This window comes from bacterium, assembly GCA_016708315.1.
GTDB lineage: Bacteria > Zixibacteria > MSB-5A5 > CAIYYT01 > CAIYYT01 > JADJGC01.
The window spans coordinates 173,015-230,685 of the sequence record JADJGC010000003.1 but is presented as its reverse complement, the minus strand read 5'-3'; the positions used below and the strand labels follow the sequence as shown (position 1 = coordinate 230,685).

Sequence of the window (57,671 nt, the reverse complement as noted above, 5' to 3'; positions counted from 1 at the left end):
GCCGCGATTGTCGAAAACAAACTGCTGCCCGGCTTTGATCGTGTTGTTGAAGTAGAGCTTCGCTTCCGTATTGCGGCCAATACGGCGCGAAAGCTCGGCGATTAAGTACGTCGCCTGAATTTGCTGATTGCCCTGCTGGATCTCGTGACCATCTTCGAGAGCGCTCTTGTAGAATTCAATCGCGTACAACAGTGCTTCCTGCTCGCTTACCGGCGCATATTCCCAGCGTGACTTGACTTCGCGGATGAACTCTTCAAATGATGCGAACCCGCCGTATGCCACCGTGCCGCGTTCCGACTGCGGCGCTGAATCAAGGCGAAGCCGCGAGTTCTTCTCGACTGCACTCGCCATGTCGCCAATCGCGCTGTTGAGTGCCGCCTGAAGCTCACTGATGCGGGAAAGCTCCGACGTGAAGTTTTCTTTGACTGTCAGGAATTCCGAATTCGCCGAGGCAGCCTGGCCGTTCTTAGTGAAAGCTTCATCAACTAACTGTGAAATCGTGTTAACGTTGAGCGTAAAGAAGTCGCGCGCTTGCTTCAGCTTCGCGTAAGCCTTTTCTATATCGTAAGCGAAATGCGACGGATCATCCGGCGCGGCAACAGGCGCTTGCCCGTAATTTTCGCGGTAGAGCCAGGCGATTCGCAGATAGAATCTCCCCAGGTCCAGTTTGCGCGGATGTTCGAGCAATAGCTCGTCGTATATGCCCAAAAGGAATTTCGTGACTGCAGTTGCAAACGGGTTGAGCTGTGCATCGCGTGCCTGTCCCAACATCTTGAGCACAGAACCGTCAACTGCCAGCGCCTCAAGGTGACGCGATTGCATCGGCTTGAGTCGATAACTGCGGAATGCGCTGTCGTTCTTCCAGTCCTTGAATGCCTGATTGAACTCTCTCGTATAGAGACAATTTTCGCAGGTCGCCATGAAGAAGAGCAATGGATTGTATACTTCGTACTTCGGATTGCGCCATTGACGGCCAATCGGACAGAAATCCGTGTCGTGGTCTTCTTCTATGAAAGCGCCGACTTTGATGTTTTCGAATTCATTGATCGTTTTGCAGACCGGGCATTCAACCTTGGTCAGAAAAAACGGTGATTCCATGGCCATATGTGCCTACTTTCTCCTTAATCTTCCGCGTTTCTACTTCAGTTGACCCAGCAGTTCCAATTCCATGAACGAAATGCCGAGACTCTTTTCTATATCTTCTCGCCGACTCCCTTGCCGGTACATGCGTACGGCTTCGAGATACTTCTCCGCCCTGCTCGCTTTTCTGGCTGCTGGTGCCGGCTGCGGCGCCGGTGCGAAATTGCGCTGCGATTCGTACTGCGCTACCAAATCCGGCTTGCTGTTGCGTGGCATGACCGGACGATGATTTACCTGCGGTTCGTATACCTGCTCGCGCTGAGACTCGCGTGCCGTCATCGGCGTCGGTTGATCGGCTGCCTTCATCACGTACTGCGCGATGAGCGACCGGATTCTCTTTTCCCGCCGGTAAAAGAAGACTGCGACAAAACTCACGATTGCAATCGCGAAGGTGCTGTCCAATATCATTCGTGCCACATTCCATGTATCCATACTTGACTCCTATGTCAGCCGGTCACATCCAGACCGTTCTTCTTATCTTTGTCTGTGTCCTTCTCTTGCTTCTTTTCTTTGTGCTCTTGCTGCGCGTGCTGCTTGTCCCGATGAATGATCGCCTCATCGGTCTTTTCCGTTGGTTGAGCCTCGCGGTGCTTCTGCACTCGCTGCGCTTCGGCAATCTGGGCTGCCTGCCGCTGGTCCGTATCGGGTGCCGTCTTCTGAAGTTGGTTGACCCGCTCGGCTAACGGCGTTTTCGCCAGATTGTCAGCGAAGGCTATCGGCTTTACCACATCGCATCACCTGCCTACATTGCAAATTTCTCGCGAACCAAATTCCGCAGCTTCATAACTGCCTTCGTATGAATCTGCGAAACCCGCGATTCGGAAATCGTCATCACTTCGCCGATTTCCTTAAGTGTTAGTTCTTCGTAATAGTAAAGGGCTATCACCAGGCGTTCCTGTTCGGTCAGATTCGCGACCGCTACGCCGAGATAAGCCCGCAGTTCCATTTCTTCGATCTCGCCCAGCACCGAAAACTCCGCCGGTCCTTCAACGGTTTCAATGCGTGGAATCTGGCGATTGTCTTCTTCGCGATAGATCATCTCATCGAGCGACAGCAGTGTTGCTCCACTGACATCCGACAACGTGGCGCCGAACTCGTCGATTGTGACATTCATGTACTTTGCCAGCTCGCGATGCGACGGTTTGCGGCCCAGTCTGCCTTCCAGCTCATGATGTGCGCGGTCAAGCTCACGCGACTTTGCGCGCGTTGAACGCGGCACCCAATCCAGACTGCGCAATTCGTCAAGGATGGCTCCGCGAATTCGCGGCACAGCATAGGTTTCGAATTTGATTCCGCGTGTCGGATCAAAATTCGCAAATGCTTCGATCAGTCCGATGACGCCGGTATTCACCAAATCCGGCAGCTCCACAGTTTTCGGAAATCCCATCGCGAGGCGTCCCGCGACGTTTCGGACAAGCGGCAGATAATGCGACAGCAATTGTTGCCGGATCTCCGGGTTTCCCGTGCTGCGGTAGTCCTTCCATGCATCTGCAACGTTCATAAGCTCTTCACGCCTTTCCTGATTATATCGAAGTAGAAATCCATTTTTTTCGATCTTACGTTTAGTTATGAACCATCACTTGCGTATCGTCAAAGCCGACAACGCGTTTTAGCGCCATCGCCTCTCCCAACCGCACCCATAATGATGATCCGCGTCTTGCCTTCTCTATGTGTTGTTCACACAACGTCTTAACCATTCTGTCCAATTTTTTAACAGCCCCGTCGAGTTCCGCCGGAATCGTCGTAAGTGACTGGCTTTCCGAGCATTTCTGTATCAGCGGATTGTATTCGAGGTAGCCGAGCGCCAACATGCTTCTGGTGAGGAACTTCTCCACCAGCTCGCTGAACTTGGCGGCCGATTGATCGCCCTCTATTTCCGAGTCAGCTTTGTTGACAACAAATGCCGCCTGCCCCTTATCGGTGACTTCACTTGCCTGCTTAATCTGTATGTAGGAATCTGCAATCGCAGGGATATGCGGTGTGGTGACACTGATGCTCAGATCGCTCAAAGCAATCAGATTGAGAATCAGTGGATCAAGTGACGACGGTGTGTCGATAATGACGACGTCAAACAGCGTGTCAATCTGGAGGCAGTTCTCAAGCCCAGCCAACTCGCTGTTCTGCCCTGTCAGTTTGGAGCCGGCCTCTGTTCCAATGAGCCATAGACGTGGCCCGATCTTCACTGTTGCTTCTTCCAACGTTGCCGTACCAGCGAGGATAGACTCAAAGCCGCGCTTCACGATTGAATTGGTAAGTGTTGCCAAATCTCCCAAGCCGCAGTCGGCATCGATTAACAGCGTCCGGTAACCGGCGTCCGCCAACCGCGAAGCCAGCAGGATCGCGACTGTCGATTTTCCAACTCCGCCTTTTCCCGAACAAACTGTGGCACAGAATGCGCGACTGTTCGGACGCTTGCCGTTATTCGACACTCTCGCCTCCGATCAGCTTGTCAAGGCAGACTTCGACATTGAAGTCGTATATCACTGCGTTCGGTAACCGTGAATCACTCAAGCACAACAACGGCGGATAATCGCCGACAGCAAGATTCAGTACCGTGCCGCAACTATCTGTTGCGTCAAGCTGCGTCAATGCGACAGCGTCAATTCCTAACGGCCGGGCGAATTCGATGTAATGTCTGATATTCGTCCATCCGGTCGTAAGTGCCAGCACAAGGACTGTAAAGCGATTGTGGATATTCGAGAGTTCGCTTTCAAGCAACTCGCGGCCGCTGTGATCACCAAGCACTACTCCGGTAGTGTCGATCAAGTGATGAGAAATCGGTCGCGGTTTTGATTTGTGACCGTTCGTCTCCACTACCAGGTCAAGTATCTCAGTCAGATTTGTGATTTCTTCTTCTGCACCCGGACGGAAGTTGTCGAGTGTCTGCAGTGTCACCTTCTGCTTGCGATGGAACACGAACTCGGTAGCGAGCTTCGCCAGCATCGAACTCTTGCCGGAACCGCACGGCCCGACAAACACGATGTTCGAACTGTTTTCCGGCAATCCAATCGATTGCGGTGCGATTGCGGTCATGATCTTTGCCAGGCTCTCCCGACTCGTTGTCGATTGCCGCTGAAGCTGCCGGCAGATATCGAGTGCCAATTGCGATTCAACGTCATGACAGCGCATCGAAAGAAACAGTTGCTTGACTTCACCAGTCAGTAGTTCGGGAATCACAACATCCAGCAGTGCCGACTCAAGTCGTGCTGTGCCTGTTGCAGGCGTCCTTGGTGGAGTAACTGGCGAAGTCTCCGGCGCCATCGTTGCACTTGACACTTGCTTGGCGTCATAGTCGCGAGCCGCTGTAACACTGAAGAGTCTCGAACCGTTGTTCCGGACAACATCTGTCTTGAGAATCACGGCTTCTTTGCCGAATTCCCTGCGGACCAGATCAAGCGCGTCCTGAATCGTATTGGCTTGAAAATTCTTAATTAGCATCGTATATGCTCACTGCTTCCTTTGAGAAAACTTCAACTTGAGGGAGAATCTCCGAATAGGAGACTACCACGAGATTCGGAATGGCACCCTGCAGATATCGGTGTAGCGCCATCCGCACATTTGGACTGACCAACAATAGCGGCGTGTTGCCTTCGCGGCTCATCCGCTCGGAGGCTTTGGCAATTCTCTGCGTCAGCAGTTCGCCGTTCGCCGGTTGGATCACCAGCATTAGCCCTTGCTTCGTCGCCTGTACATTGTCAGATAAGAATTTTTCAGTGCGCGGTTCCAGCGTGAAGACACTCATCGTCCCGTCAGTCCCGGCATAGGTATGAGTAATCGTCCGGCGCAGTGCCATACGCACATACTCGGTCAATACATCCGCGTCCTTGGTTTGCTGCGAGTACTCCGCCAGTGATTCCAGAATTGTCACTATGTCGCGCATGCTGATTCGCTCTGAGAGGAGATTCTGCAGCACCTTTTCCAAGGTCGAAATCGGCACGATGTCGCCGACTACATCTTCCACTGCTGCCGGTGTATCTTTCTTGACGCGATCGACAAGATTCTTGACATCCTGACGCGTGAAGATTTCGGCTGCATGGATCTTGATCAATTCCGTAATGTGTGTCGCCATAACCGCGGCAGGCTCGACAACGGTGTAGCCCTTCATCTCAGCCAGTTCTTTGAAGTTCTGGATGATCCACTTTGCGCTCATTCCGAATGCTGGTTCTTTGGCGGCGAAGCCGTCGATATCGTCATCGAGATAGCCTGGGTTAATCGCCAGCAAGTGGTCGACCATCAATTCAAAACGGGCGATACTGTTGCCCTTTAGTTTCACTTCATAGAGATTCGGTTTCAGTTGGACATTGTCGCGGATTCGGATCGGCGGAACTATGACTCCAAGTTCCTGCGCGAGTTGCCTGCGGATAGTGGAAATGCGCTCCAACAAATCGCCGCCCTGCTGTACATCTACCAACGGAATCAGTCCGTAGCCAATCTCCAGTTCCAGAGTGTCGAGATGAAGCGATTCTTCGGCTTGCTGTGTCGGAGTCTTGTGCTCTTCCGGTTCAATGCGAACTTCGCCGGTGGCGTCCGCAATTTCTTTGGTCTTCATCGCCTGTGATGTCATATATGCCGTAACTCCGACCAGTATCGAGAATATGCTGAATGGCCAGAATGGCATGCCCGGAACGATGCCGAGCAGGAATACGATTGCCGATGCTACTGCCAGCGCTTTCGGCTGAAGTGTCATCTGCTTGGTCATTTCCGAACCAAGATTGGAATCGCCGGCAGCGCGCGTTACCAGAATACCCGAAGCCGTCGCCACGATTAGCGCCGGAATCTGAGTGACGAGGCCGTCGCCAATCGACAGCAATGTGTAACGCCGCAAAGCTTCCGTTAGCGGCAGACCTTCCTGCGCCATACCGATGATGAATCCGCCGATCACGTTGATCAACGTGATCAGAATACCGGCTACCGCATCGCCTCGAACAAATTTCGACGCGCCGTCCATTGCTCCATAAAAGTCTGCTTCCTTCGTGATTTCAGAGCGCCGACGGCGCGCATCATCGTCATTTATCAAACCGGCATTGAGATCGGCATCGATCGCCATCTGCTTTCCGGGCATTGCATCCAAAGTAAATCTTGCTGCGACTTCGCTGATTCGTCCTGCGCCTTTTGTAATGACCACAAACTGAATCACTACTAAGATGATGAAGATGATGAACCCGACGACGTAGTTGCCCTTTACCACGAAGTTACCGAACGAGTCAATCACCGCGCCGGCATAGCCTTCGCCAAGAATCAGTCTTGTCGAAGCAACGTTCAATGAAAGACGGAACAATGTGACGACCAGCAACAATCCCGGAAACACCGAGAATTCCAGCGGGCGCTTCAAATAGAGTGTTGAAAGCAGAATCACGAGTGACAGCGAGATATTTGCTGCTAATAGCAGATCAAGAAATCCGGTTGGCACCGGAATAATCAAAACACCAATGATTCCGACGACAGCAACAGCGAGAATCACATCAGAGTATGAGCTGAAGCTTTTCATCAAGCTCTCCTCTTGCTCTTGCCGTTAAGACTGTAGACGTACGCCAATACCTCAGCGACTGCCTTGTACAGGTCGCCTGGAATCTGCATACCGACTTCCACCGACTTGAACAACGCGCGCGCCAGCGGCTTATTCTCCACGACCGGAACACCTGATTCGTAGGCAATCTTCTTGATCGCCTCGGCAATCAACCGCTCGCCTTTTGCGAGGACCGTCGGCGCCGCCATCACATCTGTATCGTACTTGAGCGCAACGGCAATGTGCGTCGGGTTGGTAATTACAACATCCGCCTTTGGCACATCCTGCATCATTCGCTTGCGTGCTTGCTCGCGCTGAATTGCCCGAATGCGGCCCTTGATCTGTGGATTACCTTCGGTCTGCTTCAGTTCTTCCTTGATGTCCTGAATCGACATCCGCAGACCCTTGGTGTAATCCCACTTCTGATAGACATAATCCAGAATAGCGATCACGGCCAGAGCCAGCAGTATCTTGAATGATATCTTGAGAGTAATGGCCGTCATCGCAGAAGCTATTCCCGCTACATCCATGTCAGTAAACCCGATCATGTTCGGGACTTCTTTCTTGATGGCGTAGTAGGCAATGACTGTGATAATCGTCAGCTTGATGATATCGCGCAGCGCAGTCACCATCGACTTCACGCTTACCAACTTTTTCAGCCCCGAGATAAAATTGAGCTTCTCAAATTTCGGTTCTAGTGCTTGCGTCGAGATCACATTGCCGACTTGCACATACGAAACACCGAACGCAATCACCACCATCACAATGACAATCGGTGCGCAGATCTTCACGAAGAGGATCGTGATTTGCAGCATAAATGCCGGTGCAGTGGCAGCCGTCAAATCAAAGGTCGTAGCATTAGTAAGTATCCAAGTTAGCATGTCGCGGCTGGTCGAGGACATTAACGGTCCCAGCGCAAGCAACGAAGCCGCCGATGCGATCATGATCACAACGGAGCTCAGTTCGGTCGATCGGGCAACCTGCCCTTTTTCCCGCGCTTCCTTTATCCGTTTGGAAGTAGGTTCTTCTGTCCGTTCCTGGAACGATTCGTCTGCCATGACCTATCCTGCGAAACCTTTCGTAATCGAGAAGGCTTCGATACTCATCTGATTAAAAACTTTGGTGAACATGAAGTGGAAGAACGGCAGCCCCAGAGCCAGCATGAACAGTCCCACGCCGATCTTAACCTGGAAGCCGACAATGAGGATGTTCATCTGCGGCATCGTGCGAGCAACAATGCCCAGACAGATGTCTGTGATGAACAGCGTCACCAATACTGGCGCCGCTATCTTGACGCCGACGATAAACACCGCCGCCGTTGCATGCATAACAGCATCCATAGCCAGCGGGTTGAATGACACATGCCCTATCGGCACGACTTTGTATGACTCAAACAGCGCCTGTATGATCACGTGGTGGCCGTCTATGATGAAAAATATCAATGTCGAAATGATCAGCTTCAGTTGACCGATAATCGGCACGCTTTCCGATGTCGATGGGTCAATCACGTTCACCATCGCGTAGCCGATCTGATAACCGAGCACACCGCCGCCAAACTGAACACCGAGGAAAATGAGCTGAAACAAGAATCCGATGATCAAGCCAAACATGAACTCTTTGGCGCCAAGCATCACCAACGGCAACAGACCCGGATCGAGTTGGAAAGTTTGGGTTCCGACCAACGGGAACAGGAAATAGCCGAACATCAACGTCAGCATGATCTTTACCTGTACGGGAACTGTGGTCTGGCCAAAAACGGGAGCAGCGACAAACAACCCGCCGACCCGGAAGGTCGACAGCAGAAAGACGACTATGTTGTCAAGTGTAAGTCCGAATATCGCTTCTGTCTGCACGAGTTAGATTTCTCCTCTTCGCACTACCTTTAGCAAGGCCTGTGCCGAAGAGGAACGCAGTTCTAACTTGTTACCGGAAAGACAGTTGCAGACAGGTCCGAGTCTGTCCCGGGCCTGTCAAAGGAGTATTTTTCTTCCCCTCGAGGAAAAGATTTCAGCCCACTAGTGTCGGAATCGAAGTGAATAACCTGGTAGTGAACCCCACTAACATGTTGATGATCCAGGGAAAGCAGATCAACAACGCCAGACCCACAGCCACGATCTTCGGCACAAAGGTCAGCGTCATCTCGTGAATCTGAGTCACCGCTTGAAAGATTGCAATCGCCAAACCTACTATCAATCCAAGGATCAGCATCGGTGCCGACACCATCAGCGTCAGCATGATCGCTTCCTTGCCTAGTGCTATTACATATTGTGAAGTCACCTATCCTCCTGCGATCTTGAAGCTCTCCAGCAGCGACTTGACGATCAGATACCAGCCGTCAACCATGACGAACAGCAGTATCTTAAATGGCAGCGCCACCAGAATTGGAGGCAGCATCATCATGCCCATCGACATCAACACCGATGCTACAACCATATCGATAACCAGAAACGGTATGAAAATCACGAAAGCTATCTGGAACGAAGTTCTCAGCTCTGAAAGAATAAATCCCGGCACGACAACGTGAGTTGGTATGTCGTCGCGCGTCGCCGGCTTTTCCAATCCAGCATACTTCACAAACAGCGCCAGATCTTTCTCGCGCGTCTGCTTGAGCATGAACTCGCGCAGCGGCTTCACGCCCGTTTCGAAGAACTCCGTTTGAGATATCTCGCCCTTGAGATATGGCTGAAGCGCATTGTTATTGATCTGTGTCGCCACCGGTGTCATGACGAAAACCGTCATCACCAGTGAAATCCCCATGATTAGCTGCGATGGCGGCAACTGGTTTGTCCCCAGCGCCTGCCTGAGAAACGACATGACAATCACAATTCGAATGAACGAGGTCGTCATCACGAGAATCGAAGGCGCAAGCGCCAATACCGTCAACAACAGCACTATCTGTAGTGTCGTCGATAACCCTTTGCCGTCGGTCGTTTGTCCGCCTATAGAAATCGATACCTGCGGCATCGACTGTGCCATAAGTTCCGCAGTGCCCATTGCCAAGAGCAGCGCGATGATCGCAATTATGCGCCATGAGAGTCTCATACCTCCGCACCCTTCTGCTCAATCGCAGTGCGCGGCATCAACGACTCTTTGGCTTGTTTGAGAAACTGCCCGAACTTGGTGGAACTGCGCGCGGTTTCGCCAAGTTTAACGGGCGGCGGCGGAGCAATTTCGACATCACATAGCTTGTTGATGCCTGCTTCAGTCGCGCCGAGAAGTACGTGCTTCTCCCCAACCTTGATTACATAGATTGCTTGCTTGGGAGTGAGATGTCGTCTTTCGACGATCTTGATGAGTTCGCCGGCAACCGGCGACTTTCCGGTAGAGTAACGCTTCATCACCCAAACCGAGGCGTAGATGATGATTATGATCAGCAGCAGTGCTCCGGCCAATTGAAGCAGGGTTGGACCCATTTCACTGGCGAAGTCTGGGACTTGCTCTTCCTGAGCAAACAATTTGACACTGCAGAACTGAATCAGCGATCCGATGCTGAATATAGTCCATTTCATGTTATAAACTCTTGAGTCTGTCTTCGGGCGAGATCAAACTTGTGACCCGCAATCCAAAATTCTCGTCAACGACGACGACTTCACCTCTCGCTACTATTTTGTTGTTTACCAATAAATCCACCGGCTCGCCGGCAAGCTTGGTCAATTCCACGACTGAGCCCGCGCCTAATTCCAATATGTCGCGGATACTCATTTCGGTTCGGCCAAGCTCGATGGCGACCGGAAGTTTGACGTCCAATAGAATGTCAATGTTCTGTGCTTGTCCGGTAGATTGGACACGCTGAAATTTGTCAAATTCAACCGGCTGTACCGTCGGCATGCCCATCGCACCTAAGCGCGTGGCATCTTCAGCCTCGACCCTCGCCAGTTCCGCCAACATCGCCGCCTCGACTTCGTCATCTACCGATGCCGACGCCGACAGCTGGTCCGCCGGTATCGATTGCGGAGTCGCCTTGATTGGTGTGCCGGCACTGCCTCCGCTCGGCGGTGGTCCGCCTAAAATCGAATCGTCGTCCTGCGGCGTATTCGGTGTGATCTCATCTGCCATTTATCGTCTCCTATTCCTCGGCGTGTCCGGTAAGCTGAAATCCTGTCTTCCGTCCGACAATGCCGGGGCGAGCATAAAACTTCTTTCTTCCTCGTACATAAATCTCCAGCGGCTCTTCGATACGCTGGTCAAGCTGGATCACATCGCCAACCTTAAGTGCAATGAAATCACGCACTGTCAGAGTTGCCGTTCCAAGCTGCGCTGTCATTTCCGCCTTCACTTCTTGCAAATTCGTCGAGTTGAGGATGCGATTTTGATCGATGTCCCCCTTCTTCGACTGGTCAGCCCAGGTGTTACCGACTAAGTCCTTCATGATCGGTTCGAGCGTAACGTAGGGATAACAAATCGTTAAAAGCCCGGAGTTGCCGAGCATCTTGATTTGAAATCCGATTACGATCACCGTCTCGCCGGGCGGAACGATCTGCACAAACTGCGGATTCGTTTCGAACGAGTTCTGGCGAATTTGCATCTTCACGACTGAAGCCCAGGTGCGCTCAAGCTCCTTGAAGACATTGCGCGAGATCTTTGCCAGCACCGCTTTTTCGATACCGGTCAATTCGCGCTCGGTCTCCATGATTCTTCCAACGCCGCCAAACATGCGATCGATGAACAGAAACGCCAGTGTCGGATTAAAATCGATCAAACATCTGCCTTCAAGCGGCTCCAGCGTAATCGTAAACACGTTCGAAGGATTCACCAACGACATGATAAGTTCTGAGTAGGTAATCTGGTCGACACTGACCAATTCGATGTCCACCATGGCGCGCTGAATTGCCGATAGGCTGGAACCAAGATGTCCGGCGAAGTTATCGTGGAGGTTTTCCAGCGTGCGAATCTGATCCTTCGATACGCGGTTCGGATGCTTAAAATCATAAGCAACCACCGAGCGCATCGAATCATCTTGCCGCGCTACCTTTGGATCAACCTCGTCCGAGGTCGACACCGTCGATAACAGGGCATCAATTTCGTCTTGTGAAAGTATCTTCGCCACTTCGCAATTACCTTCTCGTTATCCTATTGCAAAACAAAGTCTGTCAGATACACGGCCGTCGCTTGTGATGGCGTTGTAAATCGATTTACCACCACCAGAATCTGGCGTCGCATATCGTTGCGAACCTTGATATCCGCAAGCTCATCCACTGTCTTCGACGACAGAATTGTTATCAATAGATCCTTGATTTTGACCGCTTTGTCTTCGAAAGCTTGCTTGTCTTCTGCGGATGCCAGCTCAAAGCTGATACTGCACGAGAGATACCGCGTACCCTGCGTCTCGGCAGGATTGACTACAATACCCTCGACAGTAAAGAAATTGCCCGAACCAGCCGCGCCAGCTTCGCCGTGTCCGCTGCTTTCGCCGCCATGGGCCGGAGGTGCTGCTTCGTGCTTTTCCTCTTTGACCGGTTCCGCCTTAGCAGGTTCAGCCGGCTGTTCTACCGCAGTGTCTTTCGCCATCATCGGTTTAAGGACTTTGGCAGTCAGCATGTATGCGCCAAATATTGCCACTACGCCGATCAGGCCGAACATCGCCACCTTTGTCAGCATCGCTGCCAGGTTTGGTGGCAACAGACTCTTCTTTGCTGCTGCCGGTTGTTCGGCGACTTCGGTTTTCTCTTTGATATCCGGCATATACTACTTCCTATACTTCCCGGATCGGTACTGATTGAAATCCAACCAGCGTTGACCGCTTGTAACGCGTGACCCTGTCAATTATCTCTTCCGAATTTTCCTTCACCATTATCTTCTTGCCTGTGGTCAGGCTCACAATGGTGTCCGGAATCTCTTCGACGAACTCAATGAGATCGGCATTGATAACGATGGCCGTACCATTCAATCGTGTGACTTTAATCATAAATGCCTCAACTCACTATCTCTTCAAGTTGACCAGATCGTCCAGCATGTTGTCGGATGTCGTGATGACACGTGCATTCGACTGGAACCCGCGCTGGGCGATAATCATGTTCGTGAATTCTTGCGCCAAATCGACGTTGGCTGATTCGAGTGCGCCGGAGGAAATCGTCGCCGAGACTGTCTCGCCGGCAATGCCTTCAATGCCTTCACCCGAGTTTGCCGAAGTCTGGAACAACGACTCGCCTGACTTGAGCAAACCGGCTTCATTGCTGAAGTCCGCTAATGCAATCTGTGCCAGGTTTCGCGAAACGCCGTTCGTGAAAATGCCGATGATCATTCCGGTTGGGTCAATCGAGATCTTATCAAGAATACCCATGCCGTAACCATCTTGGTTAATCGCGGCAACTGTCTCAACTCCCGAGAATCCAGTCAAACCGTCATATTCTCCCGATGTACCGGCAAACAGCTCGATCTCTTCAAGCATGGCGCCGTTATTCGGATCGAAAATCAACTTGTCTGCGCCGCCATCAAAGCCCCATCTCAACAGCGAACCATCCGCGTTGAATTCAACGGTGCCCGATCCACCTGCTGAGATGATTTCTCCGCCTTGCAGCGACGACTCCCAGTACCACTTATTCGGTTCATGTGACTTGATGAAATTCGTCATCAACGTGTGCGTGCCGCCCAGAGAGTCGAATACTGTCAGCGACGTGGCCTTTGCCGTGTCCTTCGTCGTAATCGAAGCTACACCGGCATTCAATCCATCATCAGTAGAGCTAATCGTCACTCCGCCATCACCAAGTCCAGTCACTCCGGTTGCAAGTCCTGTAGAAGCGCTGATCGTAATGCCCAGCGACGTCGTCACTGAATTTCCGCCGACTGAAGGTGTAAATTCATCTTCAGCGACAAGGTCATGATCTGTACCGTTGACAACCGTAAATGCCGCGGCCGCCGCCTGACCAAAAACTCGGTTAGCGATGTCTCCGGCAACAGCAACGTTTGTTGCTACCGTATAGGAAGCACCTGCCATCGTGCGTTTGATCTGTATTTCTCCGCCTACAATCGAAGCGTCGATACCATCAATAATGTCGATGGCGTTTTTCAGTTCGTTCACTGTGGTGTTTAGAGTCAAGCCGGTGATCGTGATTGGCGATCCAGTGTCGACCGTCAGAGTAAGACTGGGCGATGTTACACCAAGGGACGTCAATGTTTCATTTCCGGTCAATGCTCCCGGTGAGGTGATATTCGTTCCGGAACGCGTTGCAAAGGTCGCATTGTCGCCGGTGAGTGTAATCATGTGCGTACCGCCGGCGCCGTTTCGGGCAACGCCCGAAACCAACGTGATACCATTGGTCGGCGAGAAGCTATCTGTCAACGTCGCCTCTGAACGCGTCGCCGACGCATCAAGGTTATTGCCGTACGAAACGCGCGTCGTAACCTTGGCAGGATCCTGCTGTCCGAACGGAAGCTGAATATTCTTAACTGTCTCTGTCGAAGGAATCTGCCCCGACGCATCCGCCGTTTTACCTTGGACATAAAGTCCGTTCGACGGATTTACCAGGAAGCTGTTCGCGTCAAATCCGAATGCGCCTGCGCGGGTATAGAATTTCTGATTACCGTCTGATAGCACGAAGAATCCGTTACCCTGAATCGCCAAATCCGAAATTTGGCCGGTCAATTCAAGACCACCTTGGGTGAACAGATTGTCAATTGATGCCACGTTCATGCCCAAACCCAATTGGATTGGATTCGAACCGCCTGATACTGATGACGGGCGCCCCGCGCCGCGCAGCGTCTGGACCAGCGCTTCTTGAAACACCGAACGACCAGACTTGAATCCGACCGTGTTGATGTTCGAAATGTTGTTACCGATCACGTTCATTCGAACCTGATGGTTTCTTAGTCCTGCGACACCTGCGAAGAGTGATGCTAACATATATCCTTTACCTCCGAATTCAGGCTTCCTCTATGGAGGTCCGGCCTGTGGTTCTTTGTTTATTTATCCAACTACCACCGCATCGATGTTGGTGAAAACACCGTGCTTCATTTTTTCCGTTTCCATCGCTGTCACAACCGTCCGGCTTGGCACATTCACCAACAGCGCAAGGTTGTCCAGCAGTACTACCGAATCGCGGGCGCCTTTGTCCGAAGCCCGGTCTACGGCATCTGTCAAACGTGCTAATCTCTCCGGTCCCATATCCAAATGGCGCCGGCTAATCCGATCATTGAGATGCTTCGAGAATGTCAGTCCTTCGCCGGAAACTCCCTCTTGGGTTCTTCGCGAAGTACCGACCGACTTCTGCTCAGACTCAATTCTATTTACACCTTGCAATTGATTGACGGGATTAATTGCCATATCAACCTCCGCTCACGGTTCTGACGCTCGCCAGTGGGATCATTCCGCCCTCAACCAACAGATAAGCTTGACCGTCGATGTAGTCCACTCCGGTCACGAGACCTTTGTTGAATCCGGCAGCGCTGACTGCCTTGCCTTGCGGATCGCTCAATGTGACTTTGTAACCGTAGTTACCGGCTGGCAAATCATTACCGGCATTGTCATTGCCGTTCCACGCGAGACTATGTTCGCCAGGCTGCAGCTGCGACACTGTGAAGGTGCGAACTACTGTGCCCTCAGCGTCATAAATGCTGACAACACCCGAAAGGGCGAAGTCTGTCGTTGTGAAACTGATCGGCGATACGTGATCGCTGCCGACTGCCGTTACGCTGGAATCAGCGGTGACTGTCTTTCCGATAAGCGAAGTCGCCATCGTATTGTTGATCGTTTGCGACAGCAGCATATTCCACTGTGCATTCGTCGACATGGTCTCGTTGAGGTTCTGTAACTGCTCCAGCGAAGAAAACTGCGTCATTTGTCCGATGAACTCTTGATCTTTCATCGGTTCCAGCGGGTTCTGATACCGCATCTGCGCCGTCAACATTTTCAGAAAATCATCTTTGCCGAGCACGCCGTTCGACGCCTGGGTCGCTTCGGTCGTCTGCGGAGCTAACATCGAACTGATTGACTGTGGTTCCATTTTGTCCTCATGCCACCAGGTTCAGCGCACCGCCGTACGCGGTGTACAAGTTCTGTGATATCTCGGCTGTCGCCGGAATGTCCGCGCTAAACTTGCCTTCATTCGCGCGTGATTCGCTGTTTCGACCGCGCCATTCCTGTTGGAACGCGCTTTGGCGACGCGAATTGCTATCGTCATTTACTGAGACTTCAATGCTATTCAATCTAAGACCGGCACGTTCGAAGCTCTCGCGCAATTGCGGGAGTGAATGCTCGACTGCGCGACGAGCGTCTTCGCTCGACGTCTCAAGGCGCGCATTGACTTCAGTTGGAGTTGTCATCAAGCGGATCTTCAGATTGCCGAGATGTTCCGGCTGAAGCTGAATCTTGATTTCGCCCTTCTTAAGCAGTGCTTCGATGTGGCTTTGCTTGATATCCAATTTAAATCGCTCTGTACCGTTTAGCTCGAAGCTGTTATCCGTTACCTGCGTTACTTGCTTGTCTACTGCTACCTTGAAATCCGTTTTGTCGATTGCGAGGTTTTCCACCAGCGTTTCTTTCGCGTTACCACCAGCGTTGATCAATTTCTCAATGTCAAATCCCTGCTGCTTCAATGCCGTCTGCACCGGTTTGCGCGCAACCAAACGAGGTTCGGCACTGGGGGAGTTTTCAGTTTCCTGCATCGGCTTCGGGTCGGACGGAGTCACTGTCTTCGCCGACGCATGGGCATCACGCACCAGCTTTACCGGTTTCGAGGCTTGTCCGCTGATCGCCGTTGCCGCCACAAATCGCGGCGCCGCTGCGATCGGCAGATCCGAAGCCACAACGACACGTTGAGCTATTGTCGCAACTTCCGGCTTAGCTTGTACTTCACTTTGCGCGTTGTTTAACTTGATTTGGACATTCACTTTCGCGGATGCCGACTCGATATTCAAATTCGGGAATGACCGTTTCAATTCTGACTTGAGCAAGCCTGTGTTCTTCGATGCCTGTTGCACGGAAGATTTGATCGCCGGTACGGCATCTTCGGCTACGATCTGAGGAACGACTGACGATTTCTCGTTCATGACTTCGCCTGAAAGCACTTTGGCCGCGTCGTCACTCATTTCGACGTTGGCATTAATCATAACGCCGTTCGAGTTCTTGTCGGTTAGCGTTGCTAACTCAGTTTCAATGCGACCAACCAATGTCGATTCCATTGAGATCGGAAACGCTTTGGCCGTGAGTTCGAACACTGGATTGCCAGTTTGTACATTCGGCGCAATCACAACAGCCGCATTAGCAACATTCTCGCTAACCGGCAGTACTTCATTGACATCTTGACTCGGTAATGCTGTGATTGTCTCTTGATCTTTCGCGATTGGCAGATTTTCAACAGTTTCTGTCTGAGGCAGAATGACAACGTCATCAACGGCTTCACTGTCACTGGTAATCGGCAACAGTTCCGCTACTGCAACCTGTAACTCCCTAACGCCAGTGCCCACAACTCCGTTGACCGGGATACCGATAGTCGGAATCGCCGTCTGCTGTGGCACTGTGCCCATCGCTTCAGCAAACATCTGTGCAAAAAGACCATCCCCGGAAGGTTGGCCGTTTGTCGCCGCTCCGACCTGGGTCGGGGCTTCAGATGCTTGCGGGGCGATTATGTTAAGCAGTGGGATCATCGTTTCTTATTCGCTCATCGAGATAATGTACTGTGTAATTCTTGCCGCGCGTTCCGGAGCCATCTTGCCGAGAACCTCCGAGGCTTTCGCTTTTTTCATCTTGCTGATTAGCACGCTGACTTGTGCGTCCGTGAGATTAGAAAGAATCGGAACCAATTCCTCGGTGCCCATTCCTTCATAAAGCTTTGCCATTTGCGATATATTGCCTTCTTCCATCGACTTCTTGCGATCCATTAAGGCTTCTACCTGGCTCTTCAGAGTATTGAGTTGCGTCTTTTCGAGTTCCATTTGTGCAATCTGGCGATCGAGATCCTGCTTCTGCTGAATGAACCAAACGCTCTTCTCGATGGAGTCGCGTACGATTGCGGTATCGCTCATTAGTCCGCTTTCATCTTCGCCGCCGTATCCTTCAAAGAGAGCCTGATACGGATCCGCTTCCTCTTCTTCGGCCTCTTCGTGATGTGCGGTGTCGGCTGCCTGAGCAAGACTGTCAGCGGTGAGTGCTCCCGGCTTGACATTTGAATCGCTGAACACGCCAAGTTGGAGTGAGAATATCACTACGGCTAACACGAATACACCCGCGCCGCCGATAATCAGCATCATTGGTGATTTTCCGCCCGCCTTCGCTTTCGGCGGTTCACTTTGCGGTTGCTGTTCGACTTCTTTTTCGGCCATTACTAATCCTCCAAATGGCGACTTGCGCCTTCTTGCCGTGAAACTGCTTTGCAAGAGTAATGCCAACTCGACAACCAAGCTGCTAACTTGCTCGCTGATAACAATTTCCGGGGCGTGTGAAAAATGCGACTCGGATGACTAACAGCATCGTCGAGGAAAAGTATTCCTGTTGTTTAGGAAGATTCTGATTAGAAAGAAGTCTCTGGTAACTGTCTATCGCGTCGAGATTGCAGTGAGGTGCCTCACCAATGCATCGGGAGTAATCGTGCTGTCGCCGATGATCGCCGCAATCTCCAATTCTGACTTGCGCGTTCCGTGAGCCCAAAGCCCTTTGAGAAAACTACCGGCATCTGCCGACATGTACCATTGGTCGCCAAACTCGTCGCGAAGATACTCGCGAATCTGCGCCGCCAAAAACCAACCCGTCAAGTATTCCGCTGAAGCAAACCCATCGAGTCGTCGAAACATCAATTCGCGATCGACTTCGTTCCAGCTAAACGCGCCAAGCGGTTTATTGATCTGCTCATAAGCAAGTCGCGGATCTGTCGCTCCGCCATACACCTCAAGCTCAAACAAAAAGTCACCACAATACGATCGCACTGCAAGCAGTTGCACGAACGCTCGTTGTCGCAGATACTGGTTCACCTCGCCAACTGGAATTCCGAAGTTGGCACTCACAAACTCCGGCTCGTCAAGCAGTCCTTCGAAAAGAAACGCATACGCTTCCTTCAAGGCGCCGCCACCAAGCTGCGTAAACTCAAATTCACGCTCCGTTGTGTTTACCCAATGAAGCGTATGGCCGATTTCGTGGAACAGCGCCGATGTCGCCCAAAGTCCGGAGTCGCTCGGCAGAACGACTCTAATGTCATCGGGAATATTCACTGCGTAAGTTGCTGCGCGAGTATTCACTCGACTCTGTTGCCGCGCAACCGTCGGTAGATTCGTGTCATCGAATCCTAACCCCAACTGCTTCAACACTTGGTCGCACCGTTCAAATTGATCGCCGCTCTGAAAATATTCATCAAATGGAGAGGTGCCGACTAAGTACGGTAAGTCATACCCCCGCAACATCTCATACTTCAATCCCGACAATTCCGGCACCGCCAACTTGGCGAGCGTCGTGAAAATGCTGTCCGTCTGTCGCACCGTACTGCGAGCCTGCTCTGCAAGCGTTCCGTAGTCGAGTTCTTGACGCTCCTGGCAAAGCGAAGTATAATCTCCATATCCCATGTCAAATGCCGTAGAGTCTTCAATCTCAACTATGCTCTCAATTACAGCGTTTTCTTTCTCAAGTTCGGGGATCCATGCGTAATACGCCCGTTGCCTCAGATCACGGTCGCTATCGTTCGCCAAAATTTCCTGCAGATCGCCAAGCCCCAACTTCTTGTCTCCAACGACGACAGCGCTGATGTTTCGCATCTCCGTCAAATAGCGCTCAACTTCATCTTTTCGTTGCTGGACTACCGAATTCAACAGAAAGTGGCGCAACCGTCGCACCTTTCGTTCATCTTCGGAATCCGCAGAATAACTGTCTTCTATTTTTTGAAGCAGCTTCAGATTCTCGTCCTTCGTCAATTCGGCCAAGATATCGTCATACGTCTGCCCGCTATCTGGCTGAACACCAAGTGAATCAGTCTTAGTCGCATCTACATAATTCGACGCGATTTCACGCCGGTAGGCTTCACGGGCCTCACCCCTGATCGCTATCAGTTTCTCCCACTCGCTTTGGGTTATCTCGGAGTTGTCGCGCGAACAACCTGCAAGACCTGCGAAGCAAAGCGCATATACCACGAATTTCCGGAAACTCTTGTTCATTCAGCTGGTTAGATTACGTAGCGAACCGTGAAACGTCCAGACAAAACTGACGAATATCAGCAAATCAGCCGATGTACTTACAGACAGTTGAATCGCGTCTTGTTTCCTGAAGTTCGAAAGATTGTGTCCGGCTCGTTGCCGACTAAATTGTTGACAGAATTGAAATTAGTTGATATCTTGGATATGTAACGTCTACTTCAACATAGGACCACGCACGAGGTGAGCATGAAAGTTTTTGGCACTGGGGCGTTGATTGCAATGCTCTTGATTGTCGGTATTACTGTCGCAAAACAGCGTCCCGATTTTCAGGACCCGAGCTACTTCACCGCGAAAAGTGAAGTTCCGATTTCCGACCGCGCCGTCGACTATCTCGCGAAGAATCAAATCGATGGCAAAGTCAAGATTTGGGTGTTCTTCACTGACAAAGGTATTTTTAACAAGTCCGAATTCACGGCAGCCGCTTTGACTGCAAAAGCCGGTTTGACACCTCGCGCAAAAGCACGTCGTGAAAAACATGGAGTCTCTGAAATTCGCTTCATCGATTTGCCGGTTAATGGCCGCTACGTCGATCAGCTTGAATCGATGGGCGCCAAAGTTCTGAGTACATCCAAATGGCTCAATTCGGCATCAATCGAAATCGACATCAATCGCGTCGGCTTGATTACCGATTTGTCATTTGTCAATCGCGTTCAGCCGGTCGCAACTTTTAAGCGTCCTGTCGAAGAAGTCTCATTCGACAAGGCCATCCCGCAGGGTGACCAGCAGTCCCTTCAACCGACTTCTCTCTTGTATGGTTCGTCACTCGGGCAGTTGACGCAAATCAATGTTCCGATGTGCCACGATTCAGGCTACGCCGGACAAGGAATGCTAATCTCTGTATTCGATACCGGATTCCGCAAGAGTCACAATTCCTTTGCGCAAGCATATATCGATGGCCGCGTCATTGCGGAACACGATTTCGTTTTCAATGACGGAAACGTCTCCAACGAAGTTGGCGATGATGCCAGTGCCTGGAGTCACGGCACCAGTACATGGTCGACTTGTGGCGGCGCTAACTCTGGAGTCCATTACGGGCCAGCCTACTTGGCTCAGTTCATCTTGTGCAAGACTGAGGACGTTCGCAGCGAAACTGTGGTGGAAGAAAACAATTGGGCAGCTGCCATGGAATGGTGCGATTCAATCGGAACAGACATCATCACTTCATCGCTCGGCTATACCGATTGGTACGTGACTACGAATTACAATGGCGACTTCTGCGTTTCGACGGTCGCTGCCGACATCGCTGCCTCCAACGGAATCCTCGTCGTCAATTCTGCCGGAAACTCCGGCTCGGCGCCTCAGACACTTGGTGCGCCTGCCGATGCAGATAGCATCATTACCGTGGGCGCAGTCAATTCTAGTGGTACCATTGTTAGTTTCTCATCGCGTGGACCGACCGCCGACGGACGAATCAAACCCGAGGTTTGTGCCCAGGGATCAAATGTCTCAGTCGCCAGCTCGGGTGGAGACGCTTCCTATGGCGCCTCAAGCGGCACTTCATTCTCTTGTCCGTTAACCGCCGGCGCCGCAGCAATCGTGTGGGCAGCCAACCCGGGTTGGACAAATATGCAGGTCCGCGAAGCCTTGATGGTAACTGCAAACAATGCGGCCACACCGAACAACAACTATGGTTGGGGTATCATCAATACTTGGGCAGCTCTCAATTATTCATTCGCGCCGCCAAGCTTCATTCCGGGCGACGCCAATGGTTCAGGCGGTCTTTCGATTTCAGATCCCGTCTTCTTGATTAGTTATGTTTTTGCAGCTGGTGCGGCTCCCTCGCCTTTGGAGTCTGGTGATAGCGATTGTAGTGGAAGTATCTCAATTTCTGATGCCGTCTACTTGATCAATCACATCTTTGGCGGTGGCCCTGCTCCGGATTCTTGCGAATAATTCAAATCGTAGACCACAAATTGAACAGGGACACCATCGTGTCCCTGTTTTCATTTGCAAGTGTCGATCAAATCTCTGATCTACTTGATCAACACCATCTTTCCGGTTGCTATGGCGTTATTGCTCTCCACTTGATAGAAGTAAACTCCGGAAGGCAATACATTGCCGTTTCGATCCGTCGCCTCCCAATTCATACGATGCCGCCCGGCGGACTGTGCTGGCGCTACAATCTTACAAATCGATTGACCCGACAGGTTGTAGATATTGATGATGACATCACCTGATTTCGGAATCGAGTACTCGATAGTGGTTGCTGCGTTGAACGGATTCGGATAGTTCTGCACGGTCACAAAATCTCGGGGCAGAAGGTCAATGTCTTCCTCAACATCAGTAGACACATCATGGCGAAGGGGCGCAACATTATCCAACTTCCGGTTGTACCGCCACATCGGGCATGGCGAATTCTCTTCACTCCATAACACGCCAACAAGCGAGGTGAATATCAACTCATTCTCAGGTGTAATCGCAAGCATGTCAGTGTAGCCGTCACCGTCTATATCGCCAAAAGTCGGGATATTAGCCATTGACGGCCTCCCCAGCGAATGTGCGGATGTATACCACGGCCAACCCTCGATTCGCTCTCCTGAGGCTCCAAAAGCATCGAAGCGCTGTACCGGGAACGTTGCAAACATATCTCGCCCTACCTCGACCACGGCTTCGGCTCCAGGATTGTTGTCGATGTCTATCAACAATGGCATCGAAGTTATCCCTGGATGCAGTTCGGCTCCCAACAGTCCTGTCATCGGTTGCTCGTCGAGGAACGGCTCGCCGTCAGCATCCCACGCAAAGAGGTATCCAAAGCTTCCGTCGTGAAGCGAAACCACCGATTCCGGAGCGCCATCACCATTTACATCTCCGAATATCGCCATCGGCGGATCAAGAAATCCCGGGATTCCGAGATGACGTGCCAGTCTGTTCAAAACTCGAAAATCGGAATCCAATATTATCTCGAAATAGCCATAGTTGAGATTCCCCTTGGACAGTGCTCCCATGACAACGAGATCATAGTGACCGTCACCATTTGCATCAGCCGCCGCCATTCCTGAGACCCTAAACGAGACGTCACCGAAGTCAAAATTGAATGTCCTCTGAGGTTCGCCGCACAGATTGTATCTAGTCAATAAGTTGTTTAGTCCCAGCACATATAGCTCGTCTATCGAATCGCGATCCAAATCTGCCGCTTGAATCAATCCACCCTTGATCTTGAGAGGGAAACACGTTTCTCCGGTTGCCCCAGGGCTAAATACTCTCAGCTCACTTTCGCTTATGGGATTGCCACCCGGCTTATAGACTATCTCGTCATAACCATCCCGATCAAGGTCTCTGGCAAATAGAATGGGAAAGAACGACTCACTGGATGCTGAATAGTGAAGGGTCCGAGGCGGACTATAGATCACTTCCGTCCAGAGACCACTTGCTGAGCCCGCAGCAATGATGCTGTTTGACGTTTCTGACAAGAAGACCAGATCATCAATACCGTCTCCGTCTATCGAGCACACAGCCGGCACTACCAGGCACTTTCCTTCAGGCAAGTCCGGCAGGGCTGCGAAATCGCGTCTTCCTTCGGGATCGAAGACCATCAGCCCGGCATCGGTACCGACAACTATCTCGTTTCGCCCATCTCCATTGAAGTCGCCATAGTTCGCCATAATCGTGGCGTTTGCGCCGAGTTGGCGTCGCCAACCCTTTTCTCCGGAGAATCGTGATGCTATCTCAACTCTGTCTTCGAATTCCCCCTCAAGTCCAGCGCTGCTGAACACTCTTGCTCGAACAAAGTAGTCGCCATCTGGGAGTCCGACTTGGCTCCAGAAAACACTTAGATCGCCGAAAGTCGGAAATGTCAACTCAGTAATAGTCGTCCAATTGCTGATCTCCCCTGCCGGTCGAAAATCTACGACAGTCCTTTCAAAATTCGGACAAATTGAATTTAGTCCGAGTTCCATGCCGCCCGAAGATACCACTGGTCCCTCCGGAAAGTTTAGCTCAACTATCGCAGACGGCACCAGCAGCACAGTTCGACGCGCTTCATTTTCTTCGCCGACTATAAGCCGCAATTCGATCAGTCCTGATGTCTCTGACATCTCAAGTTCAGCTAATACACCATTTGAGATGTTCGCTTGCCCATTCCTGATTGGCACCCATTCTGATTCACCATCTCTGCGATACTCAACTGAATACTCAACTCCGCCGGGTGCAATCGCATCGCCGGTGATCTCAATATTGCCGTCAATAATGGCGCCTTCCCGTGGGTACTCGATTCTCGCCTGAGATGCCGGAGTATTCACGAGGGCGTGCGCCAAGTTCAACCGCCCGTGGCCGCTGTACTTGTCCCATCCCGGATAGCTTTCCCCCTTATGTCGCGGGTCCAACAAATCCTCGCTCGTGGAATAGACAATCTCCTCAATCAGGTCAATCTTGAGGCCCGGCGACTTGGCGCGCATTTCTGCAATTGTTGCCGCAACATGTGGGCAGGCCATGCTGGTACCGGAAGCTTCGTAGTACAATTCGTCTATTACATGGACGGATGGTTCATTTGAAGGCGAGTCACCGTAGAGATCGGTGTTCCTGGCGCGTAATGACAAAACGGACTCACCCGGTGCGCTAATATCCACTTGCGGTCCGTAAGTTGAAAATTCTGCTACATAATCCTTACTCGTGGTGGCTCCGACACCGATAACAAATTCGTAAGCCGCCGGGAATATCACATCCTCGGCGCCGGAATTACCCGTTGCCGCACACAAGACAACTCCCTTTTCGCGCGCATAGAGAAGCGCATCACGCAACAGCAATGACTCAAACACCATCCCCCACGACATATTGATGACGTCTGCACCGTTGTCTGCCGCATAGATAATGGCTTGTGCAGCCAATGATACGGACATCGTGGGATATATCTTCAGCGCCATCACATCGGCATTGTTCGCAATTCCCGCAATCCCCATCGAGTTATCTGCCGTCGCAGCTACAATTCCTGCGCAATGCGTTCCATGTCCATAAGTATCGCTTGGGTCGTTGTCGGAAAAAATCGGTATCGAAGATTCATTTGCCGAAAAATCCCATCCCCAGATATCATCCACATATCCATTGTGATCATCATCGAAGCCATTGCCCGACACCTCATCGGTGTTCGTCCAAATACGGCCTCCGAGTTCCGGATGATCTCGATCAACTCCCGTATCAATGATCGCAACTATTATGTGATTGCTGTCTGTCACGTCCGGTGCCTCCGGGAACCTAATATCTGCACCTGCCGATCCCCTTTGCATGATGAGCAAATCGTTATTGTCCCCTTCGATGCGTAAGACAGAGAAGTAGCGTTGACCGACGTTTTCCAGATTCCACTGATAGTGGAATAGTTCATCATTAGGAGTCTCAAACAACTCCAACCGATGATCCAACTCAACATACTCGAATAAGTCTGAATGGAAAGTCGCAGCAACAAACTCATCAGCTTGCTGCTTTGTGGAGTACTCAACTACGCGGACTCCGCCGAATGCGGCATTTTCCAAACTGTTTATCCGCTTCTCGGAAAACGGACGGACTGATACCGGTGCCGTCTTCGCCACTAAATCTGCGAATTCAGCTTCAAGAGCCGTCGAATATCCCCCCTTGGACTTGGTTCCAGATTCACGAAATTTGACTATAACACGCCAGGGACCAGTGTCGCTCGTAGACACTACTCCCCTTGAACTTAGGTTCACAGAGCTGACTGTTGAAATCCAAACAGATAGAACGCAAAAGCAGACTACGTAAGTAAACGAGAATCGCATCGAAACAACCACCTCCCAGAGAAGTCCTGCAACTTCAAATCCACCTCAACTCACTTACCCAATATAGCCCCAACCCGCATTTTTAGCCACTATTTATTCAATATAAGGACAATATTGAACCACAATTCCCGATGCGTCGTCGACAACCAACTCTCATTAGGGTGCCGAGTACCGGAAACAGCCCCACTAACCCAACTTGTCTACGATCTTCCGAACTTGCTCCGCCAAGTCATCTACTTTGCGATTCAGCTCTTCAAGGTCCTTCTTTCGGGCGACTTTGAGATTTTCAATCGTCACCTCGACATCCTTTGAGATTCTCTCTTTAAGATCCCTTGTTGAATTCTCCGCCTTATCCAGCAACTCCAGGATCGCTTCCGATCGTTTCGTCTTAGCGATTTCACCTTCCTTGATCAGCGTATCAACGATCTCCTCAGCCTTGCTTTTCGTGATTTCAAACACGCCAATGGAAGCCAGCACCGTCTTTTTCAGAATATCCATGTTCATCTCTCCTCTCAGGGCGATAAAGCCCCGCAACGTCTCTATAATTGAATGCTTGTTGTTACTAGATGACAACTCCTCGATAAACAACTGCCCCAATACCGGCACCGTCATGTCTTCCCCCGACTTACTGTCGACTATTCGAAAACTCTCATTTCGATGGATGTACTCGCGCAGATTCGGCCCGCTGATAAATCGGCTCAAAACCGTGTCGTACAATAGCCGGTTGGGATATCGTTTAATCGTCTTCATTCTCAGATGTTTATACGTTGCAACTTTGTGCGGCGCACAATAAATCTTCCAAAAAAAAGGATGGCTGCCACCACAGCCATCCTTACAGCAACCCTAAAGGTATATCTACTATACCTTAGCAAAACTAAGGAGCACAACATTGACTATTTCAAGCAGTCGCTCGCAGACAAACGGCTTTTTGATGAACATGTCACCGCCTGCCTTGAAACCGCGTCCCTGATCATCCGAAGTGTCTTTTCCGGTCAGGAAAATCACTGGGATATTCTCGGTCTGCGGATCTTTTTTCAGTTCGTTGCAGATTTCATATCCATCCATCTGCGGCATCATTATGTCGAGGAATATCATATCCGGCTTGAATGTCTTCGCCCGTTCGAGCCCCATAATCGCCGAGTTTTCAGCCACTACGGTGTGACCCGCATTGGTCAGAAACGCCTCGAGAATATCGGTGATCTCGGGTTCATCATCCACGACAAGAATTTTTGCTTTTCTTAAACCCATATCCGCACTTCCAATTTGAAAACGGTTCCTTTAAGTTATCGGAAGTCGAGTTATGTTCTTTAGCCCGTTTTAGTAAGCAGTTAAAGAGTTTTGGCTTGTATCGAAAGGCTCAATCGCCTGAGTGGCGGAAACTACTTGAAGTAATACTCGTCTTTTCGGTCGGAAACCATGTCGTTCAACGAGTTTACTGACTTATCTCTTGCCCTTTGCGGATCAATCTCAACTATCGTTAAGACATCCTCCTGAATCCCGGCACGTGCGAGCACCTCGCCCTTTGTCGAAGTTATCTGGCTGCGACCGGTGAATCCAATCTCTTCTTCGCCCTGCTTATCGACTCCCCAGCGATTACAGGTAATGGCAAACACCCCATTCTCCAAACATCTGGTCACCATCGCATCCTGACAATGTGGCAATACCAGGTTCGATGGATGACAAATTATGTCCGCTCCTTTTAGCATCAACGTCCGCGCCGACTCCGGAAATCTCCAATCGAAGCAGATCATCATTCCTATTCGAGCACCGCGAAATTCCAGTATCGAAAAACCCGTGTCTCCGGAGTCAAACCAGTTCTTCTCCAGATTGAACAAATGCGTTTTCCGATAGAGATGACAAGCCCCGTCCGGCAATACCATCGCCGCCGAATTATAAACTTTGTCGGCGCCCAACTCCGGAAATCCGAAGACGATTGCCCCGTTGTGTCGGCTGGCCAACGAACGAATGAAATCGAAACTCTGCCCCTTTTGAAATTCTTCTGCCAGGTCGAAAGCTGCCTTCCGGGAAGGCATGAAATAACCGGAAAAACACAGCTCTGGCAGCACCAACAAATCAAACTCAGCGTCTCGGATCAGCTCCGTAACGCGGCTGCGATTGATCTCCGGGTCGCCAAAAACGACATTGTATTGTAAAAATCCGACTCGCATAATCTCTTGGTTGAACTGTTGGAAAGTATCATATTCGCATAGTGAAGACAAACGAAAAGTTAGAGCGGATTAGGCTATGATGCGGCGTCGCGTTGTCCTTGCATTGACAATCTTGGTCGGTGTAATCATTCTGATTCTCGCTTATTCAGGCATCCAATCGAGCCGCGACAACATGCTGCAATTGATCGCGCAAAATGGCGAATCAATGATGCAAGCGCTTGTCACCTCCGCCGGAAACAACCTTGCCGCTTCAGCGATTGTCGAAGAATCAAGCGCACAGCGTTTGGTCGAGATTGGCAATCTCCTCGGTCGCCTCCTCGACAGCAATCCCCATCTCGATGACACGCTCGAGCTTTGGGAACGACGATACCAACTCTCCCGAATTGACCTTGTAACAGCTGACTCGACTGTCATCGCATCCTCCTGGAGCGAGAGTATCGGGAAGCAACTTGAGTATGAACCGGAACGTATGGCTGTTCTTGATTCAGTTTTGTCCAAGAGAACACCCATCGCCATTTCGGTGCCGCTTCCGTCGGCGTTACCCCAAGACAACCTCGCCTATCTCGCTGTTGCAACCAAAGGCGGAGCGCTAGTGCTCCAAGCCCCGGTTCGCAAGTTGACTGACTTTCAAGAGTCCCTTGGCATCGGTTTTGTCATTCGCCAATTGGGCGGCCAAGACGCGATTAGTTATGCCGTACTTCAGACCGACTCAGGAATCGTACTTGCATCTCGATCTATCGCGCCGATGATTGCCATTCAAAACGACCCATTTCTCGTTGGCGCTCTCGAACATGAACAATCCGTCAACCGGCTTTATGAATTCGAAGATGAGCAAGTCCTGGAAGTCGTCCGCTCATTCAAGAGTGATGTTATGCCTTCCGGGCTCTTTCGCATCGGAATGTCATTAGAAGTCTATCATCAGCTATACATCGATTCGCTCAAGCAACTCGGCATATTATCGCTTGTGCTTTTTGCACTCGGAATCGTCGGCGCCTATGCGACTACGTCAATCAAGAAGCTCCAAGTCACCGAAGGCAGCCTCGAACAACTTAAGTCGATGACCGATGAAATCGTTCAATCGCTCGAAGCTGCCGTCGTCGCCACCGATAAATCAGGTCGTTTGATCATTTTCAATCCGCTCGCCGAACGCATTTTCGCCCGTTCCGCCCGGTCTGTCCTGGGAAAACCATACGACGAGATTTTCAGCGATGACGTCATCTCGCTCAAACACACCCGCACCGAACCGGCAAAAGTATTCCGGAGCGAGACTGTCTTTACGCAATCAGAAAGTAGGCGCCTGAATCTACTTGTATCTTCCTCACCGCTCTACGACCGAAATGGGTCACTCAACGGCGGCGTTTCCCTTGTATATGACCTCACCGAGATGAAACGACTCGAAGAAAACGCCCGCGCCGCCGAACGCCTGTCCGAATTGGGCACCCTTGCCGCTGGTGTAGCGCACGAAATCCGCAATCCTCTCAACTCGATTGCGATTGCTTCTCAGCGGCTTCAACTTGAGTTTGCCCCGTCCGAAAACGTTGAAGAATACCGCGTATTTCTTCAGACTATCAGGGATGAAATCGAACGCCTGAACGCTATCATCAAGGACTTCCTTGCCCTCGCCCGCGGCGGTAATCTTGCCAAAGTTTTAGTTGAGTTAAAGTTATACTTGAACGAAGTTGTCTCATTGGCGAGATTAGAAGCCGACAAACGTGGCGTCGCCATTAGTATCGACATCGAGCCAGACCTGGCAGTGGAGATCGACAAGAACGAAATCAAGAAGGTTTTCGTCAATCTCATTCAGAATGCGCTGCAGGCTATCGACGGCGATGGCGATATAAGAATTAAGGCACACAAAGTCCTGAATGGAAGTGTGCTGATCGACGTTCAAAATTCCGGTGCCCCGATCCCACCCGAGGATCGCAACCGGATCTTTCAACCGTACTTTACGACCCGTTCGGACGGAACTGGACTGGGTCTGGCAATATGCCGCCGCATCGTTTCTGACCATGGCGGCACAATGGAGTTACTCGAGGGTGAGCCGACAACTTTTCGTATCGTGTTGTAGGAGGCATGGATGCTGACAAAAATATGGCAGTTAAAGGGCGTGTTTGTATTGGTGGGACTGTTCGCCGCATTTGCGGCCTGCGTCAAGGAGAAAGACCCCAACGTCGACCGCAATGAAATACGCGATGCGCTTGGTGTCATTACCACTGCAGTCAACAATGGCGATCTTGGCACGCTGAACAAATATTTCGTTCAGCCCACACCCGAAGGAGCCGGCCCCAATCGTCTCATTTCGCTGCTTACCGCCGGAGACTCCGCCTTCGCCATGCACAATCGCAAGTTCAGCATTGACGGAGAGAAGGCAACAGTCAGTTTCACCCCGACATCCGACCCGACTGACTCCAATTTCTCTTTCCTCTACCTCATCAACGACAACGGTTGGAGAATTCAGCGTTTCGAGATAAAATAGCCGTCTAGAACTTGATTCCCATCCGCGCGGCAAAGCTATTCGTGTCGTAGTCTGACAATTGCCAGGTCAAGTACACACCGAAATTCAGTATTGATAGAAACGGCGTTAGATTTCCCAAACTGAATCCAATCTCGCTGTAAGGCTTGCGCGCCTCCAACCAATCTCTACCATCATCGTGCGGCGTGACATTATGAAAATCCGACCACATTGCGCCGCCGTGTACGCCCAGCGTAAACGGGATTGACTTGATTAACGGAATGCCGCTCTTTTTGAACAGGTATTGACCGAATTCGTGATTTGCATAAATATACGCCGCCCTATCTCCCGCGATTCGATAATCGTTAAGCGTCATAAAGGCCGCGTTTTCCCCAGCCACGACTCCCGCATAGTCAACATACTGGTAGTAGGACTGTGGCGGCAGTGATCGCGTCGAAGAACCCGCAAACAGATTGATATGCGTCACCCCGAGCCCAAGTGTCCGCTGTCGGCGATATACAGAAACATAGTAACGGCGAAAGTCAAAATCGCTGGAAAGTACATCAGGAGAACTCATTTCGCCAGTCAACCGTAGCGTAGTGTATTGCGGTGCCCACATCCGCGTGTCCTGACCTTTGTTTTTCCACAGCTTGCGCGAGTCGTATTCAATACTGCCCGTCAACATTCGGAGATTACCATCCTGTATCGATGGATTCACAAGATACTCGTCGTCGCGATTGAAGTAACTGAAGTCTGTCGCGTTATTGAGCGACCGATGTTTGAAATCGCTAACCTTTCCCTCCAACTTGAAGTGCTGTATCGGCGAAAACTCCAATGCTGCACTTCCCCCGCGACGGTAATAGTAAGACACCGGGTCGTACTTAAAGAACAGGCTCTCGAAAGTCGAATTGTAGTTCCCCTGAGTCAGAGTCTGTCCCTGTGCTACCTCGCGCAAATACTCAGCCTTGATTGCCACTCGCTTCCGACCTGGAAACTGGTAACGTGTCCCTAACTTGTATTGGTAGAGCTTCGCTTCAAAAGCGTACCCTGATTTGACTTCCAACTGCAGTCCTCGGCGTTCTGAGTTGATCGTCTCCGCAAATCCAAGATACGGTCCTTCGACTCGGTTAAATCTCGCGAAGTCATACGCACCCACTGTGAACAACGCCAAAACAGCAACTCCAGCCTTGAGCATCTGCTTCCCCAGCGGCTTTGGCGCGTTCTGAATCGAATCAAGTCGTGCATACCCGCGCAACTCCTGAATCGATAGCGGTATACTCTGCCGCAGTGACCACGTCGTCGAATCAAATTCGTCCGCCGTCTCCGCTACCTCAAAAGCGTACTCATCAAACGTGTTTTCGGCATGACCAGTCTCAAACGAATAGTCATATATCGATCCCGCCAAGTCGATTCCGATCTTGTTCGGAATACCCGGAAAGCTAATTGCTACGTCTGCGGTAAAACGAATCTCAATTGGCATCCAGTATAGATTCTCGAATTGCGCAACACGCTGAACATAGCGTAGGTCCTTCACAAATGGAATCCGCACACCCTCGTTGAAGCCAAAATCGACATCAACGACGTCATACGTCGAATCAGCGATCATCAGATACCCCTCAACCAACGCATCAGCCTGGTTCTTTGGTTCGACCTCAATCTTGTAGATTTTTCGGCTGTCGATGTATGTCGAGTCAAGCAGGTAGTAGTTGTAGTATCCAAGTGCATCCTCAGCGACCGGAGAAACAACGGAGTAGCTTCCAATGTCGATTCGGTTCTTATTAAAGTTCAGCAGTTCCCCGATTGACACCAGATTATCTGCTGCGCTCATATTCGCAGACTGTCGCCGCGCAGTGATGATCTCCTTGTACTTGTTCGGTCTCTCCCAAAACGACTGCGCCTGCGTCTCGGTAATCGCCATGATCTTGGAGCTATCGCCCTTGCTGAGATCGCGTGCCACGAACTTGGTATAAGAACTGTATTTGTAGTCCCCGATCCGTTCGAGAATTTCTTTCTTCCGCTTGATCGCTTCGATGATGATCAATTGCGCTGGGTCATATTGGCGATCATACACCACCACGGTCTGTCCCAATACAACCATGCTCAATAGCGAGACTTCCCGCGCGGCAATATTCTCCGCGACGTCAACCGTATCAAACGACGTGTAGTACCCGATGTGGCTGACCTTGAGTATCTGCCTTCCCGTCTCGCACACTATCCGAAACTTGCCATCATCATTGGCAGATGTCGCTTTGCCTGTCCCCAAAATCTGGATCGTGGCGTACGGTAGTGCTTGTCCGGTTTCGCGGTCAAAAACTCTTCCTTCAATCGCAGCCGCCCTTAAATTGCCACCAAAAACCAACACACCCGCTATCAAAGTAACGAATACTATCAGAATCCTATTCACCCTCTACTCCCATCTTACTCTTCATTTCCACAGCAACTTCAGCAAGAAACGTACCAATCCGTCTCACCGTGAAATCTACGCTGAATTCCATTCCTGATGATACGATTTTGCACACGGATGTTTCATTCGAATTTGTTTAATGCTACAAAATTGTGCAGATTCGGACTTTCCATGATAGACCTTGCCGTGACACCGAATTGTTACGTATCTTAACCCTATGGCATTCTATGGCGACGACATCGTCGAACGCGTACGCGAAGCATCTGATATCGTTGATGTCATCTCCGCTTACCTCCCGCTCAAACGCAAAGGACGCAACTACTGGGCACGTTGCCCATTCCATCAGGAGAAGACTGCTTCGTTCTCGGTCTCGCCCGACAAACAAATCTTCCATTGCTTCGGCTGCCACAAGGGCGGAAATGTCTTTTCGTTCATAATCGAATACGAAAAGCTCCCCTTTCCGGATGCCCTCAAGCTCTTAGCCGCTCGCGCCAATGTCCAACTACCTGAAAAAGGCGAAACGCGCGAAACCCGCGAATTCGATCAAATCTACTGGGCGCACGAAGTGGCCATGAAGTTCTTTCAGGAGCACTTGCTCGAATCACGCAAGTCTCTTGAGTATCTCAAGTCGCGCAAACTCACCGACGCCACCATCGAGAAATTCAAGATCGGTTATGCCCCCGATTCTTGGGACGCATTTCTTCACTATGCCAAGCAGAAATCACTGACCGAATCCGACCTGGAAAAGGCCGGTCTGGTCATCAAGAAAGAAAACGGCGGCTACTACGACCGTTTTCGCGACCGCCTGGTCTTTACGATTTTCAACACCGCTCAAAAGCCAATCGCATTCGGCGCTCGTACTTTCGATCCCAAAGAGCAAGCCAAGTACATCAACTCACCCGAAACACCGCTTTATCACAAAGCATCAATTCTCTATGGCCTTTCTCATTCACGCGGCGACATTCGTCGTGCCGAGGAAGCCATCGTTGTCGAAGGATACTTTGACTTCTTGTCTCTCTATCAGCAAGGCGTCACCAATGTCGTCGCCAGTTCGGGAACGGCTTTTACACCGGAACAGGCTCGCCTCTTGGGAAGATCTGCTTCGAGTGTCATCCTGATGTTCGATGCCGATTCCGCCGGTCAGCAGGCCGCTATACGCTCAGTAGATTACCTCTTTGAAGCTGGTCTCGACGTCAAAGTCGTTAAACTGCCGGCAGGTGAAGACCCTGACTCGATTGCCCGTAAGGGCGGCAAAGCTGCTATCGACGAACAACTGGCGCGGGCAAAATCCTATGTCGAGTTTACGATCTCAACTCTGCCTGATCGCTTCGAGAAACTCAGCCTCAACGACAAGGACCGCGCTATCAAACGCCTGGCAACCCTTGCCGGTCGTATCGAAGATGAAATCCGCCGCGAGCTTTTCCTCCAGGAAATCGCTCGCTGGTACAACATCGGCATTGATCTTGTCCGCCGCGGTGTGCGCATTGAAGAGCGCCGCCCCACGATGAATCCACGCGAGACAATTGGTTCTCCACTTGATCGCGATTTTGTGGCACTGTTGCTCCAGCGCAGTGAACTTGTCCAGTCTGCCGCAGAAAAAGTCGCCCCAACAGATTTCGAGGACCAGACCCTTGCCGATATATACAGTCTGATTCTACAGCTTCATGAAGATGACCAGCCTCCAACACCGTCGCAGTTGATTGACAAAGTTTCTGAGACACCAAAGAAGGAGCTGATTGCTGCGCTAGCCGCGAAAGACTTTCAAAGCTCCGATCTCAATCAAGTCTATACCGACCTCGTCATCGCCTTCCATCGCCGACACCGGACCAAACGAATGACGGAACTGAAACGCCTATTGAAAGAAGCTGAAACTGAGAATGATGAGGAACAGATAAACTACTACATGAATGAGATCAAACTACTGCGGCAGGAACTCTAACCGAGAACTACGATTTTAGCTTCACCACCGTTACACCCCAACTGCCTTCGTTCCATTCTCCCAATTGAAACGACTCTACCATCTTGTTCTTGGATAAATACTCGCGCACGAATCGACGCAACGCCCCAGTTCCTTTTCCGTGGACTATTCGCACGTACGGCACATGCGTTAGTGCAATTTCATCAAAGTACTTATCGAGCCTGTCGCGCGCTTCCTCAACTGTCATGCCTCGCAGCGACAACTCCATCTGTACTTCGTCTTTGTATGGCTGGTAATTGACTCCCTTTGGAATCTCCGGTTGTGCTTCACCTGCCTTTAGCTTGCGCAAGTCGCGCAATTCCATTGTGTAAACAATTCTGCCGACTCGAACCTTCCCCCGTTTCCCATCCGGAAATATCTCCAGCAATTCGCCGTCGGTACGTAATCGCTCGACAAATACAGCCTCGCCTTCAGTCGGCGGCTCGCCATCATACTCGCGCCGCGGTTGTAATTTCTCCGTTTTTTCTGCCAGTTCGCTTCGCAATTCGTCCATCGTCTTGCGCACGCGTTTAACATCAGTCTTCGTCACCTGTGGCTCGCGCAATTCCTGCATCAGCTGATCGATCTTCTTGCGCGTTTCTTCTACAAGTTGATTCGCAGCATCCAATCCTTCGCGCAATAGTTGCTTTTCTCGTTCGTTGAGCTTTGCCTGTTGCTGTTGTCGAGTTGTCTCCAACTCCTCGGCCTTTTGCAGCCTTACACGCAACTGTTCCCTCTCGGAATCGGTCGCCATTAATTCTTGTTCAAGTCGCGAGATCAGATCCGCCAGCGAACGCTCTTGCGTTCCGACCAATTCCTGCGCCCGTGAGAGTATCTCCGCCGGCATCCCCAATCGCGAAGCCACCTCAAGTGCATAGCTCGATCCCGGCAGTCCGGTTCGGAAGCGATAGGTCGGTTGGAAAGTCTCGCGGTTGAATTCCATCGATGCGTTTTCTACTCGCTTGTTCGTCTCCGCAATCGCCTTCAACGCCGAGTAGTGCGTTGTCACTACACACTTCGCACCAGCTTTGGAAACGTACTCAATCACCGACTCGCCGAGAGCTGCGCCCTCTTTCGGATCGGTGCCCACTCCCAATTCGTCGAACAGAAGTAGGCTATCGCCGTCGCATTGCCTGATTGCATGCGTTATTCGTGCAATGTGGGACGAGTACGTCGATAGTGACAATTCAATCGATTGCTCATCACCGATATCTGCATAAATCTTCTTGAATATCCCGACTTGAGATTTATCATCCACCGGAACCAACAATCCCGACTGTGTCATCAGCACCAGCAATCCGACCGTCTTGAGGGCGACTGTCTTGCCTCCGGTGTTTGGTCCGGTGATAATGATCACATTGTGGTCAAATCCCAGTTCAATATTCAGCGGCACCACATCCGCGCGCTTTCGCGCACTCATCAACAACAGCGGATGGTACGCCGCCTGCAGGCTCACAACTGCATCCGTTCGCAGTTTGGGCATCACCGCCTGCAGATCAAGCGCCAATCTGCCTTTGGCATGCAGAAAATCCAGCCGCCCGTACAGCGACCAGTTGCGCGATATTTCTTCGCCATGACTGTGCGCCAGTTCGCTTAACTCCAGAAGTATCCGCTCGATTTCGTGTACTTCGTCGAGCAGGACTTGCTTCAACTTATTATTCAACTCGATCGCTTCCGTCGGCTCAACGTAAAGCGTTGCTCCCGTTCGCGACCGGTCATGTATCACCGCCGTCTTCGGATTAAATTCACTGTCGACGATGGCAATCACATAACGCCCGTCGCGCATCGTCACGATGTCGTCGCTGCGATCTGAACGATGCGCCCGATCACCCAACGCCTTCTGCAGTCGCGTCAGAATCTGCGCTCTTGCGTGTGCCTTCTCGCCGCGAATTCGCCGCAGCTTGTCCGATGCTGAATCCTTGATCTCTCCGCCGCGGTCGATGGCGCCATCTATTCTCTGAATCAGGTCCGTCAGCGGCTTCAATTGAAGCAGATAGTTGACGATCTTTGGGTACTTCTCTTCCTTGTGTGCTCGATATTGAAACAGTGCCGAAACCAATTTCTGGAAATCCGCCAACTTCTTCAATTGCTCGGCATCGAGAATTGAACCCGCTATTCGGACCTTACCGATCAACTGCTCGATTCGATCGAGATGCTCAAGCGGAATAATCTCTTCAAACTCAATGATCTCCTTCATCTCGAAGGTTTCCAATAGCGAGTCTTGAATGATCAGCGGTTCGATCGACGGGCTCATTTCATTGACCATTTCGCGCCCAGCATCGCAGTAGCACAGCTTCGCTAGCTGCTCTTTGACACGCGGATATTCCAGCGACTCTAATGTATGGCGGTCTAATTGTGACATGTTTGGAAAATACTCGAATCAGCCTGACTTGCAACGCATTTGCTTTGAACTTGACATTGATTCTATCGGATATTACCATTCTTCGCACAAGCATCGGAGGATCGAAATTCCTTTTGAGGTCGACACGGATGACGGCCGGCACCAACCTTCCTCTCCTTTACGACCCCGACTGTCTGTTGAAGAATCCTTCTAAAGAGACGATATTATACTGTAAATGTCTGAAGCGAGAATTAATGAATAAAATCGGAATCACTTTCTGCCTCATCATCTTCCTGGCCCTTGGTTGCTCTGGATATGAAATCGAACAAAAACGCTATCAGGTCGAGAAAGCTTACTTTGAGGCTGAAAAACTCGTCGACAACCATTCCGTCAAACCTGAACTCCGCACCCGTGACGATTATTTTCTACTCGTCAGTGCCTACATGCAGGTATTCAACCGCTTCACCGAAAACTTTCCCAATCTTACATCTTTGCAAAATCTATCGGAGCCCGAAGTCGAAGCTTCCAATCTTGCCGGCAAAGCTCTCCTCTCTGCCTCTGCCCTGCTATTAAGCGCAGAGTCAACCGACAGCGCCAAAAAAGTCCTCGACTTCATCATTGCTTCGCCCGTCATGCTCAAACAACATCGCTTTGACGCACTCTTTGCCGCCGGCAATATCGCCGAGCAACAAGGCAATTGGCCCAGCGCAGAAAACTTCTATCTGCAACTGCTAAAGGAATACTACCCGCCGGTCGTTCGCGGCATTCTTCCAAATACCAATGTTATGGAACTGCCCAAGAAAATTGCCGAGCACTACGCCGATGCCAACGAACGTGATGAAGCTCTCAAACGCGCACGTTGGTCAATCGACTACTATGAAGGCATTGTCGACAGCTTCCCCAAAGTCCCGATGACAATGATGGCCACGCGCCTCTTGGCCGAAATGTACAGCGCCGTTGGCGAGTACCAAACCTCGGTCAATCTCCTTGCAACTGTTGTTGATTCTACCGGCAGGCAATTCGACCCGGCACGTTCGATGATGGCTGACCTTTATCTCACACGACTCAACCGTTCAGATGAAGCGATCCGCATATACAACGAGATCATCAATGACGGCAACGACTCCCTTTCAATTGCCACTGCCTATGTGAAGCTCGCGACACTCTCGTTCAGCAATGAGAAATTTCAAGAGGGCCGCAATCACCTTGAAAATCTGCGCCAGCGATTCCCTCGCTTGGCAAATATTCAGGCTGAAGCACAAATGCTCAAGGCCCGCAGCTTCGAAAGCGAACAGAATAATGAGCGTGCTCGCCAGGAATACGTCGCGTTACTCAACGAATTTCCGGGAAGTGTTCAGGCTCTGGAAGTCCTCGCCTATTTGCCGGAATACTTCCGTAAAATCGGCCAGCCCGGTCTTGAAAAAGAGTGGCTTCGACGTTCCGAGCAGGAGATTCGCAAACTTGCTGAAGGCAATGTCAATCGTCGCATCGGTCTTCAAGCAGCAAGTTATCTCGGGACTTTCCTCCAGCGCAACAATCGCCATGAGGACGCCATCATTCAATTTGAAACACTGATAAAGCAATACCCGAAAACACCGCAGGCTGCTGAAGCTCTCTACAAAATCGGGTTTATTTACCTAAAAGATCTCAACAACAGCGCCAAGGCACTGGAGACCTTCCAGGAATTCCTGAAACAATACCCCAATTCCGGTGTAAGACCGTCTGTTGAGGCTGAAGTACGAAAGATCGAAAAGAGTTAATTGTCCAAACTACAGGGAGGATTTTAATGAACAAAGCTATCGCCTGGAAATTCACCGCGCTATTTATTCTGGTAGCTGCAGTGGCGTTAGTTGCCCAGGGTAAACCGAAGGATTCTTTCGGCCGTGTTGATAAGGCCGATGCTTCTATCCGTCAAATCAAAGGCAATCAGTTTGCCATTGATCTCAATTGGGAAAATGACCAGCAGCTTACCGCGTTGGCTTTCCCGCTCCTCGTGAGAGGTAATGGCTTCCACATGCGCTACGATTCTGTCGCATGGACGCCAAGGACTGATTACTTCGCCGTCAAGTCGGTTCGTCCGCTTGACTCGCTCCAACAGGTCCTGGTAGGACTTTTTGCGACACTCGATGGTTCCAAGCCCCCGCTCGCGGAAGGCAAAGGAAAGCTCGCCACGCTGTTCTTCACGGCAAACGCCAAGAGCGCTATCGATGGCTGCAACATCCTTATTGACACGACATTCATTCTTCCGTCGAATACTCTTTACGGAGTCACTCCTGATGCCCAAAACGTCGAACCGGCGTTTTCAGTTTCAAAAATTGGCACCGACGGCAAGGCAGTTACTTGTAAATAGTTGCTGTTCAATACATTAGGTTGAATTGTAAGGCTCCCGATTTCGGGAGCCTTTTTTGTTTGCGAGGCCGACACTCGTGAAACCGCATTATTCCGTTACACCACAACATGTTATGTCACAAGGTGATGGTCTGCGTCATTTATCTGTCGAATTTTCGAACACTTCCAACTTTCCTATTTTCGCCCTTCCAATTGACTTCAAAAACGTGCACATAACATACTGTCATACAACAATTTAAAATCTCACCCCGACTACCATTCTTGGCACACGGATTGCATATTGCAATAACTAGTTAGAATTATGCCTATTTGGAGGAGATCGATGAAAAAGACTTTGTTACAGCTTCTGGTTACCGCGATGGTAGCAGTTGCATTCAGTTCAGCCAATGCCGTCACGTGGAATTTCTACGATTTCGGCGATAACGTGTTCGACGAACACAATAACACCGCCGATATCGACTTCCCCGGCTATCCGGGTCAGCCGGATCCGTTCCAGCCTAACCCGGGTCAAGCCGGATTGGGTGGCGAGCGCTTCGATATCGAGGGCCTCAACTTCGCGACCGCTAACGATAAGTTCTATGTCTCGTTGACCGCCAGCTTCCAGTACGGCGCCTATTCTTCGGTTTGGAATTATACCTACCGCGAAGGCGACCTTTTCTTTGGATTCGACGGCGATGATGCTACCTACGCGATCGTAACTCGTGGCGGCGCCTCCAAGCTCTACCAGGTGGACAGCTACCTCACCATTCCGAGCGTCCCCGGCGGATTCGGCTACAATGCCGCTATCGTCGCTTCAATGGGTCCGTGGAGAATGAACCAGGGTACCGAACTTGGCGAAGTTCAGAACGCTTACACGTTCTATGATGAGCTTGAGCCCAACCCGATTATCCCGACCAATCCGAGCCAGACCAATGGCGATACCTGGGTCAAGGAATACTGCTTCGACCTCAGCGCCTTCGGTGCGAATTTCAATATCATGCAGCACCAGACGGTCAATTTCCGCACCAACATTGAGTGCGGTAACGACCTCGTAAAAGAAACCCACACTATCACGCCGGAACCGGGAACGATGGTTCTCCTCGGCATGGGTCTCTTAGGTCTCGGCGCTCATCTTCGCCGCAAAAAATAAATAGGCAGTACATCGATCTCTCGAAAGACCTCCGAATCACGGAGGTCTTTTTTTTGTTGCACAACTTACCTCTGCGCGCTTTATATCGTCCACTCATGGAGAACTCAGATAGATGAACCTCTCACCCGCCGCGCTCGTCCGCTGGGTTGGACGTATCCTTGAAGGCAACCGCCGTCTCGCACACTTGCCTCGGATTTCCGTGTGGCGTCAAATCTCTGAGAACTTCCGCCTCATGCGGCTTAATGGCCTCGAACCCCACGAGTACTTTCGTTACGAACTTTGCCGCCCCGAAATCAGCTGGAACGACAAGACCCGTTACATGAGCCGAGATCAAGCTTGGCTCATGCACCGCACCATCAACCAACTATTCGATCAGGGTGTCCTTCAGAAGATGGTCTTTGATCGCCTGATGGGTACGCTTGGCCTTCCCGTCCCACGACAGTTCGGCTTCTACAATCCCCACTTCGGTTACGACGACGCCAATCGCCCCCTCTGCACTCGCGATCAGTTCATTCGATTCCTGCAAGATGGCGCCTTCACCGAATTCGTCCTCAAAGCCGTTTCCGCCGAGCGTGGCGAGGGACTCCGCCTCTGCCGCAAGATTGGCAACGATCGAGTTCTCTCCTTCAATGAAGGAGAACTCTCCTACAGCGACCTCTTTGACAAGATTGCCGCTACCAATATCGGCATCGTCAAGCACAGCCCCGATTCGTGGCTCATTCAAGAACGAATCATCCAGCACCCATTTCTCGATCGCTACACAGCCGACTGCACACAGACCGCGCGTGTCGTAACCTACATCACGAAGAATGGCGACATTCAAATCCTCATGCGCATGCTCAAAATCTCCCGCTCCGGCAAGCACATCGACAATGTCGGCACCACCGGAATGGCTGCCCGCTTCGATGACAACGGCGTCCTCAGCACCGGCGCACAGTTAACGAATTCTGGAATTGTCTATCACACTCATCACCCCGAAACGAAAGCCCCATTGCCGGCGAGATTCTCCCTTTCCACAAGGAAGTCACCGCATTGGCGCTTGAAGCTCAATCGCGTCTCCCCTTTTTGCGCAGTCTCGGCTGGGACATCGCCATCACCAAAGATGGCCCGCTGCTTATCGAAGGCAACGCCTATTGGTCGCACATCCTCCAATTCGCCCTCGGCCACGGCGTCCTCACCGACGAACTCTTCACGGAACTCCACGAAGTCGCATAACATCACACCATAAGTCGCGATAGACATTTTGTCTGACATTTGCATGTCGTCATCCCCGCGAAATCGACCACGGGGATCCAGCCTGCACGCAGGCGAGGATCTCCCAGCATTGCCCACCAAAGACTGGTAGATTCTTCACTTCTCCCACTATGACACGGAACCAAATCACTACTACGATCCTCGGTAGGTCAGACATTTTTTGTCTGACATTTGTCCCCCACCGGAACGGTGGGACTCTTCTGACTCTTGTGATACAGTCTTGTAGGTCAGGAGCCCTGCGCTCCTGACACCCTTTGTTGTGGGTTCGACTTCAGTCGAACGTGTCGACAAGCTTGTCCCCCACCGAATCGGTGTGCCTGTTCTTACACTCACGAAACGAATCCGTAGGGCTTGTCCCCACCGAAACGGTAGGACTCTTTTGGCTCTTGTGATACAGGCTTGTAGGTCAGGAGCCCTGCGCTCCTGACACCCCTTTGTTGTGGGTTCGACTTCAGTCGAATGTCTTCTCTGCCACATTAGAAACGAATCCGTAGCGGTGAGGGCCCAAACCACAACGGCGCCCCGGTGGTGGCCGGGACGCCGTCTCTCATTGCGAAGGTGCCGCAAGTCGCCGCATACGACTCGCGACTGTCCGTGAAATGTGCTACTTCATCAAAACCATCTTGCGCGTACTGCTGAATTCGCCCGCGTCAAGACGATACAAATACACGCCGGTTGCAACCGTCGCTCCGGCTTGATCGGTGGCATCCCAGACAACGCTGGTCACGCCCGCCGGCGAACTGCCGCTCAGGCGTTTGACAATCTGACCGCTGATGTTCAGAATCGTCATCGTCCACTCCGAGGCTTTCGGCAGCGAGAACGATATCGTCGTTTCCGGATTGAACGGATTCGGATAATTCTGAATCAACGCGAACTCTTCCGGAAGCACCGTCTTGCCCAGCGAAGAATTCAACAGGTTGCCGTCATAGTCGGCCGCTTCAATATGTTCAATCGTCACTTCGGCTCCGATGGTCAAAATCTGCCGTTCTCCGGCATTGACCTTTGCTCCGAGTTCATCAGAGTACATTACTACGTTCAGCACGTCGCCATCAGTCGAGTATGCCAGCTCAAGGCTCTGCGCCGCAAGCTCAGCTACGACAGTCGCCGCGTCGGCGCCATTGAGTTTGGCGCGCAGATACACGCCGCCCAAATCGACACTGCTGTTCGACCATAGCCTCGTCGTGCCTTCGACTTCTTCAATGCTAAACTCTACCGAATTGGCAAACGGAGCCAGCTTCGGAATTGGCTGGACATCGCCAATCAATACCCGCAGCAGGTACACCAAATCGCCAATCGTCAAAGTATGACCGTCGGCATTGATATCGCTCGCCGCAGTTTGTCCCGCGACCGAAATCGTAAATGCCGCGACACCCTTGAGGAAGTAATTCGTGTATAGCACCGCGTCGGCAATCTCGTTTGGAATTCCGTTGAGATTCATGTCGCCGCGCGCGTCAATCGAATCGTTGTCAATGATGCAGATGAATCCGTTGCGCAGTTCGATACAGCGCTCCGGAAGGAACTTGTCGCCCTTGATACACGTATCCGGTACGCCAAGATGCTCGAATCGCGACGCTTCCGGGAAACCAACGTTGTCGTCTTCATCCCAGATAATCACGTCATACGAATCGTAAATGATCTTGTCCACCAACAGCGTGTCACCCGACAAGCTTGAGAACGCGTTGTCGCCGCAGTCGATCCAGAAGAATTCGACAGGCAGCACCTGTCCCTCAAATGTATTGTTGCTCGTCACGCGGAACGTGATGTTCGCAATCGTGCCGCTCGGTGAAAGCTGTCCTACCGGCGGATGATTGGCGCCGTTGTTGGCATCAGCTATCGCAACGACCCGCACCAATCCACCAGGACACGATCCGGTACAGTTGCCGAACGGTCCAAGGCGATACGTGAAGTATTCCCAGCCGCTAATCGCCGGCCCGATTGTCGCATTGACGAAGCTGAAAGCTGATACGTCATACTTGATCAGCATGTCGTATCCGCCGATTGGCAGACGCCCTTCATAATCAATACCGACAGTCACCTGCGAACCAAGCGTGACGCATTCTGTCTTCTCGATCTGCAACACGATGCAACTTGAGTCGCAATCGTCATAGCGAACCTCGTAGTCCCATGTCGTGGCAACTTCGACGCCGCACTCGTTCGATCTTATGAACTCAAATGAATATGTTTGACTGTGGTCTAGAATCGGATCGAAGCAAAGTGTACCCGCCCCATTGGCATATGTAAACGTGAAGTCCACACTCGAGTTCGTCGGCGATACTGTGATTGTCGTGTTCGGTGTATTGGTGTACGTAATGCCGGCGCAAATGCTGGGTAATTCCGTTCCAACGCACACCGCCGTGTCGCCGTCCGGCGCTGCGACTACCGCAGTCGGCGGATCGATGAAATTAATGTTCCAACTAACCAATCCTGTGTCTGCTTTGCCGCAACTATCTGCTACCAGAACGCTCCAATTGAACGTGCCGTCTGCAGTCGGTGTGAAGCACACCTGGCCGGTCGTTGCATTTATCGTACCCGGTCCAGACAGCAAGCTGTAAGTCAACTTCGTGACGATCGTATCGACCGTCGTCACGTTGAAGCACAACTGCGTTGCCGCGCAAAGATTTTGTGGCGTTGGCGATGGCACCGTTATCACCGGCACCATGTTGACTCGCACATTGACCGTATAAAGCGCCGTGTCAGCTGCACCGCAAGCATCCCTGGCAATCACGTTGAAATTGAATACGCGTGAACCAGAAGCGCCTGAATTGATGCAAACCGTATTCCCGTTAATCGTTCCCATGGTGGTGGTATAGGTCAATGGATTTCCGTCTGGATCGCTCGCATTGATCGGAACACAAATCTGTCCCGGCTCGCATAGTGTGAAGTTGCCGCCGCCAATCAGAACGTCGGGGCGACGGTTAAGCGTGACCACTGCAAATCCGGTATCCAAATCGCTCGCACCGCAAGCATCTGTCGCTCGAAGTATGAATCTGTAAGTCCCTGTCGTATCGGGCGTGAAACAGATATTGCCGCCGTTATAACTGCCCGGACCGCCAATCAACTGGCATGACGCCAGGTCACCGTCAGGATCACTGCAGGATGCCGGTATGCAAACCTGCTGAGTAACGCAGAACACTACTGTCGTGTCCTTAACGAGCGCTACCGGCGGATTCAGAAGAGTCACTGCTATCACTGCCGTATCGAGATCGAAGTTACCGCACTCGTCGGATGAGCGCAGTACAAACTGATAGCTTCCGCCCGTTGTCGGCGTAAAGCATATCTGCGATCCGTTGAAGGTTCCCGGTCCCGAGATCATTTCGCACGTTGCCATGTCGTTGGTCGGGCTGGAACATCCTGCCGACCAGCAAATCGCTTGCGGCGCGCACAGCGTCACCGTCGAGTCGCGGCCTGCATTCGCAATCGGAGCTATATCATCTATTAATACTGTAAACTTGACCGTATCCCGTACGAAACCGCCGCATTCATCAGCCGCGGAAAAACAGAAAGTATATGTCCCCGAAGTCGTCGCTTCAAAGCACAACTCACCATTGCTGATCGTACCAATACCGCACTCCTGCGCAACTGCTACCGCAGTCTCACCGACCGCCGCCGTCACCGGGAAGCATAAAGTCGCCGGCTCGTTCTTGCAGAGTGTTACAGTCGTATCCGGAATCGTGGTAATCACCGGACGCTGTTTGTATCGCACTATCACCGTTAGCGTATCGCGCGGACACGGCAAAATCTCGCGCGGATCGTCGATCGGGAATCCGAACGACTTACAGCACGAATCATAGGCTACAATAATAAACTGATACATCGCCGAGTCCAGCGCACCGGGCAGGAAACACACCTCGCCGGTAAGCGTATCGATATTCGCTTCCGGGCTTTGGAACAGCGTGAACTGCAGTTGGTCATTATCCCAGTCAAACGCCTCAGCGACATCCAAACAAATCGAATCCAACACGCAGATCGTGGTGTCGATATAGTCATCAGTCAGCGTCAACTCCGGATTCGTCCTAAACTCGACGCGCACTGAAAAAGTGTCAGTAATGCTCACATTGGCTTCGTCTGTAATTCTGAAAATAAACCGATGCGTCGAATCAATCGGCCACGGCAGGAAGCACGACTCAAAGTCAATCGGAGCTAAACCGGTGGCGACTGTCGTGAAGCTGTTTCCCACCTTCTGCTCAAGCGTCAGATTTCCAACACCACCTTCGGCATTCACATTGAAGCAGGTATTCTGTTCAGTGCAGTACAGGTAGAATGTCTGGCCCTCAAACGAAAGCGACAACGCATCCGGATTGATGAATCGTAAGTCAATGACTACGTCCTCAAAATCCTGATCGCCGCCATCCGCCAAATCCTCGAACGCTACGACATAGTGTCCGACTTCTCCGGCCGAGAAAACCTTAGCATGGTCAAACGCATCCCAATTGAGATTGGTCTGACTGTACCAAATGTCATCATAAAGTGTGGGGCCAATGTAGAATCCGACTGAATCCGCCATTGTTGGCATCGTCAGCGTCGTTCCGGCAGGTGAATTTTCGGCAAACAGCATTGATCTGCCCGCCGCGTTCCCCTTCGGATACCAGCCGACTTGCGAAATCGAAGCTGAACCGCGATGCTTAATCGTGATTTCGGCTTGATTCGCATAAAGCTGCGGCAAGAACACCGAAGCGTTCATTTCGTCGGTGGCTACATTAATAGAATAACCTAATGTGCTTAACAGCTCCTGAAGAGACGGACCATCGAGAGCAGTCTTAGCTCGCAATGAATCGCTCCAGGGATGGTCTCCGCCTGCTGCATAGGACTTACTCCCAAACAGCGCCAGACAGAGTACAAGAATCGCAATGAGACGTGGGAATTTCACAATGGCTCTCCGGTTTCGAGGGAAGAACTCATTCTCGCGTTTGATCCAGCTATGCGGTTACAGCCGGTACCTTTCTTCAAAAGTATAATAAGAACTTGCTCGGCTCTTGAATGTATAGAGCACCGCGAGAAGTACACATACGCAGACAGGACGAATATAGGAGAATAGCCTGTAAAGTCAAGGTAAAATGGCCCTAGAGACCTGTAACATTTAGGAACAACTGCATCAAACCAAGCTGAATTCAGCCTTCATTCTCAGCCGCCCTTCAGAAACATAACCTATTAATCTTAAAGCGATTACAGAGGATTACCCTTCAAAATTCTCGTCATAATCCTTCGTCGATCCGGCCCTGACCTGCTTGACGACGTGTGGAATGAGATACTTCGACAGTCCCGTTTGAAGCTTCGCTTCAAGTGTCCCTGCTTCGAACAGGTTCACCAGCCGCGCTGGTGTCAGCTGCGAAACATCCTGCCAGATCCCGGCCTTCTTCAAATACTCTTCCAGCTTCTCTCGCATTGGCCGCTCTGCTTTGTTGCTGTTCGCTGGCAGCCGGAACGTTTCGTCGATCTTCACATTCAGATATCGGCTTGATCCATAAAGTCGTGTCATTCCAAATTGCTGTGCGTAGCGAGTAATCTCTTCCTCGACCTGCGCCATTTCCTCTTCAATCTCCGCTATCTGCTTTTTTAATTCATACCGTTTGGCGTGTAGTTCGCTGTACTTGTCCGCCAGCGTTACACCTTCGTCCTCTTTGAATTCCTTCGGCGCCAGCGGAAGCACCCGAGCCAGATGTTTTTTCGCCGGACAGATATCGAAAAAATCACACCAATCACACAGCGCCGATTCGCGGTAAGGAAACTCGTTCTTCTGAATTGCTGCCTCAGCCTGTTGAATCGTGCGAATCGTCTCGACTTTGAGCTTCGCGAGATCCTTCTTACTCCTGAGCGACTTCACTTCTTCGTCAAAAAGCAAATAATGCCAGATCAACTCAACCTTCTCGGTGTTGGCCCACATCTTTTGAATCCCGATCTGGTACAGCGCCAGTTGCCGGTCCTTTGCAGCCTCGTCATTGGTCGGCAGTTTTCGTTTCGTTTTGTAGTCGCGAATCTGCCAAACACCATCCGGCGTCCTGGAGATACGGTCAATAAATCCCTGAATCCGGTAGCGGTCGCCATCGTCAAGCGACAAATACACCCTTTGCTCAAGCGCAATTGTCTTCTCCGATTCAAACGGAAAGTAGCGATCCCAATACTTCGTTAGTGCTTCCAACCCCTGCCGGTAATAGTCTTCGATAGTGTATTGCTTCTTGACGATGAAGATCTCGTCGTGCTTTTCTTTCTCCCACAGATTGAAGTAGTACCCAAGAAACTCCTCCTTGGTCCACGTCTTCCCCATCAGCTTGTGCTTGTATAGCTCTTCCAAAACGTCATGCACGCGCGACCCAAGAAATGCCTCAATCGAATCTCGCTTGGGAATCTCCACCTTTTCGATGTACTGATACTTGAACTTCAGCGCGCACGACTCAAACGTTTCCAACCGCGAGTGCGAGAATACCATCGGCTTTCCGGTCATGTTACAACTTCCCCGATCGAAGTATTGCTATAACCAGCCAGATTCCCAAAATGCCCGCTGTAATGAATCCGACCAACCCCAGCACCGGGAATCCGTAGATCATCATCCCCGAGTCACGCGTCATTACCAGCGAGGACCCGACAATGATCGCTGCAATGATCATCGAGAACGCGATTCGATTCGACGCCTTCTCCAGTTCGACAATCAGGCGCTCCAGCCCCTTGTGTTGAAGCGATATCGACAGCTCTCCGTTGCGCAGATTGCGAGTTATTCGCTTGAACTCAAATGGCAGGTCCAACACCAGATCGCGCATCTCGCCCAAGTACTGCCCCAGTTCCGACATGATGTTTCGTGGGCTAAACTTGCGCGTAGACAACTTCTGAATTGCGGGCATCAACGCTGTGATAAACTCATATTGCGGATTCAATGCCCGCGCCAGTTCCTCGTATGTCCCAAGTGTTTTTCCCAACATCATTAACTCCGGCGGAAACTTGATGTTGTGCGTCGTCACGATTCGAAAAGCTTCCGTGATCATACTGCGCATATTCAATTTTGATAGTTGGACACCGTGGTAACGATGCAAGAACAGCGACAGCTCCGTCTCCAGCGCTGCCGGGCGGATATTGTCACTCAGCAATTCGTGACTTTGAAACACCCGAACCAGTCGTCTGGTATCGTCACTCGAGGCTGCAATCAACAGATCAGATATCAACTCCATCGACCCGCGCGACAACCGCCCCATCATTCCGAAATCTACCAGTGCAATCCGGTTCCCTGGCAACGCAAACAGATTCCCCGGATGTGGATCAGCGTGGAAATATCCATGTTCGAAGATCTGTTTCGCCGCAATCTCACCGCCGACTCGAGTCAGTTCCACCGGGTCAATTCCCGCGGCTAGTATTCGCTCTTTATCAGAAATCTTGATTCCGTCGATGTAACTCAGTGTCAGGACCTTGCTCGTGGTCAAGTCCCAATAGACCTCTGGCAACACCAGTCGCTCATCATCGGCGAAGTTACGCGCGAAAATTTCGAGATTCCGTGCTTCAAATGTGAAATCAGTTTCCTGCTTTGCCGATTTCCACACTTCGTCAACAATCGCTACCGGGTCGAATGCCTTCGTCTCCGGCACATATCGCTCCAACAGCCCCGCCAGATCTCGCAAGATCGACAGGTCCTTTTCCATGACTTCCTGCACGTTGGGACGCTGCACCTTTACTGCCACCACATCACCCGCAATCGTCGTTGCGCGATGAACCTGCGACAGCGATGCCGACGCGCAGGCTGTCTCCTCAAACTTCAAGAACACCTCAGTCAGTGGCTTGCCCAATTCCTTTTCAACAATTTGCACAACTTCGGTGTAAGCAAACCCTGTCACTTGGTCCTGAAGCTTCGTCAATTCCAATGCAAGTTCTGGCGGAATCAAAAACGGTCGAGTGGAAAGAATCTGCCCTATTTTTACGAATGTCGGCCCCAGTTCTTCCAATGCCAGTCGGATACGCTCTGCCCAGCTATAGGCAGCCAACTCCTGTTGCCGTGCAAATAGTTTGCGGCTCCCGATTCTCAGAAAGCCGGCGATGTTCATCCGATCAAGCACTTCCCCAAACCCGTACTTGATCAACACGCCGACTACTTGACGGTAGCGTCCCAGATTTCGGTATGTCCTATGAAGATCTAACTGCGGCATGATTCCCCAATCCGGTATTGGCCTTGACTGCCACCTAACCTAATCAAGTAGACCCCGCCGGACAATCAGAATTCGCAGCACCGTGCTCTTTGCTAATGCAGCAATCGTCTACAAGAAACTGAATATGACTCCTGCCGAGATCACCGTTATATCCGTTGAAGGGTTGCTGTTGACCTTCGAAATCTTCCCTTCGACAAACGGCTGGAACGGCAAAGCGCCCAATTGTAGCTTGGCGCCAACCACTAAGTGATAGCCGAAGTATGTCTCATCCGACGGTATCTCGATCGTGACATCCTCGAATTCACCAAGTTCGCCTGAGTAAGAATACGAAAACTTGTGCGCCGCAATCCCGCCACCGATAAACGGCCTTATCACTGGAAACTGGAAGACAAACTTTGCCGTAGTGTGAAACGCCACATCCTTGGCTTCGGCCTCGACCTCTTCGCCAAACAGTACCTTTGACTGCTTGTCCTTCGACCAATCAATCCCGAACTCCACATCGACCGACTTGCTGCCGATCTTTGCAAAAATGCCGTATGCCGGAAAATCGGAAAACTTCAGGTCCGACAGTTTGACATTCGGGTTGTCGTAGTTTGTCACCTGCCCCAATTTCGCCCCGAAACCGATTCCGGTTATCGCGCTCGCACAGTTGTGCGAACCAATTGTCATCGCTGCCACAAGCAGCATTAGTATGGTTATTCGCTTCATGTCAATATCTCCTTTCATCCCTGATATACCTTGTTACAATCGTCGTTGCCGTTCGCACCCGAAGAATTTCGACGACATTAGTCTATCTTTCGCTTCGGGGTCGCGGACAATAGACTCTAATAGACCTTGAGAATTACACACTCTTGATCTTCGGACACAAGCTCATATTGGCCGCGATACGATTCCACATCCACCGCACTTCCGGCACTTTCCTTAAGGTGAACGACGATGTACTTCACCTTCGCCATCGTCAACTGTGCCTGCTGAAGTCTCAAATCGCTGAAAGAAAGCCGATCTTCCAAGCTGTCGCCAATCTTGCGCGTTGCCGCACCATCGACTATTGGAATCCGATGAAAAGTCTGCTGCATCATGTACCGCATCGAACTCTGATAACTGCGCGGAATGTTCAACAAGCCATATTCCTGCCCGTCTGCGGCAAGACCCTTCATTGCCGCCGGAATCTCAATCTTGGTGTACTCATAATTAATGGCAAAATAGTCTAAGAATATCACTGCCACTACCATTGCTGTAATCAGAGTCTTCTTGACTCCCCCAAGTTCTTTCCGTTCCCACAGCTTGAGAAGACTCAAACTCACAATCACTGCCCAAAACAAATAGGCAAACACCATAAACCGTCCCGTCGCCCTGACATTAGACAGAAACGGCAAGTACGCTATGACCGTGTACGGCAGCCCGACTGGTAACAACTTCCCCAAGAAGTGTAACTGCGGTCCCAACGCCATTACCACAAATGCCGCAAACCCCAGCCACCACTTCGCAGCCAACTTTCGGGTAGTCGGAAACGCCGCCACCACCACAACCATTGCCGCAATTCCCAAATAACTCGCCGACTCCCACGCATTGCCGGTATATGATTGATTTGCCTCCTTGATTAACGGCAACTGCCCCGCCCAATGAAACGCACCCGGTATGAATAGACCGGCAAAATCAGCCGCGAACGTATTTAGTCCGCTTCCCTCAACATCGCTTGTCTTCAAACCAAGCTTCACCATTTCTATCAGCCAGGGCGACACCACCAGATGCGTTGCTCCGACCACAACTGCTGCTTTAACAATGTAGTCTTTGACTATCCACTGCCTTCTGCTCACTGCCAAATAGACATACCCAAACAGCACGAAATATCCGGCTATCACCATGTAATTCCAATCGCACATACTGGTCAGAAAGAAGAACAGCGCTGCCAGCGCCAGATTGCCCGCTCCGCCTTCACGTATTGCCCTGATGAAGTACAGCACAAAGAACGGTATGAACTGAATCGCATTGAGATTGCCATGATGAAGTGATTTTCCGAAGTGAAATGGACTAAACGCGAAAATGAACCCGCCTACAATCGCTACCAACGAGTTGCCCGTGATAAATCGCACCAGCAGGAATGCCCCAAGACCCGCCAACGGGTATGAATGAAGGATGATCAAATTGAACACCGCCGCCGGGCTCATGACAATCCAAAGCAACACCGATATCGCGAAGTTGTAGAACGACCACGCGAAATAGTACATCGAAGTGCCTTCGGGGAAATACAGCATGTTGGTGTGCGTCAACGATTCCTCGCCGCGTACCACCATTTCATTCGAATACCACAGATTCCAGTAGCCGCCCATGTTGTCCTCTGGCGGTCCGATGATATGCGACCCGAACACGCCCAACGACGGCGCAAAATAGACCATCGTCAACGCGCAATAAATCAACAGCGCCGCCACCGTGTCGTGTCGAAATCGATTTTGAGGGAGTTGAACTTCTGTCGAAACTTCTATCGACGACATTACCCGCCGAAACAGCTTGAAAACGCCGATCCAGAACAATAACGTCAGCGGAATTCCGAAGAACATGTACTGCCAGAAAATCAGGTCAGCACGCTTGTGATAGTATTCAAGATCGTGCCGCTCATGATCAATAAACGGCATCGATGGCGTCCCATTCAGGCTCGACTCAAATGCTGAATCGATAAAGTCGTGCACCCATAGTGAATGAACAACTGCCCCCGCGCCGAGGATTATATATAGAATGATGAAGAAGCGAACGAGCTTCCCTTGCAATAGTTTCTTCACACGGTCCATCGTCTGAATTTTCTGCCCGCTCTCACTGTCGTTGCAGGAATTCGAAGTTCTTGATGCCTGATAGACGTATCTCTCTAATGCTTTCCAGAGTCATCTGCGAGCCGGCGATAATACTCTTCATGGCTGCGAATCATCACTGCCAATGAAAACTTCTCTTCCACCAACCGGCGTCCCGCCAATCCCATTGCCTCCGCCTTTTCTGGCTCGCGAAGTAATTGCCCTATTCGCGCACCCAGTGCCGCGTAATCGCCAGCCTTAACCAAAAAACCAGTCACGCCATCCTTAACGACTTCCGCGTTACCGCCAACATTTGTCGCGACTACCGGCAATTCCGCCCGCATATACTCAAGCAGTGAATTCGAAAATCCCTCCGATGTTGAACACAGCACCCCGACCGTGGCATTCGCAATAGCCGCGTGCACATCGCGCACACTCCCCGGCATTTCAAAATTGCCCTGCAAACCTGCCTCTGCAATTTGTGCCTGCAAACTGTGGCGCTCCGGTCCCTCCCCATATATCCGAAACCTCGCTTCGGGAAACTCCCGTACGACTTCAGTTGCCGCTTGAATCAATGTCGAAACCGATTTCACTGGCCGCAAATTTGCGACCATTACTATGGTCTGGCGCTGTCTCTGGTCAATTGGCAACGCCGGCTTCAATTCAACCCCATTGTAGATAACATCAATCGCTGATCGCTCAATTCGCTCTATCTTCGCAATTGCACTCGCGACCGCTTCCGAGTTTGCCAGCCACCGTTTTGGATATCGATTAGCAAACTTGAGAAACAGCTTCTCTTTGAATCCGTATGAATAACCCAAATTGCGCCGCGAAGAAATCACATTCCCGATTCCCGCCAGTTGCGCTGCACCACCTCCGACAAGGTGCCCCTCCACGAAGAATGTCTGCACCAAATCAATCTCTCGTTGCCGCATGAACTCAGCCAGTTTCTTCCGCTTGGCAAACATCTCCGGTGTAAACATGCGCTGAACATTCCAGCAGAACGTCTCGCAGTTGAACTTGCCGTTGCGAAAGTACTCGCAATCCTGAAGCGTGACCAGCACCGGCTCAAATGCCGTCTCGTCGAGATTTCCGATTATTGTAAGAAGATTCTTTTCAGTCCCGGCGCGGCCATTGCCCATCGATCCGATGACATACAGAACTCGCAGCTTCTTCATCAGTGCCGTCCGAGTCCTGACTCACGATCGATGGCGAATGATTCCGACCAGAAAACCGTATCCGAGGGCGAAGTGTATTGTGAAGAAGATCACCGGTAGTACAAAAAACGTCAGTCGTTGTGTGGGGTGTTTCGCAATCGAAAATGATGCCACAAACACTGCCAGAAGATAGAGAGCGACAATCACACTCGCTGCCAACGCTACCTTGAACGACAATAGCCACAAAAGCGGATATATCACAGCCCCGACAGCGAACGCCGTGGTGATCAGCGTACCCGAACCCAATGTCGATGGATGTTTGCGGAACAGCTTCCACCGTCCCACGCCATATCGGTACAATTGCGTAAACAGCGCGAATATGCTCCGGCGCGCTGCATACTCAACGGTAAGCTTCGGCGATATAAACGACTTCAATCCCGCTTTGTCTACTCGCGTGTTGAATTCCACATCCTCGCAAGCATCGAAGGACTCGTCAAAGTATCCGACGCGTTCAAACACACTGCGTCGATAACTTGCCGCCGATGACGCCGCTTTCACGAACCTCTCGCGATTCGTGTAGATCGTCGAATCCAATGCATGACCCAATCCCGAAGCACGCGCCAGTGAAACTGCTCTCTGGAAAAGCGTCTGCGGTCGTAGCGTCAGTGGCTGTGGACGGCAAAGCGCATCCGCGCCTGACTTCTCAAACAAAGCCACAATATCCGACAACAACTTGGTCGATGGCAAATGGCAGTGGCCGTCGATGTAGACGATGTATTTTCCCCTTGCTGCCTTTGCTCCGAGATTGCGCGCTTTGGAAGACAATTTTCCCGGGTTGCTTATGATTCGGAAATTTTGAAATTTGCTTTCAAACGTCGATGCAGCCTCGTAGGTGTCGTCATCAGAAATGCCGTCGACAATAATCAGTTCCATCCGCTCTTGGGGAAAGTCCTGGGTGCTCAAGTCATCCAGCACGCGCCGAATGAACTTGCCTTCATTTCGCACCGGCATGACGACTGATACTATGATATCGTTGTTACCAGCAGATTCCATGATAATTGGCGCCCTGCGCTGACGGGTTATCGGTCATCCTTACCAAATCAACAATCTGTCTATCCTTGATCCCCTTGAGTGCACCAACATATTCCGGATCATCGTTCCCTACGATAATCACTTCTGAACTATGTACGACCTCTGCCACCGAAGATGCGAACAGCTTTTCGATGTGCGGAATCTCCTTTTCGATGTACGCCTTGTTCGAACCGAAAATTCGCGCCAAGTTCACGTTGCGGTCATAGATCAGTAACTCATATCCCTTGCCCAGAAGTCTCTCCGCCAGCAACACCAGCGCCGATTCCCGCAAATCGTCAGTTCCGCCCTTGAACGCCAATCCCAGGAACCCAATCTTCTTCTTTTTGAACGACGTCACCAACTTGAATCCCTCATTCAACTGCTGCTCATTCGAAAGAGGAATTGCGGTCAACAGCGCCGCACCAAAGTCCTGCCGTTTCGCTTGGTATAGCAACCCGCGAACATCCTTCGGAAGACACGAACCGCCATAGGAAAACCCCGGCCGTAAGTACATCGGCGAAATGTTCTGCTTACTGTCAATCATAAACAACCGCATCACTTCGTGTCCGTCGACTCCCATCTTGCGCGCAATGGTCCCGATTTCATTACCGAAACACACCTTGAGTGCATGCCAGACATTGCACACATATTTGACAAACTCCGCCGTCCTGATGCTCGTGACCTCGAATGGTGCCGTCAGAAATGCAAACATCTCCTTGACCACTTCCGCAGCCGCTTCCGATTGTACACCCACGACCGTAAATGGTGGATTATAAAAATCATCTACCGAGGAGGCTTCGCGCAGAAACTCCGGATTGAAACAGACATCGAAATCGATATAGACTTTCTTTCCAGAGGTCTCTTCCAGAATCGGGATCACCACATCCTCCGTCGTTCCGGGAGGGATGGTCGAGCGGTAAATCAACGTATGAAATTTGCTCTTGTTCTTAAGTACCTGCCCGATTTTTTCGGTCACTCGTGTGACGTAGGTCAAATCGACATCGCCGTTTTCACGCGATGGTGTGCCGACACAAATCATCGAGACATCGGTGTCATTGATTGCACTTCGCGCATCAAGCGTCGCCTTCAAAGCGCCTCTCTTGACGACATCTTCCATGATCTCGCCGATCTTGGCTTCTACAATCGGGCTTTTGCCGGCGGCAATCTGTTCGATTTTGTCCTTGCTGATATCGACACCGATAACTTCATGCCCTTCCTTAGCCAGACAAGCCGCAGTTACCGCGCCAACATAACCCATTCCGAATATCGATATTTTCATTCCCGCCTCAGTTTGTCGATTCAGTAGCCTGCAGGGCATCGTGAAGTATCGTCGCAGCCCTGCTCCAGCCGTAATTCTCGGTCACAAGTCGGTAACCGGATTCAGCAATCTTATTGCGTTTGACGTCGTCTCGCAACAACTCCTTTATCCGATCTGCAAAATCCTGAGCCGTATCCGCCAGCACAATGTGCTCGCCAGCAACTAAAGGCAGTCCCTCTGCTCCAACCGAGGTCGCCACCACACATTTCTTCATAGCCATAGCCTCGTAAATCTTGATACGTGTCCCTCCGCCTACGCGCAGTGGGACTATGTAAAGTTGACCGGCCGCAACATGTGGGCGTACATCCTCAACGGTCCCGCTTACCAATACACTCTCATCTGATTCTGCTACACTCCACAATATCCGGCCCCGGTCGGCGCCCGACCACGGAAAATGAAATTTCAGCAACCTGTTCCCGCACAAGCGGATACACGTCGCGGTAGAACCACCAGAACCCGTCAATATTCGGCATCCAGTCCATCGAACCGCAGAAGACCAATCGCTTTGCTACCTCGCCCCTCTGTGGCGCAAAGTAGTCGATGTCAACTCCCGTTGGCAAAACCGTATAACCGCGCAATCCGAATTCTTGTTTCAGTTTTTCACCGTCAAATTCTGACACCGTCAGCACATGATCGAATCTCTGGCACGCATCCGCCTCGTATTTCGCCATTCTTTGCTTCTCATATCCGAAATAGAGCCGCTTCAGCGGATTCGTCTCTACCTCATGATACCGCCGCCAAATCATCGTCTCCACATTATGCTCAAATAGCACCGAGGGCACCTTGCCGACATAGTCGCGGCACCACGCCATCTCCAGAAAATCGCATAGTACGATATCGCACCGTTCAGGTGTAGCGAGTTCTTCCACCTTCGCGATCATTTCCTTAGTGATATACTTGTTCACAATGTACGGCCGCGGCGAAAGCAGCTTCGACAACACGCGTAGTTGAAACCCTATCCCCTGCTTATTCTCTTCCTTCCGAACCACGGCCTCAACCTTGATTCCATAACCGCGCATCTCGTCGAGATATTTTTGCTCGTGATCCGGTGTCACATAGCAGAGGAATGTCACTTCCGCTCGTTTCGCCAACTCAACCAGCAGATGCTTGGTGCGTATCTTGCCTCCAGTGTCAGCCGGAAGCGGAAAATCTGATTTTATCCAGAGAACTCTCATACCGCGATCTTGATCTTCTCCCACGATTCTTCCCGGATGTACATCGTGTGCCAAAGCTCAATGTTGAGCAGCGTCCAAATCTGGTCGGAGTAGTTGTACTTGCCCGCTCGGTGCAATTCAAAGTACCTGGCAATCAACTCGCGGTTGAAATTTGACCCACAGAACGAATCGTCTCCCAAGATGATTTTTCGTGCGACATCGTGATATTCGTTCGCAAACCACCGTTTTATCGGCACCGGGAATCCCGCTTTCGGTCTGGTCAAGATCTCCCTCGGAATATCTTCCGCAAATGCCGCCCGCAATATCCGCTTCGTATCAAAGCCCTTTATCTTCAATTCGTCCGGCAACGAGAACGCAAACTCCACCAGATGATGATCCAAAAACGGCACCCGCGACTCGATCGATGCAGCCATCGACATCTGGTCCTGCTTCATCAGCAGTTCGAGCAGATACGTCTTGATATCTGCATACAGCATCTTGCCCAACAGCGTCGAGTTGTTCGAGCGGTTGA

At 51.2% G+C, this 57,671-nt stretch carries 47 protein-coding genes (2 of these 47 running past the window's edge); 8 read left to right on the top strand and 39 right to left on the bottom strand.

The window, feature by feature from the left end; genetic code table 11:
• The 22 genes from IPH59_03960 to IPH59_03855 all read right to left on the bottom strand — a co-directional run.
• Nucleotides 1-1,104, bottom strand: partial view of a DUF2225 domain-containing protein gene (locus IPH59_03960; protein MBK7090867.1) — the 5' portion only. 90 nt of this gene lie to the left of the window's left edge; the window shows 1,104 of its 1,194 coding nt (coding positions 1-1,104); its start codon is at nt 1,102-1,104; the stop codon falls past the left edge of the window.
• Nucleotides 1,105-1,137: 33 nt separating this feature from the next.
• Complete coding sequence (locus IPH59_03955) at nt 1,138-1,572, bottom strand: hypothetical protein (GenBank protein MBK7090866.1); 435 nt, start codon at nt 1,570-1,572, stop codon at nt 1,138-1,140.
• Nucleotides 1,573-1,586: 14 nt separating this feature from the next.
• Nucleotides 1,587-1,868, bottom strand: a complete 282-nt coding sequence (locus tag IPH59_03950; protein MBK7090865.1) for a hypothetical protein — start codon at nt 1,866-1,868, stop codon at nt 1,587-1,589.
• A 14-nt stretch (nt 1,869-1,882) separates the two neighbouring features.
• Nucleotides 1,883-2,641 (bottom strand): FliA/WhiG family RNA polymerase sigma factor, encoded by a 759-nt coding sequence (locus tag IPH59_03945; GenBank protein ID MBK7090864.1) that lies wholly within the window; start codon nt 2,639-2,641, stop codon nt 1,883-1,885.
• A 61-nt stretch (nt 2,642-2,702) separates the two neighbouring features.
• The gene (locus IPH59_03940) at nt 2,703-3,569 is read right to left on the bottom strand and encodes an AAA family ATPase (protein MBK7090863.1); all 867 of its coding nucleotides are present in this window, start codon (nt 3,567-3,569) and stop codon (nt 2,703-2,705) included.
• Nucleotides 3,559-4,578, bottom strand: coding sequence for a hypothetical protein (locus IPH59_03935; GenBank protein MBK7090862.1), 1,020 nt, complete (start codon nt 4,576-4,578; stop codon nt 3,559-3,561). The genes IPH59_03940 and IPH59_03935 overlap by 11 nt, the downstream gene beginning before the upstream one ends.
• Nucleotides 4,568-6,628, bottom strand: coding sequence for a flagellar biosynthesis protein FlhA (gene flhA / locus IPH59_03930; GenBank protein ID MBK7090861.1), 2,061 nt, complete (start codon nt 6,626-6,628; stop codon nt 4,568-4,570). The genes IPH59_03935 and flhA overlap by 11 nt, the downstream gene beginning before the upstream one ends.
• Entirely contained in the window at nt 6,628-7,704 is a 1,077-nt protein-coding gene (flhB, locus tag IPH59_03925; protein MBK7090860.1) for a flagellar biosynthesis protein FlhB, read from the bottom strand. Before flhB ends, flhA begins: the two co-directional genes overlap by 1 nt.
• 3 nt (nt 7,705-7,707) lie before the next feature.
• A complete protein-coding gene (gene fliR, locus IPH59_03920; GenBank protein MBK7090859.1) occupies nt 7,708-8,499 on the bottom strand; it encodes a flagellar type III secretion system protein FliR in 792 nt (263 codons plus the stop codon).
• Nucleotides 8,500-8,653: 154 nt separating this feature from the next.
• The gene (gene fliQ, locus IPH59_03915; protein ID MBK7090858.1) at nt 8,654-8,923 is read right to left on the bottom strand and encodes a flagellar biosynthesis protein FliQ; all 270 of its coding nucleotides are present in this window, start codon (nt 8,921-8,923) and stop codon (nt 8,654-8,656) included.
• Nucleotides 8,924-9,688, bottom strand: a complete 765-nt coding sequence (gene fliP, locus IPH59_03910) for a flagellar type III secretion system pore protein FliP (GenBank protein MBK7090857.1) — start codon at nt 9,686-9,688, stop codon at nt 8,924-8,926.
• Nucleotides 9,685-10,155 carry a flagellar biosynthetic protein FliO gene (gene fliO, locus IPH59_03905; protein MBK7090856.1) on the bottom strand — a complete coding sequence of 157 codons (471 nt, stop codon included), beginning with the start codon at nt 10,153-10,155 and terminating at the stop codon, nt 9,685-9,687. Before fliO ends, fliP begins: the two co-directional genes overlap by 4 nt.
• A gap of 1 nt (nt 10,156) precedes the next feature.
• A complete protein-coding gene (gene fliN, locus IPH59_03900; GenBank protein ID MBK7090855.1) occupies nt 10,157-10,702 on the bottom strand; it encodes a flagellar motor switch protein FliN in 546 nt (181 codons plus the stop codon).
• A gap of 10 nt (nt 10,703-10,712) precedes the next feature.
• Nucleotides 10,713-11,693, bottom strand: a complete 981-nt coding sequence (gene fliM, locus IPH59_03895; protein MBK7090854.1) for a flagellar motor switch protein FliM — start codon at nt 11,691-11,693, stop codon at nt 10,713-10,715.
• Between the two features lie 23 nt (nt 11,694-11,716).
• A complete protein-coding gene (locus IPH59_03890; GenBank protein ID MBK7090853.1) occupies nt 11,717-12,328 on the bottom strand; it encodes a flagellar basal body-associated FliL family protein in 612 nt (203 codons plus the stop codon).
• A 10-nt stretch (nt 12,329-12,338) separates the two neighbouring features.
• Nucleotides 12,339-12,551: a flagellar FlbD family protein gene (locus tag IPH59_03885; protein MBK7090852.1), complete on the bottom strand. Its 213-nt coding sequence runs from the start codon at nt 12,549-12,551 to the stop codon at nt 12,339-12,341.
• A gap of 15 nt (nt 12,552-12,566) precedes the next feature.
• Nucleotides 12,567-14,486, bottom strand: coding sequence for a flagellar hook-basal body complex protein (locus tag IPH59_03880; protein ID MBK7090851.1), 1,920 nt, complete (start codon nt 14,484-14,486; stop codon nt 12,567-12,569).
• Nucleotides 14,487-14,549: 63 nt separating this feature from the next.
• The gene (locus IPH59_03875) at nt 14,550-14,906 is read right to left on the bottom strand and encodes a flagellar biosynthesis protein (protein ID MBK7090850.1); all 357 of its coding nucleotides are present in this window, start codon (nt 14,904-14,906) and stop codon (nt 14,550-14,552) included.
• 1 nt (nt 14,907) lies between these two features.
• Nucleotides 14,908-15,585: a flagellar hook assembly protein FlgD gene (locus IPH59_03870; protein MBK7090849.1), complete on the bottom strand. Its 678-nt coding sequence runs from the start codon at nt 15,583-15,585 to the stop codon at nt 14,908-14,910.
• Between the two features lie 7 nt (nt 15,586-15,592).
• Nucleotides 15,593-17,227 carry a flagellar hook-length control protein FliK gene (locus IPH59_03865; GenBank protein MBK7090848.1) on the bottom strand — a complete coding sequence of 545 codons (1,635 nt, stop codon included), beginning with the start codon at nt 17,225-17,227 and terminating at the stop codon, nt 15,593-15,595.
• Nucleotides 17,228-17,233: 6 nt separating this feature from the next.
• Nucleotides 17,234-17,902 (bottom strand): hypothetical protein, encoded by a 669-nt coding sequence (locus tag IPH59_03860; protein ID MBK7090847.1) that lies wholly within the window; start codon nt 17,900-17,902, stop codon nt 17,234-17,236.
• Nucleotides 17,903-18,115: 213 nt separating this feature from the next.
• Nucleotides 18,116-19,693 (bottom strand): hypothetical protein, encoded by a 1,578-nt coding sequence (locus IPH59_03855; GenBank protein MBK7090846.1) that lies wholly within the window; start codon nt 19,691-19,693, stop codon nt 18,116-18,118.
• A 249-nt stretch (nt 19,694-19,942) separates the two neighbouring features.
• Here IPH59_03855 and IPH59_03850 point away from each other — a divergent pair, with 249 nt between their 5' ends.
• Complete coding sequence (locus IPH59_03850; protein ID MBK7090845.1) at nt 19,943-21,649, top strand: S8 family serine peptidase; 1,707 nt, start codon at nt 19,943-19,945, stop codon at nt 21,647-21,649.
• 80 nt (nt 21,650-21,729) lie between these two features.
• On the opposite strand, the gene IPH59_03845 is transcribed toward IPH59_03850, so the two are convergent.
• The 4 genes from IPH59_03845 to IPH59_03830 form a co-directional block, all read right to left on the bottom strand.
• Entirely contained in the window at nt 21,730-25,275 is a 3,546-nt protein-coding gene (locus tag IPH59_03845) for a S8 family serine peptidase (protein ID MBK7090844.1), read from the bottom strand.
• Between the two features lie 390 nt (nt 25,276-25,665).
• A complete protein-coding gene (locus tag IPH59_03840; GenBank protein MBK7090843.1) occupies nt 25,666-26,229 on the bottom strand; it encodes a hypothetical protein in 564 nt (187 codons plus the stop codon).
• Nucleotides 26,230-26,337: 108 nt separating this feature from the next.
• Nucleotides 26,338-26,727, bottom strand: coding sequence for a response regulator (locus IPH59_03835; GenBank protein ID MBK7090842.1), 390 nt, complete (start codon nt 26,725-26,727; stop codon nt 26,338-26,340).
• Nucleotides 26,728-26,858: 131 nt separating this feature from the next.
• Nucleotides 26,859-27,647: a beta-ureidopropionase gene (locus IPH59_03830; GenBank protein ID MBK7090841.1), complete on the bottom strand. Its 789-nt coding sequence runs from the start codon at nt 27,645-27,647 to the stop codon at nt 26,859-26,861.
• Between the two features lie 76 nt (nt 27,648-27,723).
• Here IPH59_03830 and IPH59_03825 point away from each other — a divergent pair, with 76 nt between their 5' ends.
• Both IPH59_03825 and IPH59_03820 read left to right on the top strand, forming a co-directional pair.
• Complete coding sequence (locus IPH59_03825) at nt 27,724-29,715, top strand: PAS domain S-box protein (GenBank protein MBK7090840.1); 1,992 nt, start codon at nt 27,724-27,726, stop codon at nt 29,713-29,715.
• 9 nt (nt 29,716-29,724) lie between these two features.
• Nucleotides 29,725-30,123, top strand: a complete 399-nt coding sequence (locus IPH59_03820; protein ID MBK7090839.1) for a hypothetical protein — start codon at nt 29,725-29,727, stop codon at nt 30,121-30,123.
• 4 nt (nt 30,124-30,127) lie between these two features.
• Here IPH59_03820 and IPH59_03815 read toward each other — a convergent pair whose 3' ends face one another.
• A complete protein-coding gene (locus IPH59_03815) occupies nt 30,128-32,503 on the bottom strand; it encodes a carboxypeptidase-like regulatory domain-containing protein (protein MBK7090838.1) in 2,376 nt (791 codons plus the stop codon).
• 217 nt (nt 32,504-32,720) lie between these two features.
• On the opposite strand from IPH59_03815, the gene IPH59_03810 reads away from it, so the two are divergent.
• Nucleotides 32,721-34,442 carry a DNA primase gene (locus IPH59_03810; protein MBK7090837.1) on the top strand — a complete coding sequence of 574 codons (1,722 nt, stop codon included), beginning with the start codon at nt 32,721-32,723 and terminating at the stop codon, nt 34,440-34,442.
• 7 nt (nt 34,443-34,449) lie between these two features.
• On the opposite strand, the gene IPH59_03805 is transcribed toward IPH59_03810, so the two are convergent.
• Nucleotides 34,450-36,822 carry an endonuclease MutS2 gene (locus tag IPH59_03805; GenBank protein ID MBK7090836.1) on the bottom strand — a complete coding sequence of 791 codons (2,373 nt, stop codon included), beginning with the start codon at nt 36,820-36,822 and terminating at the stop codon, nt 34,450-34,452.
• Nucleotides 36,823-37,055: 233 nt separating this feature from the next.
• On the opposite strand from IPH59_03805, the gene IPH59_03800 reads away from it, so the two are divergent.
• The 4 genes from IPH59_03800 to IPH59_03785 all read left to right on the top strand — a co-directional run bounded on the left by IPH59_03800 (nt 37,056) and on the right by IPH59_03785 (nt 41,494).
• Entirely contained in the window at nt 37,056-38,561 is a 1,506-nt protein-coding gene (locus tag IPH59_03800) for a tetratricopeptide repeat protein (GenBank protein ID MBK7090835.1), read from the top strand.
• A gap of 26 nt (nt 38,562-38,587) precedes the next feature.
• Nucleotides 38,588-39,151: a hypothetical protein gene (locus IPH59_03795; GenBank protein ID MBK7090834.1), complete on the top strand. Its 564-nt coding sequence runs from the start codon at nt 38,588-38,590 to the stop codon at nt 39,149-39,151.
• A 321-nt stretch (nt 39,152-39,472) separates the two neighbouring features.
• Nucleotides 39,473-40,279, top strand: a complete 807-nt coding sequence (locus tag IPH59_03790; GenBank protein ID MBK7090833.1) for a PEP-CTERM sorting domain-containing protein — start codon at nt 39,473-39,475, stop codon at nt 40,277-40,279.
• Between the two features lie 990 nt (nt 40,280-41,269).
• Nucleotides 41,270-41,494, top strand: coding sequence for a hypothetical protein (locus tag IPH59_03785; protein ID MBK7090832.1), 225 nt, complete (start codon nt 41,270-41,272; stop codon nt 41,492-41,494).
• 643 nt (nt 41,495-42,137) lie between these two features.
• On the opposite strand, the gene IPH59_03780 is transcribed toward IPH59_03785, so the two are convergent.
• The 11 genes from IPH59_03780 to asnB all read right to left on the bottom strand — a co-directional run.
• Nucleotides 42,138-46,400 (bottom strand): T9SS type A sorting domain-containing protein, encoded by a 4,263-nt coding sequence (locus tag IPH59_03780; GenBank protein ID MBK7090831.1) that lies wholly within the window; start codon nt 46,398-46,400, stop codon nt 42,138-42,140.
• A gap of 306 nt (nt 46,401-46,706) precedes the next feature.
• Nucleotides 46,707-47,972 (bottom strand): PD-(D/E)XK nuclease family protein, encoded by a 1,266-nt coding sequence (locus tag IPH59_03775; GenBank protein MBK7090830.1) that lies wholly within the window; start codon nt 47,970-47,972, stop codon nt 46,707-46,709.
• Nucleotide 47,973: 1 nt separating this feature from the next.
• Nucleotides 47,974-49,656 carry an AarF/ABC1/UbiB kinase family protein gene (locus tag IPH59_03770; GenBank protein ID MBK7090829.1) on the bottom strand — a complete coding sequence of 561 codons (1,683 nt, stop codon included), beginning with the start codon at nt 49,654-49,656 and terminating at the stop codon, nt 47,974-47,976.
• 108 nt (nt 49,657-49,764) lie between these two features.
• On the bottom strand, nt 49,765-50,364 hold the full coding sequence (locus IPH59_03765) for a hypothetical protein (GenBank protein MBK7090828.1): 600 nt from the start codon (nt 50,362-50,364) through the stop codon (nt 49,765-49,767).
• Nucleotides 50,365-50,480: 116 nt separating this feature from the next.
• Nucleotides 50,481-52,433 carry a hypothetical protein gene (locus IPH59_03760; GenBank protein MBK7090827.1) on the bottom strand — a complete coding sequence of 651 codons (1,953 nt, stop codon included), beginning with the start codon at nt 52,431-52,433 and terminating at the stop codon, nt 50,481-50,483.
• Between the two features lie 83 nt (nt 52,434-52,516).
• The gene (locus IPH59_03755) at nt 52,517-53,617 is read right to left on the bottom strand and encodes a glycosyltransferase (protein MBK7090826.1); all 1,101 of its coding nucleotides are present in this window, start codon (nt 53,615-53,617) and stop codon (nt 52,517-52,519) included.
• Between the two features lie 21 nt (nt 53,618-53,638).
• Nucleotides 53,639-54,649 carry a glycosyltransferase gene (locus IPH59_03750; GenBank protein MBK7090825.1) on the bottom strand — a complete coding sequence of 337 codons (1,011 nt, stop codon included), beginning with the start codon at nt 54,647-54,649 and terminating at the stop codon, nt 53,639-53,641.
• The gene (locus tag IPH59_03745) at nt 54,633-55,946 is read right to left on the bottom strand and encodes a UDP-glucose/GDP-mannose dehydrogenase family protein (GenBank protein MBK7090824.1); all 1,314 of its coding nucleotides are present in this window, start codon (nt 55,944-55,946) and stop codon (nt 54,633-54,635) included. The genes IPH59_03750 and IPH59_03745 overlap by 17 nt, the downstream gene beginning before the upstream one ends.
• Before the next feature lie 7 nt (nt 55,947-55,953).
• On the bottom strand, nt 55,954-56,313 hold the full coding sequence (locus tag IPH59_03740; protein ID MBK7090823.1) for a glycosyltransferase: 360 nt from the start codon (nt 56,311-56,313) through the stop codon (nt 55,954-55,956).
• Nucleotides 56,314-56,320: 7 nt separating this feature from the next.
• Entirely contained in the window at nt 56,321-57,184 is an 864-nt protein-coding gene (locus IPH59_03735) for a glycosyltransferase (protein ID MBK7090822.1), read from the bottom strand.
• On the bottom strand, nt 57,157-57,671 hold the 3' portion of the coding sequence (gene asnB, locus IPH59_03730; GenBank protein MBK7090821.1) for an asparagine synthase (glutamine-hydrolyzing). The gene runs 1,411 nt beyond the window's last position; 515 of the gene's 1,926 nt are visible here — the last part of the coding sequence; its start codon lies beyond the right edge, outside the window — the gene reads right to left on this strand; it ends in the stop codon at nt 57,157-57,159. The genes IPH59_03735 and asnB overlap by 28 nt, the downstream gene beginning before the upstream one ends.

Excerpts from the sequence above, each read along its gene's own strand:
- IPH59_03880 (MBK7090851.1), bottom strand. The coding sequence starts at position 14,486 with ATGTTAGCATCACTCTTCGCAGGTGTCGCAGGACTAAGAAACCATCAG.
- IPH59_03820 (MBK7090839.1), top strand. The coding sequence starts at position 29,725 with ATGCTGACAAAAATATGGCAGTTAAAGGGCGTGTTTGTATTGGTGGGA.
- fliO (MBK7090856.1), bottom strand. The coding sequence starts at position 10,155 with ATGAAATGGACTATATTCAGCATCGGATCGCTGATTCAGTTCTGCAGT.
- IPH59_03795 (MBK7090834.1), top strand. The coding sequence starts at position 38,588 with ATGAACAAAGCTATCGCCTGGAAATTCACCGCGCTATTTATTCTGGTA.
- IPH59_03935 (MBK7090862.1), bottom strand. The coding sequence starts at position 4,578 with ATGCTAATTAAGAATTTTCAAGCCAATACGATTCAGGACGCGCTTGAT.
- flhA (MBK7090861.1), bottom strand. The coding sequence starts at position 6,628 with ATGAAAAGCTTCAGCTCATACTCTGATGTGATTCTCGCTGTTGCTGTC.
- fliP (MBK7090857.1), bottom strand. The coding sequence starts at position 9,688 with ATGAGACTCTCATGGCGCATAATTGCGATCATCGCGCTGCTCTTGGCA.
- IPH59_03745 (MBK7090824.1), bottom strand. The coding sequence starts at position 55,946 with ATGAAAATATCGATATTCGGAATGGGTTATGTTGGCGCGGTAACTGCG.
- IPH59_03835 (MBK7090842.1), bottom strand. The coding sequence starts at position 26,727 with ATGGGTTTAAGAAAAGCAAAAATTCTTGTCGTGGATGATGAACCCGAG.
- IPH59_03755 (MBK7090826.1), bottom strand. The coding sequence starts at position 53,617 with ATGAAGAAGCTGCGAGTTCTGTATGTCATCGGATCGATGGGCAATGGC.
- fliN (MBK7090855.1), bottom strand. The coding sequence starts at position 10,702 with ATGGCAGATGAGATCACACCGAATACGCCGCAGGACGACGATTCGATT.
- flhB (MBK7090860.1), bottom strand. The coding sequence starts at position 7,704 with ATGGCAGACGAATCGTTCCAGGAACGGACAGAAGAACCTACTTCCAAA.
- IPH59_03865 (MBK7090848.1), bottom strand. The coding sequence starts at position 17,227 with ATGATCCCACTGCTTAACATAATCGCCCCGCAAGCATCTGAAGCCCCG.
- IPH59_03870 (MBK7090849.1), bottom strand. The coding sequence starts at position 15,585 with ATGGAACCACAGTCAATCAGTTCGATGTTAGCTCCGCAGACGACCGAA.
- IPH59_03850 (MBK7090845.1), top strand. The coding sequence starts at position 19,943 with ATGAAAGTTTTTGGCACTGGGGCGTTGATTGCAATGCTCTTGATTGTC.
- IPH59_03840 (MBK7090843.1), bottom strand. The coding sequence starts at position 26,229 with ATGAAGACGATTAAACGATATCCCAACCGGCTATTGTACGACACGGTT.
- IPH59_03800 (MBK7090835.1), top strand. The coding sequence starts at position 37,056 with ATGAATAAAATCGGAATCACTTTCTGCCTCATCATCTTCCTGGCCCTT.
- IPH59_03775 (MBK7090830.1), bottom strand. The coding sequence starts at position 47,972 with ATGACCGGAAAGCCGATGGTATTCTCGCACTCGCGGTTGGAAACGTTT.
- IPH59_03750 (MBK7090825.1), bottom strand. The coding sequence starts at position 54,649 with ATGGAATCTGCTGGTAACAACGATATCATAGTATCAGTCGTCATGCCG.
- IPH59_03765 (MBK7090828.1), bottom strand. The coding sequence starts at position 50,364 with ATGAAGCGAATAACCATACTAATGCTGCTTGTGGCAGCGATGACAATT.
- IPH59_03875 (MBK7090850.1), bottom strand. The coding sequence starts at position 14,906 with ATGGCAATTAATCCCGTCAATCAATTGCAAGGTGTAAATAGAATTGAG.
- IPH59_03885 (MBK7090852.1), bottom strand. The coding sequence starts at position 12,551 with ATGATTAAAGTCACACGATTGAATGGTACGGCCATCGTTATCAATGCC.
- IPH59_03790 (MBK7090833.1), top strand. The coding sequence starts at position 39,473 with ATGAAAAAGACTTTGTTACAGCTTCTGGTTACCGCGATGGTAGCAGTT.
- IPH59_03770 (MBK7090829.1), bottom strand. The coding sequence starts at position 49,656 with ATGCCGCAGTTAGATCTTCATAGGACATACCGAAATCTGGGACGCTAC.
- IPH59_03830 (MBK7090841.1), bottom strand. The coding sequence starts at position 27,647 with ATGCGAGTCGGATTTTTACAATACAATGTCGTTTTTGGCGACCCGGAG.
- IPH59_03825 (MBK7090840.1), top strand. The coding sequence starts at position 27,724 with ATGATGCGGCGTCGCGTTGTCCTTGCATTGACAATCTTGGTCGGTGTA.
- IPH59_03860 (MBK7090847.1), bottom strand. The coding sequence starts at position 17,902 with ATGGCCGAAAAAGAAGTCGAACAGCAACCGCAAAGTGAACCGCCGAAA.
- IPH59_03805 (MBK7090836.1), bottom strand. The coding sequence starts at position 36,822 with ATGTCACAATTAGACCGCCATACATTAGAGTCGCTGGAATATCCGCGT.
- IPH59_03810 (MBK7090837.1), top strand. The coding sequence starts at position 32,721 with ATGGCATTCTATGGCGACGACATCGTCGAACGCGTACGCGAAGCATCT.
- IPH59_03945 (MBK7090864.1), bottom strand. The coding sequence starts at position 2,641 with ATGAACGTTGCAGATGCATGGAAGGACTACCGCAGCACGGGAAACCCG.
- IPH59_03890 (MBK7090853.1), bottom strand. The coding sequence starts at position 12,328 with ATGCCGGATATCAAAGAGAAAACCGAAGTCGCCGAACAACCGGCAGCA.
- IPH59_03955 (MBK7090866.1), bottom strand. The coding sequence starts at position 1,572 with ATGGATACATGGAATGTGGCACGAATGATATTGGACAGCACCTTCGCG.